Genomic DNA, 57,671 nt, shown 5'->3' on the forward strand with positions numbered 1-57,671 from the left:
TAAAGGAATAGTATTTGAAATTACCAATTCATCTAAGTCTTTTGAGTTTAAGTTTTCATAAGCTTTTCCTGATAATACACCATGAGTACAACAAGCCATTACAGAAGTTGCACCTCTTTTTTTAAGTGCTGCTGCTGCTTTTACAAGTGTTCCAGCAGTATCAACCATATCATCAACTAAAATAACGTCTTTACCTTCAACATCTCCAATAATATTCATAACTTCAGCAACATTTGCTTTTTCTCTTCTTTTATCAACAATAACCAAGTCATAACCAAGTTTTGAAGCATAAGAACGAGCTCTAGTAACCCCACCAATATCTGGACTGGCAATAATTGGGTTTTTGAAGTTTTTTGCTTTAATATAATCAACAAATAAAATCGAACCAAATAAGTTATCTGCAGGAATATTAAAAAATCCTTGAATTTGAGCGGCATGTAAATCAATAGTAATAATTCTATCAATTCCAGCTTTTTCTAATAAATCAGCAACCAGTTTTGCAGTAATTGGTACTCTTGGCGCTGCTTTTCTATCTTGTCTTGCATATCCATAGTAAGGTACAACAGCAGAAATAGATTTAGCACTTGATCGTTTAAAAGCATCAATCATGATTAATAATTCCATTAAATTATCATTAGTAGGCGCACAAGTAGGTTGTATTATAAATACATCATGACCTCTAACACTCTCAGTAATTTGTACTGAAATCTCACCATCTGAGAATTGTTTAACGCTCGCATCACCAACTTCTACATTTAAATATCTTCCTATTTCGTCTGCAAATGCTTTATTTGCAGTACCGCTAAATAGTTTAAAGCCGCTCATAAAATTCCTTTTTACTATGTTATTATCTTGCGATTATATCTAAAAAACTCTTAATTAAATTGAATGGTGTAAAAAATGCATATGAGGTAATATAGCTTTATATTTTAGGTGTATTTGTAATTATTTAGTAGTATTTATATAGAAGTTTATTCTAATTAATAATTTTTAAAAGTATAAACACTTTAAGATTGTACTTAAAGTATTTATTTTATTCCTGTAATCCATAATGAAACAATTACTTTTCAGTAATATAAAGTACAGATAATCAACCAGCAGTAACACCAAATTCAGGTTTTCCCAAATTAATACTTGCTACTGCATCTACAATTGTTACTTTACAAGATGCAGATTCTAAACGATATCTTAATTTAATACCACCGTTAAATTCAGTTTTAACAGTATGCATATTTAAATCATTTACAAGTACTTGATTTACTTGAAGAACTTCTTTTTTTCAGCAACAATAGTATTTGTTTTAGAATTAATTGGGTATTTTTAATTAAGAGTAATCACTAATAAATCCACCACCTAGACAATACTCACCATCATACAAAACAAGACTTTGTCCCGAAGTCACTGCTCTTTGAGGCTTGTCAAATTTAACTAGAACTTTGTCATTATTCGCTTGCGTTACGGTACACGCTTGCTTTTGTTGACGATAACGTACTTGTGCCATTAATTTATCGCCAACCTTAGGTGCTTCCTCTAATACCCAGTGCATATGACTGGCTTCAACATTACTGTTCATAAGTAAGGGGTGATTGGTATCTTGTACAATAGTTAATGTATTATTTGCCAAATCTTTTTTAGCTACATACCATGGATTATGCGTATTATTAGCTGTTTCAGTCTCTTTCATGCCTCCAATACCAATACCTTTTCTTTGACCTAGTGTGTAACAAATAAGACCTTTATGTCTTCCTATTACTTTGCCTTTGTCATCTATAAAATCTCCGGGAATGGCTTTTAAATGTTGGGTAATAAATTCATCAAATTTTTGTTTCCCAATAAAACATATACCAGTACTGTCTTTTTTATCACTTACAGGTAGATTATGTTCTTTGGCTATTGCTCTTACTTCTTTTTTAGTTAAATCTGCAAGAGGGAATAAAGATTGTGACAATTGCGTACTTGATAAAGCGTGTAAAAAATACGTTTGATCTTTTGTATCATCTTTAGGCGTTGCTAGTACATGATGATTGTTATATACATCTATTTTTGCATAATGCCCCATAGCTATCTTATCAACACCCATTTTTTTTGCTTCATTTAAAAATACATTGAATTTAATTTCGCGATTACACAGTATATCTGGATTAGGAGTAAGACCTTTTTTCAAACCTTCTAAAAATACATCAAATACTTTGGTTCTATATTCTTCGACAAAATCTATGCCTTTTACTTCAATTCCTAATATCTTACCTACTTTTTTAGCATCTTCAAACTCTATACGGTTAGGACATAGACTACCTTCGATTCCATGCTCCCAATTTCGCATGAATAAGCCTATTACTTCATAACCTTGCTGTTTTAATAGTAATGCAGTAACAGAAGAATCAACACCACCAGACATTCCTACAACAACTTTCTTTTTGTTCATTTTATACCTTTAAAAAGTTCCTTTTTTAAGAGAACCTACATTTAATAATTTCTTTTAGCACTTGAAATAAATTCAACTTAAAGCACCTTTTAGAAACAAATCCAAAAGAGAACAACTTCTTGTTCTACATGAGTTTTAAAGGAATAGTAACTGATTCTCTATTGTGCCAAGACTTATGGGGAATAATTAGTTTTTTAGTATTCACTTTTTTATGAGCAAAAAATATTATATCTATATCCAAGGTTCTAGGCGCATCTTTAAAGGACCGCTTTCTTCCATATCTAATTTCTAACCTCTGCATATTTTTTAAAAATTCATTAGGGGATAGATTAGTTTTAAGCGTGATTATACCATTTAAAAAGTCTTTTTGATCCAAGAATCCAAAAGCAGGATTTTGTAAAAGTGGAGAAGTTTGTAAAATATCAAATCTTGTATCTTGTATTAGACATAAAAGTAACTTATCAAAAGTTTTTTTTACATCCCCAATATTTCCCCCAATTCCTACGGTTACTTTATATTTTTTATTGCTTTTACTTTTTAGCTTTCGTGGGTAATTACTAGTATAAAAAAGGCTTAATTTTTTCGTTAGTTTTTTTTTCATATTTCTTTCTTATACAAGTCTTTAGTACTTTACTAAAGATTTGTATTTTGTATTTTTTTTAAAATCTTCTATTTTACTCTTATTTTAAAGTATATGGGCTTTTGAATTTATAATAGCAACAGTATCTTCAATTCTAACCCCAAATTCATTGGGAAGGTAAATTCCAGGTTCAATAGTAAAAACCATATTTTCTTCAATTATAATCTCTGATTTTGCATTTATAAAAGGATATTCATGAATATCTAAACCAACGCCATGTCCTGTTGAGTGAATATAATATTTGCCATAACCAGCTTTATCAATAATATCTCTTGTTAATTTATCTATATCTCTTGCTTTCATCCCAATTCTGGCTTTTGATATGGCATTTTCTTGTGCTTTTAAAACAATGTCATAAATTTTTTGATGTTTTGCTTTTGAAAACTTTTGTTCTCTTCCAAAAGAAAAATTATCAAAATCTACATAAGAAGTAGAGGTTCTATCACTGCAATAACGTTTATATTTTATACCCATATCAACCAGTAATAAATCATTTTTTCTTAAGATATTATCTGTTGGTTTGGCATGAGGATTCGCTGCATTTTCATTAATCGCCACAATAGGATCAAAACTTACTTCTAATTGTCCTTTTTGGGTCATTTTTTCATAGGCTTTAAAAGTAAGTAGTTTTTCACTTTGTTCAAAACCATTTTTCTGAAGATATTTAGCAAAACGTTCAAAACCTTTTCTTCCTAGTTTTGCAGCTTTATGCAAAATAGTAATTTCATCATCACTTTTAATCATACGTTTTAATTGAGAGAATTTTTCTTTGTTTACAAGTTCAATATCTAATGCTTGTTTTAATTTTGAAAATAAAGAGTAGGTAAAATCATTGCCATCATATACAAGACTCTTTATATTGGATTTTTTTATTATCTTAAGTGCCTCTTCTATTAAGTTAGCACTTATAATAACACTGGCTTTGTGTACTTCCTTTTGGGCTTCTTGCATATACCTAGAATCGGTTATAAAAAATGCTTCGCTTCCCAGTTTTAAATATAAAACATTGTCACAAGAATATGAACATTCGTAATAAATTGCATTTTCATTTTTTAAAATATAATTTTCCATAAAAACCTTTGGATATTGAATATAGTGTATTAACAAGCGTTATTTAACTATAAATTAAATATAATCATAGCTAAAAATTATAAAAGGAATCATAATATGAAAATAGCAGTAATACAAGGTCCAAACCTTAATATGTTAGGTGTTAGAGAGCAAAATATTTACGGACCAATGTCAATGGAACAAATTCATGAACAAATGAAAACAACAGCTTCACAAAATGGAGTTGAATTAGAGTTCTTTCAATCAAACTTAGAAGGTGAAATTGTTGATAAAGTTCAAGAATGTTTAGGAGAAATTGATGGTATTATTATTAATCCAGCAGCATACTCACATACATCAATAGCAATTGCAGATGCACTAGCAGCTGTGGCACTACCAACTGTAGAAGTACATATCTCAAATATTTATAAAAGAGAAGAATTTAGAAAAACATCAATAACAGCAGCTTCTTCAACGGGTGTTATTACTGGTTTTGGTCCTTTTGGATACCATTTAGCATTATTATCATTAACGCAAATTATTAGTGAATTTAAAGCAATGCAAGAACAACAAAATGCAGCAGTTGCACAAGAAGAAACACAAGCTAATTAATGAAGATTTTAAAAGCTTCATGGCTGATATCTTGTGATAGCAAAGTAGGCATTATTAAAAATGCTGCTTTGGTATACAATGATAAAATTATTGATGTGGGTGATGCAGATTTTATTCTTAATAAATATCCTAACTGTGAAATTAAAGATTTAGGTGAAAACTCTGTTTTAATGCCTGGACTTATTAATTCTCATATACATCTCGAATTTTCTGCCAATACTACCAGTTTAGATTATGGTAATTTTATGTCATGGTTAAATTCTGTTATTGTAAACCGAGAAACACTTATAGAAAAAGCAAATTCAGAATTTATTTCAAAAAAACTCGACACGATGTTAAAAACAGGAACAACAACAATTGGTGCAATATCTTCTTATTCTTATGATTTAGATGCTTGTGCAAAAAGTGCTATGAATACTGTATTTTTTGCAGAAGCCATTGGGTCAAAAATGGATATGGTTGATACTTTATTTAGTGATTTTAAAGCAAGATTATCTGAAATAAAAAGCCATGCTTCAGGAAACTTTTTTCCAGGTGTTGCTATTCATTCTCCTTATTCGGTTCATCCTTTTTTAGTAAGAGAAGCTTTAAATTTAGCAAGGGCTGATAACTTAGCAGTAAGTACACATTTTATGGAATCCCCAGAAGAAAAATTATGGTTAAATAAAGATGAAGGTGGTTTTTTAGAGTTTTTTAAAAACTTTTTACAGCAAGAAAAAGCAGTAACGAAACCCCTAGAGTTTTTAAATAATTTTAAAAATATCAAAAAACTTTCTTTTACGCATTGTGTTGAAGCCAATGAAGAAGAACTTCTGCTAATAAAAGAATTAGGTGGGGTGATTAATCACTGTATTACTTCAAACAGATTATTAAACAATACGAAACTAGATATTTCGGCACTTAAAACAGCTTATAGTATTGGAACAGATGGTTTAAGTTCTAATAATTCTTTATCTATGTTTGATGAATTACGAAATGTTCTTATGATGCATGAGAATAAAGAAATAAATGCTTTTGCAGCTGCTTTATTAGTAAGTGCCACTAAACATGGTTCTGATGCTTTGGGTTTAAATAAAGGTATCTTAGCTAAAAACTTTGATGCAGATATTATTTCTTTGCTTTTACCAGATAGTGTGGAAGACGAAAAGAGTTTATGTACTCACGTTATATTACATACAAAAAGAGTTAAAAACGTTATTATTGGAGGCTTAAATGTTTAAATTTATTGCTTGGTTATTTTCACCCATTGTTGCTGTATTGGATTTTATTACAAAATATTTTAAAACCATTGTTTTTTTGAGTATTGTATATTATTTTTCTTATGGTTCAAATCAAGATGTTTTGAGTGATTCAAATGCATCCTATGCAAATTTACAAAAGATAGAACTTTTTGGTCCTATTTTATCTGCAGATAAGGTATTGGAAGATATTGAAAAAGCAAAAATGAATGACAATATAAAAGGGGTTTTATTTATAGTTAATTCTCCTGGTGGTGCTGTTTCTCCTTCTGTTGAACTTATGTATGCTATTAAAGAATTAAGAGCGATTAAACCCGTCGTTGCATATGCTTCTGGAACAATGGCAAGTGGTTCTTATTATGCTTCTATTTATGCAAATAAAATTTATGCAAATCCCGGTTCTATGATTGGTTCTATTGGTGTTATTTTTCAAGGCGCTAATATGGAAGAATTAATGCAAAAAATAGGTATTAAAATGCAAACGGTAAAAGTAGGGTCATATAAAGAAGCTGGAACACCAACGCGTGAATGGAATACCTACGAAAGAGCTGAGTTAGAAAAAGTAATTAATGATACCTATGATATTTTTATTGAAGATGTATCAAAAGCACGAGGTCTTAAAAAATCAGATCATAAATTATATGCAGATGCACATATTTTTACTTCAAGACAAGCTAAAAAAGTAGGGCTTATTGATGAAGTAGGAAATATTACTGCTGCTAAAAAATACTTAATTCTTTTGTCAAAAGTAAAAGATCCTGTATGGCACAAACAAGATAAGTTTGATGCGTTTATGGAAAAAATTATAAGTGAAGTAGTAAGTAATTTTGCAATAAGCATGCAAGGTGGACTAAAAGCTTATTAGTCTTTACTCAAATAAAAAAGGGGAAAAGATATTATCTTTTTCCCTTTTTTTATGCCAAGCATAAAATAACTAGTTGTATTTAGGTTCAAGGCGGATATAACTTTTAACGATTGAGCACACAGATGTGTGTGATTGAGTTAAAAGTTATGTCCAACGAAGAAGATGAATATAAATAGTTGTTTTACTTATTTTAAAGCGGATACTATTTTGTATGTATCATTTGCTATGACATATTCTTCATTTGTAGGTATTACAAAAATTCTACCTTTTGAACCATTTGTAGAAATATCTCTTGCATGACTTGCTCTTTTATTATTTTTAGTAGGGTCAATATTTAATCCCATATAATCTAATCCTGCACACACTTTTTCTCTGATTAATGCAGCATTTTCACCAATTCCACCTGTGAAACATAAAGCATCAACACCATCTAAAGCAGCAGCATATGATCCAACATATTTTTTGATAATATAAGCAATCATATCAACAGCTAATCTACATTTATCATCCCCAGCTTCCATAGCTTCTAATACTTCTCTTAAATCAGATGATTTTTCAGAAATACCAATGATTCCAGATTTTTTGTTTAAAACATCTAACATTTCTTTAATATCTAAACCATCTTTATCCATCATATAAGATAAAGCACCCGCCCCAATATCACCAGAACGTGTTCCCATCATTAAACCTTGAACAGGAGTTAATCCCATAGAAGTATCAATACATTTACCATTGTAAACAGCAGAAACAGAAGAACCATTTCCTAAGTGACAAACAATTACTCTTGTATTGTGTTTTTTATCTAACATGTTTAACGCTTCATTGGATACAAAATAGTGACTGGTTCCGTGGAAACCGTATTTTCTTACACCATTTCTTGCATATTGATCATAAGGAAGAGGGTACATATATGCATAATCAGGCATTGTTTGATGAAATGCTGTATCAAATACTGCTACATTTGGAACACCTGGCATTAATTCCATACAAATTTCCATTCCCATAACATTTGCAGGATTATGTAAAGGTGCTAATGGAATTAAATTTTTCAATGTTTGAATGACTTTATCATCAATAATAACTGATTGTGTAAAATTCTCCCCACCATGAACAGCTCTATGTCCAATTGCTTGGATTTCATCAATTGAATTTATAACAGCACCTTCACCATCTGTTAATGTTTTTAACACAAGTTCAATTGCTTCTTTATGAGTAGGCAAAGATATATTAACTTTTAATTTTCCTTCTTCTCCAAATTCGTGTTTTAATACCCCATCAATTCCAATTCTTTCACAAAGTCCAACAGCTAAAACTTTTTTATTAATTGGGTTCATTAATTGGTACTTTAACGACGAACTTCCTGCATTTAAAATGAATACTAACATATACTTTCCTTTAATTATAAAATATGGTGTTTAATCAACAACTTGTGTTGCAGTAATTGCAACAAGGTTTGAAATGTCTTCTACTGAACATCCTCTTGATAAATCATTTACGGGTTTATTAAGACCTTGAATAATAGGTCCATGCGCTTGTGCATTAGCAAAACGTTGCACTAATTTGTATCCAATATTTCCAGACTGTAAATCAGGGAAAATTAAAACATTTGCAGATCCTGCCACTTTTGAATCAGGGGCTTTCTTTTTTCCAATAGCTTCAACAATAGCAGCATCTGCTTGCATTTCTCCACCATAAGCAAAATCGACATTTCTATTGTTTAAAATGCTAACAGCGTCTTTTACTTTGTCCACCAAAGGGTGCGACGCACTTCCCATAGTAGAAAAAGATAACATTGCAACTCTAGGTACTAAACCAACTACATTCTTAGCAGTTTCTGCTGTTGAAGCAGCAATATCAGCTAATTGCTCAGATGTTGGATTAGGTAAAACAGCACAATCTCCAAATAAGATTAACCCATTATCTCCAAATTTTCCATCAGCTGTTTCCATAACAAAAGAAGAAGAAACCGTTTTAATTCCAGGAGCTGTTTTAATTACTTGCATAGCCGCTCTTAATACATCAGAAGTAGGTGAATCAGAACCAGCAACTACACCCTGTGCATCACCAAGTCTTACCATCATACAAGCAAAAAATCGTGGCTCAGTTTTCATAATTTGCGTAGCATCTTTTTTACTTAAAGATTTTTTAGCTCTTAATTCAACCAATTCATCTATATAAGCATCAATACCATCAAACTCTAAGGGATTAATAATTGAAGCACCTTCAATATTAGCGCCAGCTTTTAAAGCATCTTCTTTTATTTTCTTTTCATCACCAATTAATATTATATTGGCAGTTTTCTCTTTTAATACGATTTGTGCCGCTAATAATACTCTTTCGTCTTGTGATTCAGGTAATACAATTGTTCGTAACTTCTTTTTAGCATTTTTTTTAATACTATCAATTAAACCCATTTTAGATTCCTTTGTTTGTTATGATATATGGATATATATCTAAGTAATATTTTAGTTAATAAAAGCAAAAAAACATAGCTATTCGCTCTATAAAATAAGAAAAAAATTAAGTGTGAAGAATAGTAATAAATTATGACTTTTATTTCAGATTTGAAACAATAAAAAAAGAAACATGTACAATACTTGTACCTATGGTACAGTATTTACACATGGCTTAAAACTAGGTTTTTTGTAAAAAAATAAAGGAAATCATTCCTGGTATTTTTGAAGTTTAAGAAAAATCATTGCAGTCATAATTGCATCATTAAGTGCATCATGTTTTCCTAGCTCTGGAATCTGAAGCTCCTTCATTATCGTATCAAACTTCAAATCTATAAAATCATAAGGGGAGGTTTTTTTTCTGCTTTTGTAATATAAAGAGGATACTTCTATGCTTTTATTTGGTAATTTCACTCCAATATATTTTTTAGTATATTTTGATATTATTGTCATATCAAATTTAATATAATAACCAATTATTGTCCTAGACCCAATGAAATCCAAAAGCTGTGTTATTGCTACTTTTGAATCCACTGCATTGACTAAATCAATAGGTCTTATTTGGTGTATTTTAATAGATTCTTCTGCAATTTTGGATGAAGGTTTTACAAAAATATTAAAGGTATCTCTCATTAAAATCTTATTGCCTTTTACAATAACTGCTCCAATAGATAGTATCTCATCTTTATTGGGATTTAAACCTGTTGTTTCACAATCTAAACTAACATATTCGTTTTCTAAACAAGGATCAAATAAATATGAATACTTTAAATTAGTAAGTTTTTTTTTATTCCAAGTATTAATTATATTTCTAAACATTAAGAAATCTTATCAATTTGAAAACTATGAGAGATGAATTTTTTAAAATCAATTACAATACTTAATGAATCTTTTAATAAATCTCTTTGTATTTTCCCCAAACTAAGGGTATCAATTTCATTATTAATATTCTTTTTACATTGATAACTTTTTAACTGGGCTTTTAAACGTAAAGTCCCTAAAACATCAAAAGCTTCTAAGAGTTCATTCCCCATATTTTCATCCAAAATATTTCTCTCAACTAAAATTTTGATTCGTTTAACTGTAGTTGTTTCTCTTATTTTTTCTCTTAAACATAACGATCTAATACCCTGAACTATAGGAAAAACACCTGCTTTTTTAATATCAATATAATTAACCTTAGTCATAAAACTATTAACCGTTCGAGGCGTTTCAAAAGTTAAGGTTGATTTTGCAAAGTAGGCCATAAAAACATCTTTATCATGTAATTTGTGAAATAAATCATCTTTTAAATCAATTAATAAGTTTTTATCTCCAGCAACTGCAAAAGAATCAAAGAAAATAGCTAAGTCCATATAATTTTGTAAATCAGGAGTTTGAATCCATCTGGCTGTTTCGTCTTTATAATCTTGAACTCTTTTACACCAAAATGGATTGGATACCATAATATTACCTTCACAAGGTGGGTATCCAAAATCAATAAGTGAAGCAGTGATTTTTTCCATATATTCTTTATATTCACTGGCATTTGAAGAATCATTAATAACCAAAGCATTGTCTTGATCGGTTTTGATTATTTGTTCGTTTCTTCCTTCACTTCCCATAACAATAAAACATGCATTTTGTCTTAATTCTTTTGGTAGGATTAATTCATAGAGTTTTTTATATACTTTGGTATTAAGCTGACCAATTAAATTTGCAATATGAACTACTTTTACACCTTTTGCTTGCATGGTTGTAATAATATTCATTAAAGATTGGCTAGCTAGTTTTAATTCTTCTAAGTTATTTGCTTTTTTAATTTTTGTATCTACTACATTGGTGTGATTTGCAAAATGTGACAAAACATCAATTTGTTCTAAAATTCCTACTAATTCTTTTTTTGAATTAAGCACTCCTACTCTTTTAATATTCTTTTTAATTAATAAAGAAAGTGCATCAAAAAGGTAGTCTTCTGCATTTACCGTTAATAAAGGGAAAATTGCAATTTCTTGTACTTCAATATTTAAATCTCTTTTTTGTAATAAAACTTTCATTTTTAGTAAAGAATCTGTAATAATTCCGTATTCTTCACCTTTTTTTACAACAATAGTAGATGTTTTATATTCTAAGGATTTTTCAATTGCATTCAATAATTTTTCATCTTGTTTAACAATGCAAGGCTCATGAACAATTGTATCTTCGACTTTATCCAAAATAAAAGTAGATAATTCAGATGAAAACTCTTTTTCTTTTAACATTTGTAATTTACTCACAAGGTTATTTAAAAAATAATTCTTAAATTGTTCATTTTTTTCAAGAAGATTTAAAAAAGTTTTTTTTTCCAGCTCATAACAAATTAAATCTTCTTCTACTTTAAAAGTACTTTTTGTTTTTGAATAAATCAAAGAATTTGAATCAAAAGAATCTTCATTAGAATAATCCATAATAAGTTCATCTTCTTTAAACTCGTGAACATTTCCTTTTATAATAATAAAAAAATGATCAGGAATTTTAAGAGGAGATATTAAAACAGTTCCTTTTGGATAATAAGCAATATCCATGTGTTTAATGCACATATGCATTTGATCTTCTTTTAAAACTTCAAAAGGGTGAATATTTGATAAGAAGGATTTTTGGTCTCTAAGGCTCATAACGATCCTTTATTATTAGTGTAAGTATAGCTAGTATTCTTTTAAACTAAATCTTTTTATATCAGTTCGGCTTTGATATAAAAAGATTAGATTACACTAAAATATTTAGCATAAAAGAATACTAAAAAGCCTAGTTAAAACTAGGCTTTAAAGATTTAAACGTAACTCTAAAAGAATTAGTTTAGGTTCTAGTGATCGTGTGCTTCACCTACACCTGAAGGAATTCTAATACTCTCAACTAAGTCTTGAATATGTTGAGGAGGAGGAGGAGTAGATCTTGAAACAACAAATGCTACAACAAGGTGTAAAATTGTTCCAATTGTTCCAATTCCTGAAGGAGCAATACCAAATAAGTAATCTGCTTTGTCTCCACCTAAGAATACGAAATAAACAATATATCCAAAAGTAAAAATTAAACCAGTTAAAATACCAGCAATCGCACCTTCTTTATTCATTCGTTTATCAAATACACCAAGGATAATTGTTGGGAAGAATGCTGCTGCTGCTAAACCAAACGCAAACGCAACAACTTGTGCAACAAAACCTGGAGGATTTATTCCTAGATAACCTGCAACACCAATAGCAGCTACTGCTGATAATCTAGCCCACATTAACTCTGATTTTTCACTCATTGTAGTTTTACCAGTTTTTTTATCTTTAAAGATAACTTGACCAAGTAAATCATGAGAGATAGCAGATGCAATAACAAGTAATAAACCTGCTGCTGTAGATAAAGCTGCTGCTAATCCACCAGCTGCAATAAACGCAATAACCCAGTTAGGTAAGTTGGCAATTTCAGGATTCGCTAATACCATGATATCTCTATCAACGTATAACTCATTTTGAATTTTTCCACTATTGTTAGCAGCTGCACCATTAGTAGTTAATCTATGCCCATCTTCAGCAACTTTTGTACCGTCGTATTGTGGTTTACCTTTAGCGCCTTCAAATGCAGCACCCTTAGAGTATTGAATTTTACCATCGCCATTAATATCAGTCCAAGCAATTAAACCAGCAGTTTCCCACGTTTTAAACCAAGCACCATTATTAGTAGTTCCATCAGTACGTTTTACTTCACCAGCAACAAAAGCTTTGTATTCAACATTTTGAACATTTTTAATTAAGTTAATTCTTGAGAATGCAGCAACTGAAGAAATAGTTGTATACATAATTGCAATAAATACTAATGCCCAACCAGCAGATATTCTAGCATCTTGAACAGTAGGTACTGTAAAGAATCTAACAATAACGTGAGGTAAACCAGCAGTTCCTAACATAAGAGCTGTAGTTAATAAGAACATATTTTTAATACTTCCTGGCTCAGTATAAGCTTGGAATCCTAAATCCGTAACAGCAGCATCAAGTGCGTGCAGTAAGAATGTACCTTCTGGAATCATTTTAACACCATCTGAGAATTCAAAAGTTGTTTGAGCAAAAAGACCCATTTGAGGAATAAATGTATCAGTAACTTGTAATGAGATGAAAATTGCAGGAATCATGTATGCAAAAATCATTACAACATATTGAGCAACTTGTGTATATGTAATACCCTTCATTCCACCTAAAACAGAATAAAAGAATACAATACCCATACCAATGAATACACCAGTATTTACATCAACTTGTAAGAATCTTGAGAAAACTATCCCAACCCCTCTCATTTGACCTGCAACATAAGTAAACGAAATAAAGATAACTGCAACAACTGCAACAGTTCTAGCAACATCTGAATAATATCTATCACCAACAAAGTCAGGAACAGTAAATTTACCAAATTTTCTTAAATAAGGAGCTAAAAGCATAGCTAGTAGAACGTATCCACCAGTCCAACCCATTAAATAAGCTCCACCAAAACTTCCTTTAAAAGAAATAATACCAGCTAATGAGATAAATGACGCAGCACTCATCCAATCCGCAGCAGTAGCCATACCATTAGCTACAGGATGAACTCCACCACCAGCTACATAAAACTCTTTAGTTGAGCCAGCTCTTGCCCATAAAGCAATTCCAATATAAATTGCAAAAGACACACCTACAAATAGGTAGATTAAAGATTGTAATTCCATTCGTTTCTCCTATTCACTAACGCCATATTTTTCATCAATTGCTTTCATTTTGCTTACATAAACAAAAATTAACACTACGAAAAAGTAAATTGCACCTTGTTGTGCAAACCAAAATCCTAACTTAACACCAGATATTTCTATCGTGTTTAGTTCATTAATAAATAAGATACCACAACCAAATGATACAATAAACCATACCACTAATAATTTTAAGATCATTGAAATGTTTTCTTTCCAATAAGCTTGAGCTTTTTCTGGACTCATAGATTCTCCTTAATGATTTTTACTTAAACTCATTCCTAAGACAGGATTTAAGTAATTAACAGTGTTAGTATAATAGGTAAAAATAGCAAAAGGATAGCAATGGTAAAACATTTGAAAAGAATTCTAAAATTTAGATTGAATTAAGATTTAATGTCGATATTATGGGATGTCATGCAGAGTAAAATCTATTTATTTTATAACCAAGTCCTCTTATATTTGTAATAAAGTCTTCTTTTAATGCTTTTTTCAAACGAGATATTTCAGCTCTAATTGTGGGATTATCTATGTCTTCTGCATTCCATACATCTAATCGAAAACGTTCAAAGTCCACAATCATATTGATATTAAGAGCTAATATATGAATAATATCCAGCTGTTTTCTCGTTAATCCTTGGGGCTCTTTGTTAAAAAATAACGTTTTTTTGTCTTTTGAATAAGAATAGTTTTCAGAAAATTTAATGTGAGTAGTAACACTTTGATCTTTTTTAAGTATTTGATTTATTTTAATTCCAAGCTCTTCTAGGTGAAAGGGTTTTTTTAAATATTCTCTGCAGCCTAAATCATAAGCACGTGTAATGTCTTCTATATCAATAAGCGCAGATATATAAATAGTAGGTATAAAAAGTTTTCTTGCATTTAATTCATTAAGAATTTCGAAACCATCTTTTTTTGGGATATTTATATCTAATATTAGTAAATCAAAAGAATTGTCAACTTCATCAAGTACACTTTGTCCATCCACGTAAGTTTCAACCAAATGTCCAATTTTTTTTAAGTATTCATTTATCGCATTATTGAGCATTAACTCATCTTCAAGTAGCAGTATTTTCATCTATTTTAAACCTATATGAGAATTTTGTTTCAGTTGTATTAGAATTTAGTTTTATAATAACATTATTTTTATCACAGATTTCTTTTACAATCTTTAATCCCAGTCCAAATCCGCCTCTATTCGAATTTTCTCTATAAAAATCATCAAATATTTTATTTTCTTCTTCGATTTTTTGTGAATTGGTAATGACTTCAAAAATAATATAGTCTTCTTGATCGTAGTGCAGATTAATTTTAATTTTAGAGTTTGCATGAGAATATTTAATAGCATTTGAAATATTATTATCTATGACTCTCTCTAAAGAGGTTTTATTAAAGCGTATATGAATATCTTCTTCTTTCTTTAAGAGATAAGATAAGGAGTTTGATTTGGCAATTTCATCAAAAAAATTAAGTCTTGCATCAAGTATCTCTGAAAAATTTAGAATACTTTTTTTGTATTCAACTCTGTCTTTTTTAATCATATAAGACAAATCATCATATATATTTTGTATTATTTTAATTCCATTTTGTATATTTGTTAAATACTTATTGTCTATTTCATGAATCTTGCACAGATCTATATTTGTTTGTATGATTGAAAGAGGGGTATTGATTTCATGAACGGAATGTTTTAAAAATTGTTTTTGTGATTCTATAAGATTGGTTAATTCATGGGTTTGTTTATCCACTTTTATTTGAAGATGTTTGTTTAAATCTTCAAGAACATGGGTTTTAACTTTGATATTATTCATTGCATTATTGGCGTAGTTTGCAATAATTTTGAATTCTCCAAGAATTAATCTGTTTTGATTTATTGGATTATCCGATTTTTCTGCTTCTTCAAAATAAACACCAATTTCTTTTACATCATTTACAATTAATAAAGTAGCATTTTTATATAAAAATATGGAATATAAAACTATCATTATGGTTAGAGATAAAATTTGAAAAATATAATTGGAAATTCTCTTATCATATTCATATTGTTTTATTTTGATTTGTTTTTTTACGTCATCCAGATATAAACCACTTCCTATAGTCCAATTCCAATCATTGTAGGCCAGCGCATAAGAAACAATAGGGGCATTTTCATTGATCTCTTTTTTGTACCAGGTATATCTTATATAACCGCCGTCTTCTTCTTGTGAAATATCAATTAAGTCTTTTACTACATTTTTACCATAAATATCAATCTGATCATAAAAATTCTTATTTTGATTCTCTTTTGAGGATGGATAATAAATAGCTTTTCCTACAAAGTTGTAAATAAATATATTGTCATTAATATCTTTGTTTTTTCTCATTTTATCAATAGCTTTTAATATATCTTCTTGAATTTCTTTTTCAGGTTTTATAATTTTAAAACGTTTATGATAATAAGAAATAAAAGAGATAATTTTATCCAGATCACTTTTGATAAGTTCTTTTTGTTTATTGGTGTAATCAACTTCTAATGTATCAATCTTGTGTTGAAATTCATCAAAGGTATTGTCAATAATAATATAAGTAAAAGAAGAGATAAGTATTATAATAAATACTATACTTGATAAAATAAGATGGTAGATGGATTTTACTTGTATCATATAAGACCTTTTTATTATGCAAAAGAATAACTGTTTTTTAGTTAAAGCAAAATTGTGAAAAGTATTAAAAAGTTTAATCTGTTATGAATGTGTAAAAATAGGAGTTCAGTAATTATAAGGAGATCAATAATAATAAAAGTGGCGCGGTTGAAGGGACTCGAACCCTCGACCTCCTGCGTGACAGGCAGGCGTTCTAACCAACTAAACTACAACCGCACTTTATAAATAATGAATCTAAGATTCATAAGTCACTGTAAACTATTTACATTTAAAACTTAATCTATGCTACTGCATAATATGATTAAATCATATAGATAATTTGAATTAAAATAGTATCTAAAAAACCTTATGAAAACATAAAATATTTATTAATACTGTGAATAATATAAAAATTAAACAAACTCTTGTTAAATTTTTAATAATGGTAGTCGATAGAAGACTCGAACTTCTGACGTCTACCTTGTAAGGGTAGCGCTCTACCAACTGAGCTAATCGACCACTGTGGATATTTTATATCATCCCTGATAATAAGTTTGTAAATGGTGATCCCTAGGAGATTCGAACTCCTATGGTTGGAATGAAAATCCAAAATCCTAACCATTAGATGAAGGGACCTAAAACTTATATTGGTGACCCGTGATGGATTCGAACCATCGGCCACTTCCTTAAAAGGGAAATGCTCTACCAGCTGAGCTAACGGGTCCTATTTAAGAAGGTGTCTTAAATTGGAGTGGAATTATATGCAAAAAATAATCATTTGTCAACGGTTTTTTGAAGAAAATTCAAAATTTCTTTTAGTGCTGTTTTTGCGGCTTGTATTTGCACCTCATTTCTTTGGCCAGAAAAGTGATATTTTTTTACATTTTTATGCTCATCAGGCCCTATGAAACCAATGATTACTGTACCTACTGGTTTGAGTTCTGAACCACCATTTGGACCTGCAATTCCTGAAGTGGCAAGTGCATAATTTGCGTCAAATTTTTCTTTAACGTTGCTTAACATCTCATTCACAACTTCAATACTAACTGCTCCATGCTTTTGAAGTGTTTTTTTTGATACATTTAATTCTTTGTGTTTAATGTCATTTGAGTAAGTTACAATGCCTCCATTGAAGATTTCTGATGAACCAGAGACTTGTGTTATTAAATAAGAAATTAGCCCTCCTGTGCATGATTCTGCACAAGTAATACTTGCTTTTTTTTTCTTGAGTAGGGTTTGAAGCTTTTTCATATCAGTGTCATTAAATATTGAATCATACATAAGGGTACCTTTATTGTTTTGTGATGTTTATACTAGAGTAAATGAACTTAAGAGTGGAATAGCTTGTTGCAGTAGAAAAAACTATAATAAGATTTTACTCTTATTATAGTGCTTATGTTTTAATCAGTTAAATCAGCTAAGAATGCATCTTCATTATAGTTGAGATTTAAATGCTCAACAATTACTTTTAAATCTCGCTCAGCATTTCCTAAACAAGATGTTGCACCAGGACTTGGCGTCATATTGAAAATTAATCCATTACCAGGGTTAATGGATGCTTCTCCTAACATAAGTTTTTGTTTTTCTTTATCAAGAACTTGTGGTCGTACGCCTCCAAAACCTTTTGCATATTCAATATCATCAGTAGTTAAAGAAGGAACAATCTTTCTTGCATCTTGTACAAATAATCTTTTATTAATAAAAGGCACTTCAAATAAGAAGTTTTTAAATACATAGTTTCTTATATCTGAGTCTTTTAATAAGTCCCAGAAAATTTTTACAATGTTTCCATCAAAATTTAACGTTTTCCAGAAATCCATATACGTACCTGGTTTAAATCGTTCTAGTTTTGGCATCATTAAAGCAGTAGGTCCAAAACGCGTTTTCCCATTAGCTAAAATATCAGGATCACCATGTAATGCAGCAAACGGCAATTTGTCATTTTGTACCATATATACTTTACCATTTAAAAACTCACCAGAAGTCATATAAAAACTTCCAGCCATAGGTAAACAACCCATATGTTTTCCATAACCCATTTTGTGAGCTATAAACAATGAGTGTGCTCCTGCATTTACAATCACAAAATTAGCAGAATATTCTTCACCATTTTCTGTTGTAACATCAAATGTTTTATCATCGTTTTCAATTATGTCTTTAATTTGTGAATTAAAATAAACATCACTAGGAATATCAGATGCTTTAGTACCTTGTTTAACCAAAGCTTTTGTCATTTCTCCAAAATCAACTGTTGTATACTGATCTTTTGCACCCATTGCAACAATATTTTCAGGTCGTTCAATTGTTTGTTCTTTATCTGCCCAAACAAGTTTTGGTTCTAATTCTTTTAGTTTCTCTTTATCCCATAGTTCTAGGTATGGAAATAATTCTTTAAATTCATGATATCTTTTTGTAATAAAAGCAACTTCTTCATCTCCAACACCTAAAGCCATTTTTTGATGAGAAAACATAATTTTATTTTCAAGTTCATATTGAAGACAAAATTTTTCAATCATTTTTGCTGATCTTTTAGTTGCATGTGCTTTATCTAGAGTATAGTTTGTTTCTATATCACCCACATGTATAGTTTGTGAATTACTAGTACCTTTTGTATTTAAAGTAGCTAAATCTTCGTATTTTTCCAGTATACATATACTTTTTACATCAGTATATTTAGCTAATTCATAAAAAATTGCAGCTCCTGAGATACCGCCTCCGACAATTATTACATCATAATGTTTTTTATTCATCTGTTCCATTCCCTATTATAAATATTAAACTTATAATATCAGAATATTTTAACTTATGAAGTAAAATAATAAAAATATATGTACATCATATGTTCCAAATGTCTCTTTTTCACACACTAATTTTACAAATAGGGCATATATGTATAGAAAAGAAACAAAAAAGTCATTTATGATTCATTGTCTTTCATAATGTACACTTCTTGTACATTATGAAAGATAATCAGAAATTAACAATAATTTAGATAAAATCACGCATTTAAACCAGATACAAGGTCTTACACATGGATTACAAAGATAGTTTATTACTTCCAAATACAAAGTTTCCAATGAGAGGAAATCTTCCGCAGAACGAGCCTATAAAATATAAGTTATGGGATGAGTCAAATGTTTATGAAAAAATGAAAAAGAACCGAGAAGGTTCACCTTCTTTCACCCTGCATGATGGTCCTCCTTATGCTAATGGACATATTCATATTGGACATGCTTTAAACAAAATATTGAAAGATATTATTAATAAATATCATTATTTTGATGGAAAATCTATTCGTTATGTTCCAGGTTGGGATTGTCATGGTTTACCAATTGAACAAAAAGTTGAAGAAAAAATTGGATCTACAAAAAAGAAAGCACTTCCTAAATCAAAACTTAGAGAATTATGCAGAATACATGCAGCGAGATTTGTTGATATCCAAAAAGAAGAATTTAAAAAACTGGGAATTATTGCGGATTGGGAAAATCCTTATTTAACTATGGATTTCAAATTTGAAGCTAATATTTTTAGAGAACTGTGTGCAATTGCAAAACAAGGTCTATTAATTCAACGTTCAAAACCTATTTATTGGTCATGGGCTGCACAAACTGCATTAGCAGAAGCTGAAATAGAATATGAAGATAAAGTATCACCATCTATATATGTAGCATTCAAACATGAAAAACTGGATGCTTCTTTAATTATTTGGACTACAACTCCTTGGACATTACCAGCTAATACAGGAATTTCTCTAAATCCTGAAGAAATTTATGTTTTAACTACTGATAAGTTTATTGTTGCTAAAAAACTGCATGCAACATTAATAGCTGATGGTATTATTAAAGGTGAAATTGTTGAAGAAATTAAAGCAAGTGCTTTAGAAAATACTTATACAATTAATCCTTTAAATGATAGAAAATCTAAAATAATTTTAGGTGAGCATGTTCTGATGGATTCTGGTTCTGGTGCAGTTCATACAGCTCCTGGCCATGGTGAAGAAGATTATAAAGTAGGTTTACTTTATGATTTAGACATTATAATGCCTGTTGATGCTTATGGTAAATATGATAATACAATTGTACGAGAAAAATTATTTAGAGACACAGAAAAGTATTTAGGTTTACATGTATTTAAAGCAAATGAATTAATTTTAGAAGAATTAGGAGATGCTTTAATACAAAGAGTAGATATTACTCACTCTTATCCTCATTGTTGGAGAACACATACCCCTGTAATTTATAGAGCTACTAAACAATGGTTTATTTCTATTGATGATGCGTATGGGAAAGAAAATAAAACCTTACGAGAAAATGCCTTAGATGTAGTAAAAGATCTAACTTTTTATCCTGAGTGGGGAAGAAACAGATTAAGATCTATGTTAGACGGACGTCCAGATTGGTGTATCTCACGTCAAAGAGACTGGGGAGTTCCCATTGCATTCTTTAGAAATAAATTAACAGATGAAATTATTTATGATGAAGAAGTACTTACTCATGTAGCTTCAATCTTTGATGAAAAAGGTTGTGATGCTTGGTATGATTTATCAATTGAAGAATTATTGCCAGCTGGATCTTCACATAATGCGGCAGATTTAGAGAAAACTCAAGATATTTTAGATGTATGGTTTGATTCTGGTTCTACTCAAAATGCAGTATTAAGAAGTGGAAATTATGATGCGGGTACTTTCCCTGCTGATTTATACTTAGAAGGAAGTGATCAACACAGAGGTTGGTTCCAATCTTCACTTTTAACTACGCTTGCATCAAGTGAAATTGCACCTTATAAAGCAATTTTAACTCATGGTTTCACAGTAGATGAAAAGGGTGAAAAAATGTCTAAATCAAAAGGAAATGTTGTTGCACCTGATAAAGTGATGAAACAATATGGTTCTGAGATTTTAAGACTATGGGTTGCTATGAGTGATTATCAAAGTGATTTAAAAATTTCTGATAATATTTTAAAACAAAATGCAGAACTTTATAGAAAGATTAGAAATACTGCGAGATTTTTACTTGCAAATGTAAGTGACTTAGAATCTTTGGTTCCTGTTGAAGAATTAGGAGCACTAGATAAATGGGTACTTTCAAGAGCTAAAGATGTTTTCACTGAAATTAACAATGCTTTTAAAGTGTATGAATTTTCAAAAGGTTTAAACAAACTGAATAATTTTCTAGTTGTTGATTTATCCGGAATTTATTTAGATGTATGTAAAGACAGATTGTATTGTGATAATAAAAATGATCTTCACAGACGTGGAGCTCAAACTGCAATGGCTATTATTGCTAAAAAACTGTTTTCTACTATTGCTTGTATTTTAACGTATACAGTAGATGAATTATTAACACATTCTCCCAAAGTAATTAAAGGAAATGCACAAGATGTATTTGATTTAAATACCTATGAGATTCCAAATGTTACAAATTCATTAAATAATGAAGTTTTAATGGGTGCTAAAGAAAAGTTTCAAGAAGCAATTGATAAACTTAAAAAAGAAAAGATTATTAAGTCTACGCTTGAATTAGATATTTATACTGATTCAAAAGATTTATTAATCTTACCGAAAACAGAAATTGCTGATTGGTTTATTGTTTCAAATTGTATTGAAAAATCGCAAAATCCGTTATTACGTTTTGAACTTGATGGAGCTGTTTTTGAAGCCTATAAATCTTCAAAACAAAAATGTCCAAGATGTTGGAAGTTTACAAGCGTAAGCAGTGAGTGTTTATGTACTAGATGTGAAGTTGCAGTAAAATAATGTTTGAAGAAGCCGTAAGTTTAAGCTTTATTTTTCAAAGCATTGCAGCTATTTTAATATGTACGGCCATTGGTATTTATTTTATAAATACCAATAAAAGAAGTAAATAAAGGCTAAAAAATGATGCCATTTTCAGATGAAGATTTAAAACCAGTAGTTGCTAATTTAATTAAACAAAAAGTAGCCCCTATGTTAGCAAGAGATGGTGGTGCAATTGAACTACTTGATATTATTGATGCAAAAATATTTATTCAATTACAAGGTGCCTGTGTTGGTTGTGGTTCAAGTGGAAGCACTTTGAAATTTGTTGTTGAAAAAGAGCTTAAAACGGCCATTCATCCAGAACTTGTTATAATAAATGTACCCCATGGAATGGAAAATAAGCTTAAGGAACTTTAATGGTAAATGAAAAACGCCTACTTAATGATGCAAACACATTATTTTTAAATAAAGAATTTAAAAAAGCTCTGTTTTTATATTCTGAATTATTATATCTTTCTCCTTTGAATGAAGAGTATAAAATATATGCAATTTTTTGTGATATTGCTATAGAAGATGTTGAAAAAGCCCTATCTTTGTATGATTATTACAGTGTATCAAAAGCAGAAGATGAAAAAGGTGCCATTCCTTATATTAAAAAAGTGATCAGCGCTTATGACGGAGATGTAGAAAGTTTAATGCTGATGTTAGATGAGTTTTCACAAAATACAGTTGAATCTTTGGATGCTATTAAATATGATGATTTTAAAGCTTTGGTTATTTCAAGAGGTTCTTTTCGTGTGGCTTTTGAAGATATTATGTTTTCAACAAAAGTTGCGATTGAATCAAAAGATGATTTTTTTGATTTTGTTTCTAAATTGATTGAAAATGATTTTAATACTACAGCATATTCCTATTTAGAAGGCTTTAATGAATATTTTTCCTACGATGATAATATTCAAAAACTATATAAATTATTAGAAGAGAAAAACATTGCACTTAATCACAAATGAATACCATTTCACAGATAATTCACAAGAAATCAACAAAGACATAATTTTTGTAAGCAATAATTACAATAAAAAATATATTGAGCAAGTAAAACAAGCAGGCTGCAAAAGAATTATAGCCTCCTCACAATTAAAAGATTTTTTTGATTTTTCGCCTATTAAAATTATTGGAATCACAGGAACTAATGGTAAAACAACAACAGCTGCTGCTATTTACTCTTTTTTACTTGATTTAGGCTACAAAGTAGCGCTTCAAGGTACACGTGGGTTTTTTATCAACGATGAACGTATAGAAGAATACTCTCTAACTACACCTATGCAAGTAACAAATTTTTCTCATATTCAAAAAGCCATTAAAAATGAATGTGATTTTTTTATTATGGAAGTTAGTTCACATGCTATTGCGCAAAACAGAATTGAGGGTCTTACTTTTGAGCTTAAAATTCATACGAATATTACACGTGACCATTTAGATTATCACAATACAATAGAAGAATATATCAATATTAAAAATTCTTTTTTTAGTGATGATGGAAAAAAACTTATTAATAAAGATGACCCCAAAGTTAATGTCAATAGAAAAAATGCTTATGCGTATTCTTTAGATAAACCTTCTACTTATAAAGTTCAAGCTTATTCTTTTAAAGAAGGAATGCAAGTTGCTATTTCACATATAGGAGAAATGGTTAATTTTTCTTCTTCAATGATGGGAATATTTAATATTTATAATCTTACAGCTGCTATAGCAGCTGTTGATATTGTTACTAATAAAAATCTTGAAGAAATTTGTCTTGTTGTAGAAAACTTTGCAGGAGTTGAAGGTAGAATGGAGATTATTTCTAAAGAACCTTTGATTATTGTTGATTTTGCCCACACTCCTGATGGAATGAAAGAAGTATTTGAAAGCTTTAATCATAAAGATATTATTGTCGTTTTTGGAGCAGGAGGAGATCGAGATCAAAGTAAAAGAGCAATAATGGGGAAAATGGCTGCTACTTATGCTAAACACATTATTATTACTTCAGATAACCCACGTTTCGAAGATCCTGATTTAATTGTTTCAGATATTTTAAGTGGTATTAAAAACAAACAAAATGTTAAAATTGATATTAATAGAAAAGCTGCTATTGCAAAAGCTATAGCATTAGCTTCTAAAGATTCTGTAGTGCTTGTACTTGGAAAAGGGGATGAAAGTACTCAAACCATTTATGATAAAAAATTTCCTTTATTGGATAAAAAAATTATTTTAGATTGTTTGGCGAATCAAAATATAAAATAAAGTCTATAAATAATCTTCTATTTATAGGCTCTAATGATAATTCCTCTTCCGTGTTTGGACTGTGCAATATAATTTACATAAGATATTAAGGTATCTTTTCCCAAATAATCTTTTACTAACCATGCTGCTTCTAATACTCTAGCTCGAGATAAACCTAAGTGTAATAGTTCTCTTCTACTTTTACTTTTGATAGACGAAAAAGCTTGTTCATCTTTTTTATCCAACAATGGGATGATTTGGTAACGAATACTTGTTTCTTTATTGTTCTTAAAAAAAACTTTTAATTTTTTCTTACATGCAGCACTTATATTCTTAGATGCCACACCTGTATCATAACAAGAAACAGAGTTGTATTTTTGTTTTTTAATTAACTGTCTGGTTTTTTCCAAATTAGCTTGAAGATAAGAAATTTTTTTATTTAAAACAATGCTATTACGAGATTCTTTTGGATTAATACTTTTTAATGCTTTTAGGCGTTTTTCTAAGCTCGTAAAGTTGCTTTTTAAAACATATGTTGCTTGTAAATCTTTATTTAAATCATCAAAAACCAAAGTGCTTTTATCAAATTCTTCTTTTACAATTTTTTCTACTAGAACTTCTTTTATTGTTACAATTTCTTGTGGAATTATATTTTGCTGTATTTGATAGGTAAGTGCAATTATTATTGCCAAAAAGATTGGAATTACAATTTTATTTAATTTAATAGATAAAAAATCTCTAAGATCTTTTCTGTAGATTTTAAATTTTTTTTTGTTGGTATATTCTTTTGAACGTTCCTCGAGGGCTTGTTTAAGTAAATCTTTGACTTCTAATTTATCTTGTTCATTCATAATGTTATTATAACTAAAAATTAATTATTTATGTTCTCTTTGTATGATTAGAAACGATTTTTGATAATAAGAAAGAAAAATAACATTAATATAGAAAAAAACAAAGGATAAAAATAATAGTATTCTTTTAAAACTATTTTGTTCTTATTTAAGGAGCTTTTTTCTAAATAATTAATGTCTTCATAAATTTTCTCTAAGATTAAAGAGTTTGTTGCTAAATAACTCTTGCCCATACTTTGTTTGGATATATGTTCTAAAGCAGGTATTTTGTAATTTGAAATTAATATTGTATAGATTTTAATCTTGTATTTTTTTGCTAATTTAATAATTATACTTATAGGAATTTTACTTGCAGTATCTTCCCCATCACTTAAAAGTACAATGATTTTACTTTTTGATTTTGAACTTTTCAAAATATTAATGGCGCTTGCTAAAGAATCAAACATAGCTGTTTTATTGCCAACAATGCCAATATCTAAATAGGATAATATATCCATTTGTGCATTTTTATCAAAAGAAAGAGGGGATGCTGTCATAACAGAAGATCCAAATACTACTAAAGCAATATTATCATTTAGTCTTTTTTGAATAAAGTCTTTTACAATGGATGATATAACATTCCATCTGTTTTCATTTGGATTGTTTAGGTTAAAGCCTCTTTGTTTCATTGAATAAGAGGTGTCCAAACTTAAAACAATGTCTATTCCATCATTTTTTATAAAAACAGTATTGAGTTTTTTTATAGGCGAAGCTAAAGCTAAAAGTGCAAGTACTAAAATCAGATATTTAAGTATTTTTAAATTAAAAAAAGATGAAGATTTTTCAAGCATATTGCTTTGTGGAAAATAAAAAGTTGCGCTTTTTTCTTTACAGTAGTATTCACAAAAAATAAAAATAAAAATAAGGGAAAAAACATAGGGGTATTCAAACTCAAACATGTACACTCTTTAGGTATTTATTATATTCACTTAAAAAATCTTTTGAAAAATCAGGAACATCTTTTTTATATTTATATTCTTCTAATAAAAATAAAATATGTTTAGATACTTGTGTATTATTTTTATGAAAACTCATTAAATGAGCGTATTTAGCAATACTATAAGAGGCTTCTTTTGTATTCTTTAAATCAACATTTTTTAGTTCCTTTAGATATTTTTTTAAAGGATTATTTTTTTTTCTCAAATAAAGTTTGTATAAAAATAAGAATACAAATACTAAAAAAACAAGAAAGAATAAAAGTAAAAAAAGAAAGAAATAAAAAGAATAGTCATTTATTTCTACAATGTTTTTAATATCATGGATTTTTATCATTTCAAAAACCCCATTAATTTTGCCAATGCATCATCGTTGGTGTATATCTTAATAATTTTAATTCCACAACTTTCTGTGTGTTCATATAAAAGTTGATCATTTTGTTTTATTTTTTCTTGGTAGTTATTTAGTGCTTTTTTAGACAAGAGTCCTGAAAAGTTTTTTCCATTACTTGGATCAATGAAATTTACATTACTTAAAGCAAAAGGTTTTTCTTCGAATTTTTCACGAATAACAATGACATATACTTCATGTTTTTTTGACAGAAGTCTTAAATCCAATGTTTCGCTTTCTAAAAAATCACTTAATAAAAAAAGCAGAGATTTTTTTCTAATATTTTTAAAAAGTATATTACCTAAATTTCTATAATCTATACTTTTATTAAGGCACTTGTATTGTGAGATTTTTTGATTCATTTCACTAACTGCAAAGATTTTTTTTGAAGCTTTCGTGAGCAATTCTAAATTTTCATTTAGAATATAAGAAGCAAAAGGATCTCCTTGTTTGATGGCTATAAATCCTAATAAACAAGCAATCTCATTACATAAGTCACTTTTTAATTTATGCAAACCAAAATGCATAGAACCGCCCATAATATTTACAATTGTTATATTAAGTTCTTTTTGTGCATGAAAAACTTTTACGTAAAGTTTTTGTAGTTTGGCTGAGATTACCCAGTCAATATTTTTTACATCATTTCCATATTCATACTCTTTTAATTCAAGGAAATCGTAACCATCCGCTTTTAACAAAGAAGAATTGTTTCCATGTATTTCTGAGAAAACACGTTTTTTACTTTTTATAAGCAGTTTTTTAGCAGCTAAATTCATAAACTAAGGAATACTTACTTTTTCTAAGATTGTTTGTAAAATATCATCAATATTAATTTCTTTTGCTTGCGCTTCATAAGATAAAATGACACGATGCCGTAATACTTCTTTAAAAATCAAAGCAATGTCTAAAGGAGAAACATAATCATTCCCTCTAATATAGGCTTTTGCTTTTACTGCTTTAAACATATCAATAGTAGCTCTAGGGCTTGCTCCAAATTGTATATAAGGGGCTATGTGTTCTAATCCATACAAAGCAGGCTCTCTACTTGCAAAAATTAGATTAACAATATATTCTTCTAGTTCTTTATCAATATGAACTTTTAGGATTTCTTTTTTTAATAAAAACAAATCTTCTTTTGTAAATACTTTATTTATAGTTTCAAAACTAGAGTTTGTTACTTTTGAAGCAATTTCATACTCTTCTTCTTTTGTATTATAATCCACAATTATTTTAAACATAAACCTGTCCAGTTGCGCTTCTGGTAATTCATAAGCACCTGCTGATTCAATTGGATTTTGAGTAGCCAAAACTAAAAATGGTTCTTCCAGCATATAGGTATCTTCTGCGATGGTTATTTGACGTTCTTGCATAACTTCAAGAAGGGCAGCTTGAACTTTAGCAGGTGCTCTGTTTATTTCATCTGCTAAAAGTAAGTTTGTAAAAATGGGACCTTTTTTAATTTTAAACTCACCTTCTTTCATATCATATATTTGAGCTCCTATAATATCACTTGGTAATAAGTCAGGTGTGAATTGCACTCTTTTAAAATCTATGTCTAAACTTTGGGCAAAGGCTTTAACCGTAGTTGTTTTAGCAAGTCCTGGAACACCTTCTAATAAAATATGGCCATTACATAAAATACCTATTAATAAAGCATCAATCATATGATCTTGTCCAATGACACCTTTTTTTATTTCTTTTTTTAATTCTTCTATTTTATGATGTAAACTCAAGTTTTGTCCTTAAATAATCAGTGCTTATTATTATTTATGCAATTTTAGCACAAGTGGAATAAAGGTTATTTGAATTGAGATATTTTGTAGTAGTATAGAAGATTAGATACTAATATAAGCACTTAAAGTAAATTTAAACTTAACTTAGATAAAATCACGGTTCTAAATTAATTTAGAAACCTCACATGTGTTAATCCTGGTATGGGTTGTGCAAAGCTTGTCTTTGTATTAAGGAACACAGAGGCTAAACCCTAAAACAAACACAAGGAAAACAACATGGTTACAATGAAAGACTTATTAGAATGTGGAGTTCACTTCGGACACCAAACAAGAAGATGGAATCCAAAAATGAAAAAATTCATTTTCGGTGTAAGAAAAAATATTTATATTATTGATTTACAAAAAACATTAAGATACTTTAGATACACATATAATGTAGTTAAAGAAGCAGCTGCTGAAGGTCAAACAATGATTTTCGTAGGTACTAAAAAACAAGCAAGAGATGCCGTTAAAAAAGCAGCAATTGATTGTGGTATGCCTTACGTTAACCATAGATGGTTAGGTGGGATGTTAACAAACTACGGAACAATTAAAAAATCAATTAGAAAATTAGAAATTATTAAAAGAATGAGAGAAGAAGGTCAATTAGATCTTTTAACTAAAAAAGAAGCATTAATGCTTTCTAGAAAAGAAGTTAAGTTAGAATTATACTTAGGTGGAATTAAAGAAATGCATAAATTACCAGACTTAATGTTTGTTGTTGATGCTGTTAAAGAAAAAATTGCAATCTTAGAAGCAAGAAGATTAGGAATCAAAGTTGTAGCTCCTTTAGATACTAACTGTGATCCTGATTTAGTTGATTTTCCAATTCCAGGAAATGATGATGCTATTAGATCAGTACAATTATTTTGTAATGAAATGGCTGCTGCAATTAATGAAGGTAAAGCTATTTTAGCTGAAGAAACTGGAACTGATGAAGAAGTTATTAGTGAAACTGAAACTGCTGAAGTAGTTGCAGAAGCAGTAGCTGAAGCTGAGAAAACTGAAACTGCAACTGAGGCTAAGTAATTATGGCTGGTTCAACTCCTAAATTAATCAAAGAATTAAGAGCTATGACAGGGGCAGGAATGCTTGATTGTCGAAATGCGCTTAATGAAACTGAAGGTGATTTAGATAAAGCTGTTCAAGCTTTAAGAGAAGCTGGACTTGGTAAAGCTGCTAAAAAAGCTGGAAACGTTGCTGCTGAAGGATTAATTTCTGTTACAGTTAACGCTTCTGGATCTAAAGCTACAATGTTAGAGCTTAATGCTCAAACTGACTTTGTTGCAAAAAATGATAACTTTATTGCTATTACTAAAGAAATCGTTGAGCATGCTGCTTCTAATGATATTACAGATGCTGCTGCTTTAGCTGCATCATCTGTAAATGGACTTATTTTTCCAGAATATTTAGCAGGTAAAATTGCTACTGTTGGTGAAAACTTAGTTGCTAGAAAAGTAGCTGCTGTTTCTTCTGACGTTGTAAATGCTTATGTACATACAAATGGTAGAGTTGGAGTTTTATTAGCTGCAACTTGTGATGATGCTGCTGTTGAAAAAACAGCTACATTATTAAAATCACTTGCTATGCATGCATCTGCTATGAAACCTACAGTAATTGCTTATACTGATTTAGATGCTTCTTTTGTTGAATCTGAAAACAGAGCAATTGTTGCAGAAATTGAAGCTGGGAATGATGAATTAAAAAGATTGAAAAAACCTTTAAAAAACATCCCTCAGTTTGTTTCTAAGTCACAATTAACAGAAACTGCAATTAATACTGCAAAAGAAGAAATGAAAGCTGAACTTTTAGCATCTGGTAAACCAGAAAACATTATTGAAAATATTGTTAAAGGTAAAATAGCACGTTGGATTGAAGATAACTGTCAATTAGATGGAAGACTTGCTTTATTATCACAAGCATACGTAATGGATGACAAAAAAACAGTTGAGCAAGCAATTGCTGCTGTTGATGCATCTATTAAAATTACTGCTTACATCCGTTTTGAACTGGGTGAAGGTATTGAGAAAAAAGAAGAAGATTTTGCTGCAGAAGTTGCTGCACAAATGGCAAAATAAGTAAATACTATACATTATAAATAAGAAAGGCTTGAATGATTAATTCTGAGACAAACAGCGAAGATTTTCATTCAAGTCCTCTTCCTTCCAAGCTCCTACTTGAAGCAAAAAACATATCACATTCTTTTGATTACCCTTTATTTAATAAAATTAATTTAAGTCTTTATGAGCAAGAAAGTATTGCTATTATTGGTGTTAGTGGAACAGGTAAATCTACTTTATTAAATATTTTAAGCTCACTTCTAAAACCAAATTTAGGTGAACTTTTTTACAATAATACAAATATTTATGAGTTAAAAGACAAAAAACTTTTAAATATAAGAAGAAAAGATTTTGGTATAATATTTCAAGCGCACTATTTATTTAGAGGTTTCAATGCGCAAGAAAATCTTGAAATAGCTTCTTTGTTAAGTGGTCACGCTTTAGATAAGAATTTATTAGAGGATTTAGATATCACGCATGTTATGAAACAAGGTGTAGGTGAGTTAAGTGGTGGGCAACAACAGCGTTTATCTATTGCACGAATTATTTCTAAAAAACCAAGTATCATTTTTGCAGATGAACCAACAGGTAATTTAGATAAAGAAACAGCAAAAGAAGTTATGAATACTGTTTTTTCTTATATAAAAAAGAATAATGCAGGTTTGATCTTAGTTACACATGAAGAAGATTTAGCGTATGAGTGTGATAAAGTATTTAAATTAATTAATAATGAACTTAAGGAGTTAAAATGAAACTTTTATTGTTAAGCAAAACTCCTATTATTATTCAAATATTTAAATTAATTTGTGTAAAACTTGAGCTTGAATACAAAAATGATATTAGTAAAAAAATCCAAGAAAAATATGATTTAATTGTTTTAGATGAAGAATATATTGTTAAAGATTTTTCACATATAAAACAATATGCCAGAAGAATAGGAATAATTTCAAAAGATAAACTTAGCACTGATACTGCCAGTGATTTTGAGATTACGCGACCTTTTTTACCCAAACAATTAAACGATATTTTAGAAGAGCAAATAGTTTTTTTAAAAAATGAAGTTCTTGAAGAGATAAAACAAGAAGAAGAAAATATGAAAGATGAGTCTTTAGTTAATATTGATGAACTAAATTCTTATGTTGATTCGATTGCTGATTATATTGTTGATGATATAGACAATGACAATGACGAAAGTATTGTGTCTTTTTCCTCTTTAAATGAGGGAGGTGTTCTTGATTCGAGTGAATTATCTAAAATCAATCAAATTCTTTTAGACTCTAGTGTAGAAGATGCTTATGAATTAGATCAACGTGAGTGGAAAGACTTATCTGATGTTATTGATGAAGCGCTTAATGAAGTAAAAGAATATGAGTTTAGTGATTCTAATAAAAGTATTGATTTAATACTTAATCAATACAATCTTGATGAATTAAGCCCCTTGTTCTCAAAAGTAGATCAAAGCATAATTGACAGACTTACACGTGGTGAATCAATTGATATTAGATTATCGTTAAAGGCATAATATGATAAATGAAAAAAAAGGCGCTATTTTAATTCTCTCAGGTCCTAGTGGTTGTGGAAAATCGACTTTATTAAAAGAAGTGTATAAAGATATAAAAGATTACTATTTCTCTATTTCAACTACCACACGAGCTCCTAGAACAGGTGAAATTGATGGAATAGATTATTCTTTTGTTTCCAAAGAAGATTTTAAAGAAGATATAAAAGAAGGACATTTTTTAGAATGGGCAGAAGTTCATGGAAATTTTTATGGTACGTCTTTAAAACCAATTAAAAGAGCTCTCAGTGCTGGTAAATTAGTTATTTTTGATATTGATGTACAAGGACATGAAATTGTACGAAAAAAGATGCCTACTAATGTTACTTCAGTTTTTATAAGTACTCCCTCTTTAGAAGTATTAGAGAAAAGATTACGTGCAAGAGGAACAGATAAAAAAGATGTCATTAATAAAAGATTAGACAATGCAAAAACGGAGATTAAGTATTTTAAAAAATATGATTATTTTATTGTAAACGATGATTTACATACAGCCTCTAAACAATTAGTTAGCATTGCTAATATTACAAGAATAAAAGCAAGCTTATTTGATGATGACAAACTGTTAAGCGCTTGGTATAAATAAAACTTTATTTATACTTCATCAAAAGCAAGGGGTTCTGAGAAATAATAGCCCTGTGAATAATCCAAATCTAGAAGTTTTACTTTTTCGTATACTGCTTCATTACAAACATATTCAGCAACCGTTTTTAAGCCCAACTTTTTAGAAAAGTTTGAAATGGTTTCTACAATTATTTCTTGATTAAGAGATTGATCTATTTCTTTGATTAAAGAACCATCAATTTTTACAAAATCAATATCCAAATGCGTTAACATATTAAAATTTGAATATCCTGCACCAAAATCATCTACTCCCACCGTACAACCATAGGTTCTCACTTGGGCGATAAAACGCTGTACGGAAGCGAAATCAGATATTTCTTCACTTTCTAAAATTTCAAACTCTAACATTGAAGTAAGATTTTTATGCTCTTCTAATTTTGTAAAAATGCATTCTTGGGTTTTAACAGAAGATATATCGGCAAATGAAATATTAATGGATACTCTTTTTTTCTTTACTTTAATAAAAATCAATGCTTTTTCTAACATTATTTCGATAATTTTGGGGTAAAGTTTTACTTTTTTTGCAATGTCCAAAAATTTATGAGGTGCAATTGCTTTTCCATCTTCTTCAATATAACGAATCAGTGCTTCATATTTATAGATTTCTTTGGTTTTTGTATCAATGATAGGCTGGTAATATGCCGTAAAAAGATTGTTTTGTATTCCATTTTTTACTTTTTTAACCCAACGCATATTTTCTTCAAAATCTTCTTGAAAGTTATATGAATCTTCATAAATTAAAATTTGTTCAAACTTTTTTCTTGCATAATTAATTACTCTTTGTGTATACCTAAAAACATCTTCTGCTTTGGCTTTTGCAATTCCTATTGTGATATGTAAATCAATAGAATGCTCACCTATTAAGATTGCACTTCGTTCTATTTTTTCTGCAAAAATGGTACAGCGTTCTTTAAATTCATTTATACTTAAGTTTGTTCCTAAGGTAACAATTGCAAATTTATCTGCTTCAATACGATAAATTGTAAATGTTTCTTCTTTGAAATCTTCTTGTATTTTTTTTGCAAATTGGCAAAGGATTTCATCCCCATTTACTTCTCCATAAAGATCATTTATGGTTGAGAACTTATCAATATTAATTAAAGCCATTAAATCTACTTCGTTTACCGATAAGTCTTTTTTGAGTTTATTTCTATTGGGAAGGTGGGTTAATTTGTCTATATATAAATCTTTTAATTCATGATAAAGTAAAGATTGACTCATTAATTGAAGGAGTTTTTTCATATCAATTGGTTTTAAAACATATTTGTCTACACCCATATCAATTGCATCAAGTAAGTATTCTGTATTTGAAAAGGCAGTTGCTACAATAATAGGAATTCTGGGATTAATAGCTTTGATTTTTTTAATCATAGTTAAACCATTCATTAATGGCATATTTATATCTGTAATAATTAAATCTATGTCTTTTTCATGCTCTTTAAATAAAGCCAAACCTTCTTTTCCATCTTTTGCTACGAATTGTTTTTTGGTAAAACCTTTTAATATATTTAGTGTGATTTCTCGTAAATTATCTTCATCTTCTGCATATAATATTGTAATATTTTTTAATATAGAAATGTTTTCAATCATAAAACTTCTTCTCCAACTTTATACGATATAATCTGATAATTTTAAAAAATATTATTATCCTTAGATAAATAATAATATCATAATATCTATATAATTTAGATTGTAAAAGTTAAAAAATAATAAAAGTTATTAAATAATAAAAATGAATGAATTTACTAGGAAAAATGCCTTGAGTGTAAAATGTAATCACTGTCAAATTGCTTTTAAAAATGAAATAATGATTGAAGAAAATAACTTATTCTTTTGCTGTAAAGGCTGTCAAAGCGTTTATTATCTCTTACAAGATGAGGATTTAGGTTCTTTTTATAATAAGCTTGGAAGTAAAACTTTAGCTTCTGTTAAAAAATACGAAAAAAATGATTTAAATAATTTTGATGAAGACAGTTTTTTTTCAAATTATGTAAAAGAAACCCAAGAAGGTTTCTCTCATATTGATTTAATCATTGAGGGAATTCATTGTGCAGCGTGTATTTGGTTAAACGAAAAAATTCTTTTTGAAACAGATGGAATCATTGAAGCTAAGATAAATTTTACGAATAATAAAGCCAGAATTATTTTTGATAAAAATGAAATTAAATTATCAAGTATTATTTCAAAAATTAGATCTATTGGTTACGATGCTTATGCTTACGAAGTTTCTTTAGCAGATGAAAATGCAAGTGAAGCAAAAAAAGATTATTTTATTAGAATGATGGTAGCGGTTTTCTCCTCTGTGAATATTATGATGTTGGGTGTGGCTAAATATACTGGCTTTTTTACAGGTATTGATGATGATATAAAACATATGATCCATATGGCTGAGTTTATACTTTGTACTCCTGTATTGTTTTATTCTGGGAGTGTTTTTTTTAAGGGTGCTTATTATGCTTTGAAAAACAAAATCATTAATATGGATTTTTTAGTTTGTTCAGGGGCTGGTTTATCTTATGTATATTCTTTATATATTCTATTAGGGGGTGCGGGGGAAAGTTATTTTGATTCTGTAAGCATGATTATTACTTTTGTTTTAGTAGGTAAATACTTAGAAGTCATTGGAAAAAAATCCGCCCTTGATACCTTGGATACTATTAAATCAAAAGTACCTTTATTTGCAACCTTAGTTAAAAAAGACGGAAAAAAGGTTGTAGCTATTGCTGAAATTAAAGTAGGCGATGTTTTGGAGCTTAAAACAGGTGAACAAGCTTGTGTTGATGGTGAATTATTGGCCTATGAAAGTTCTTTTGATGAAGCCGCTTTAAGTGGTGAATCTTTAAGTGTTGACAAAAAAGAAAAAGACCCAATTTACAGCTCTAGTATTAATTTAGGTTCTTTGATTCAATATAAAGCCTTAAAAACCTATGAAAAATCTACGTTAAATTCTATTGTTGTTTTGTTAGAAGATTCCTTAAATCATAAACCTAAAATTGAAGAAAAAGCCAATGAATTCTCAAAAGTATTTTCCCTTCTTGTTTTAGGTATATCTTTAGGAACTTTTTTCACTTGGTACTTTTTGGGTTTATCTATGGGTTTTTCTTATGGAAATATTTCTGTATTTGAGAAATCTTTTATTGTTGCTATTTCTGTAATAGTAATTGCTTGTCCTTGCGCTTTAGCGTTAGCAACACCAATGGCTTCTTTAATTGGAATATCAAGTTTGGCAAAAAAAGGTTTGTTATTTAAAGAAGCCAAATACATTGAAGAAATGGCAAAAGCAGATGTAATGGTTCTTGATAAAACGGGTACCTTAACAAATGGACTTTTGAGTGTCAAAGACTTTAAGTTAAGTAATAATAATATTTTCCATCTTAATTTAATGTATTCTTTAGTGGATTCTTCTACTCATCCTATTTCAAAAGCACTTAAAAAGTATTTAGAAGAAAAATACAGTGATCTGGAATATTTAAAGATAGATAAAATTAAAAATATTAATGGAAAGGGCTTAAGTGCTTTTTATGAAAATATCAAAAAAGAGAGTTTTGAGCTTTTAGGTGGAAGTAGCTCCTTATTAAAAGAGCATAATATATCTACTTCTTTTAAAAGTTCTTCTTCTGAGTATATATTTTGTATTAATAAAGAAGTATTTGCCTGTGTTACTTTAGAAGATGAATTAAAAGATGATGCAAAAGATTTTATTGCTTATACAAAGAAAAACAATATAAAAACAGTTATCTTGAGTGGTGATAATATTAATGTTGTAGAAAAGATTGCAAAAGAATTAGATATTAAAGAATTTTATGGAAATATAAATCCCATAGAAAAAGCAAATTATATCAAAGGTTTGAAAGAACAGAACAAAAGAGTTATTATGGTGGGAGATGGAGTAAATGATGCTTTGGCATTATCTTATGCTAATGTTTCCATTGTTATGAAAAGTGGTACAGATATTGCAATTTCAGTTTCAGATATTGTTATTTTAAATAACTCTCTTAAATCATTAAAAGATGCACTTATTTTGTCAAAAAGAACGTATTTTTTTATTAAACAAAATCTTTTAATTTCTTTAGTTTATAATATGATTACTATTCCTTTAGCTGTTTTTGGATTAGTGATTCCCTTAGTGGCAGCATTATCTATGAGTCTAAGTTCATTAATAGTAGTATTGAATTCACTTAGAATTAAAAACAAAGGTTAATTATGATTTCAGATACGCTCTTTATGATGTTATTTGTTGGTTTATTTCTTTCTTTTATTATTTTGGGATTTTTTATCTGGGGTGCAAAAACAGGGCAGTTTGATGATACTTCTAAAATGATGGATGGTTTATTATTTGACAGTGAAGATGACTTAAACGATGCGGTAAAAAAAGAAAAAAAGATTAGTGAAGCAAAAAATAAATTTAAAAACTCGAAATAAGAAGTGCCAGTTCTTTAATATCTTTTTGACTAAGTCTCATAACTTGCCCTTTCATTATACCTTTCATTTCTCCTCCATAACTGCCATTCTTATAACCTTGTAGTGCAAAAGTAATTCTTTCTTTGCTCCAACCTTTTATTATTTGGGATTTACTTAAGGCTTTTTCATTGCCATTAAAGCCATGGCAAGATGCGCATACAGAAAAAATATTAGCAAAAAGAGTAGATGTTAATAAAAAAAAGATAAAAAAAGTTTTCTTCACGCTGAGCCTTCTGTTTGGTAACAATTATTTTACCCTTTTTGTATTATTATTAACTTAGATAATTTTCTTAGTTTTTAAGTAAATTTAATTATAAAGTTATATTTATAGCTCTGCTTAATATTTTATTGGGAATATATTAATTTTTATATATAAAATATGATAAAATACAAAAAATGAATCAAGTGTTGGGTTTAAGAATAGGAAAAAAATGAAGCAAAAAAATAAAGCATTGGTTTTAATGAATATGGGTGGCGCTAGAAATAAAGATGAATTAAAACTATTTTTAAATAACATGTTTAATGATAAAAATATCATAACTTTTAAAAGTACTTTTTTACGATATTGTCTGGCAAAAATAATTGTATTATCGCGTTTAAATAAAGCCTGGGAAAACTATGTAAAAATTGGTGGTTCTTCTCCTCTTCATTCTATTACTATAAAATTAGTTAATAAATTAAACAATAAACTAGAAAACTATGAAGTAAAACAAGTTATGCGTTATACCCCTCCTTTTGCCCAAGAAGCATGCGATTCTTTGCAAGAGCTAAATATTAAAGAACTAGTATTACTGCCTTTATATCCCCAATACTCTACAACAACAACTAAATCTTCCTTAGAAGATTTCATGAATGTCAAAAACTTTAATTTTAAAACACGAATTATTGAGCCTTTTTATAAAAATGATCTTTTTAATACTATTATAATTAATGATATTAAAAAATCTGTATTAAGTACGAAAGGTTACAATTTAATTTTTTCGGCCCATGGTTTACCTCAAAAAATTGTTGATGCAGGGGATCCTTATCAAGAACAAGTAAGGGAACATGTAGCTATTTTAATTGAAAAATTAAAAAAAGAGGACCTTGAATTTACATCTGTTAATTTAGCGTATCAATCAAAAGTAGGGCCTATGAAATGGATTACACCTTCCTTGGATGATAAATTAAAAGAATTTAAAAATGAACGTGTTTTAATTTATCCTATTTCTTTTATAATTGATAACTCAGAAACTATATTTGAGTTAGATATAGAATACAGAGAAATTGCAAAATCACACGGTATTAGTGACTATAAAGTTTGTCCTTGTGTCAATGACTCAGATGCTTTTGTTTCTTTTATTGAAGAGTTAATAAAAGAATAAACATGGAAAATAATCTTTTATTAGAAATTGTATATGCGGCAATAAAAGAAGAATTTGATCCTAAGATTTATATAAAAAAAGATTTTCTATTAAAAGAACACAAGCTTTTAAATAAAGTAGAAGCTAGTTTTGTTACTTTAAAACTTAACAATCGATTAAGAGGCTGTATAGGCTCCTTACAAGCCCACAAAATACTTTTAGAAGATCTTATCCATAATGCAAAAGCGGCTGCTTTTAGAGACCCCCGGTTTGCTCCTTTAACAAAAGAAGAATTTGAAAATATTCACATAGAGATTTCTCTTTTATCCTCTTCTTTAGAAGTGAAATATTCAAATGTAGATGATTTAAAATCTAAAATCAAAATAAATACACATGGTGTAATACTAAAGCATGGAAATAATAGCGCAACCTTTTTACCTCAAGTTTGGGAACAATTAAACAGTTTTGAGCTTTTTTTTGATGCTTTATGTAAAAAAGCAGGTCTTCCTTATTCTTGTTTAGAAGAAAATCCTAGAATTTTCACCTATGAAGTAAAAAAAATACAATAATGAAATATTTTAAAAAAGACAGTAACAAAGGAAAACTAATATGTCTTTTATGCTCACACTATTGTTCTATAAAAAAAGATCAAGTGGGAATATGTGGTATTAATAAAAACACAGGTGATGAAATAGATTGTTTAGTGTACGGACATATTGCTGCTATGAATATAGATCCTATTGAGAAAAAACCCTTGTATCATTTTTATCCCCAGAGTCAATCTTTATCTTTAGGAACAGTTGGCTGTAATTTTAAATGTACTTTTTGTCAAAATTGGGGTATCTCACAAGAAAAAAAAATAAATAAAGAAAAATTCTTTGCCCCCATTGACATCGTAAACTTAGCCTTAAAACATAAGTGTAAATCTATTTCTTATACCTACAATGAACCCACTATTTTTTACCCTTATGCAAAAGATATAGCCTTAGAAGCTAAAAAATACGATATTAAATCGGTATATGTTTCTAATGGTTTTGAAAGTTCTGAAGTAGCTAGTGATATGATAGGAATTATTGATGCCATAAATGTAGATTTGAAATGTTTTACCAATGAGTATTATAAAAAACTAGGAGGTTCTTTAGATATATTATTAAAAAATCTTAAATTTTTTGCTAAAGCAGATATTCACCTAGAAATCACAACTTTATTGGTACCTAGTAAAAACGACTCGAAAGAAGAAATATACAAAATTGCTAAGTTTATAAAAGATGAATTAGGAGATGAAATTCCTTGGCACTTATCTGCTTTTCATCCTGATTATAAAGAACTCGATCTTCCTAGAACGTCAAAAGAATCTTTATTAAGTGCCAAAAAAATAGGAGAAGATTTAGGCTTAAAGCATGTGTATATTGGAAATGCAGGCTTAGATAATCATACAAGATGTACAAAGTGTAATAAGGTTTTAATCCACAGAGTATATTTTAATACTTTGGAAAATACTTTAGACAATGATAGCTGTTCTTGTTCCAAAAAACTAGAAGGAGTTTTTATGACAAAACGAAAAATGACTGTAGCTGGCACTTTTTATCCAGAAGAAAAAAGTGAAATTTTGCGATATATTGAACATTTTAATCAAGGTTTTACTTATAAAAAACTTCTAAATAATATAAAAGCTTTAATTGTTCCTCATGCAGGTTATATATATTCTGGTTTTACAGCCAATATTGCGTATTATTTAAGTTCGTATCAAAAGTATAAAACCCTAATAATTATTGGACCCAGCCACAAAATATCTTTTGAAGGTGCCAGTGTTTGTAGTTATGATACGTATGAAACACCTTTAGGAAATATTGAAATAAACAAAACATTTATAAAAGAATTGCAAAATGAATTTTCATATTTGTACTTTAACAAAAATGCACATGCAGAACATTCAACAGAAACACAAGCCCCTTTTATAAAACACTATTTTCCAAATGCATCTCTTATTGAAATTGTATATGGTAAACTAAGCGCTAAAGAATTAAGTATATTGTTTGAAAAACTTTTAAATAAAGATGATGTTCTTTTAGTTATTTCAACAGATTTAAGTCATTTTCACAGTCAAGAAGAATCAAATATTATTGATAAACACTGTGTACAAGCTCTTATTTCACAGAACTTAGAAGCATTAGAAAAAAGTGAAGCCTGTGGAATGACAGGACTAAAAGCTCTTTTATTGGCAGAAAAAAATAAAAACCTTAAAAATATAGAATTACATTCTTGTACCAGTGCAAAAGTTACTAAAGATGAAACAAGAGTAGTTGCTTATACTTCATTTATTGTAGGAGATTAAAAATGGAATACACTTTTATACTTAAAAAAATCATATCCGCTTTTTTAATGCCTTTATCTTTGGGACTTATTTTAGCTTTTATTGCTTTGATTTTTTTATATTTGAATTCCTATAAAAGGGCAAAAGTTTTTTTAAGTCTTTCTTTTTTATGGATATTTTTCATTTCTTATGGCCCTTTAGCAAATAAAGTACTTGCACCTTTAGAAAATACTTATGAAAAAGTACCTTTGAATCAAAAAGCGTCGTATATCTTGCTTTTAGGAGGCGATTATGAAAGTAGAGCTTATGAAGCTTTGCGTTTATATTATTTAAATAAAGGCTCCAAGATTATTACTTCTGGGTATAAAGGTAGGGGTGAAATTTCAGAAGCCCTTATAAATGCCAAGAAATTAATCTCCCTAGGAATTCCTCAAAGTGATATTCTAATTCAAGAATCACCTAAAGATACAAAAGAAGAAGCTCTAAGCGTGAAAGAGATTGTAAAAAACGAGAAGTTTTTTTTAGTGACTTCTGCTTACCATATGAAAAGAGCTATGAGGATTTTTGAAAAAGAAGGATTAAATGTCATAGCTGCACCGACACGTTTTTTAGTAAAAGACAATTATTACCTCTCTCTTCCTATGGCTTCTTCTTTGCAAAAAACAGAGGTCTCATTTCATGAATACTTGGGTCTTTTATGGTTAGATATAAAAGAACTGTTTAATTGACAAAATACATAGCTTTTAGTATAATTCCCAAAAAAGTTTAAAATTTGAAAACTCTAATTAAAATTAATAATTTATCTTTTGCTTATGACAAAACACCTGTATTGGAAAACATTTCTTTAGAGATAAAAGAAAATGATTTTTTAGCCATAATTGGACCCAATGGGGGTGGTAAAACTACCTTAGTAAAACTCATACTTAAAATACTTAAAAGTAAAAAGAATATGATTTCTTATCACATTGAGGATTCTGTTATTGGTTATGTGCCTCAAAATACCAACTTAAATCTAGATTTTCCTATTACTGCTTTAGAAGTGGTTTTAATGGGCCATCAAGTTAAGAAAAGAAGACTTTTTGGTTATTCAAAAGAAGATATTGAGTGTGGAATGCATTCTTTGCGTCAAGTAGAAATGGCTGATTTTAAAGATTCTAAAATAGGTTCTTTAAGTGGAGGGCAGAGACAAAGAGTATTTATAGCTCGTGCTTTATGCTCACACCCTGAAATACTCTTCTTAGATGAACCAACAGCAAGTATAGATGTAAAAGGTCAACAAGATGTTTATGACTTATTATCCGATTTAAACAAGAACATGAGTATTATTGTTATCTCTCATGATATTTCTGTTTTATTAAACTATGCAAAAAATGTGGCCCATGTTAATAAAAATTTGGTTTTTCATACTCTTGATAAAATATCAAAATCTTTAAGCAACACCTCTGGGCATTTATGTGAGGTTGAATTATTAAGCGCTTTGGGTAAAAATATAATACATGAGTGTAATCATGAACATTAATATAGTTTTTTTAAAAGGAGAGTTAAATGCTTGAAGCCTTAAGTTATGAATTTTTTCAAAATGCCTTACTTGCAGGTTTATTGCTTTCAATTATTTCTGGTGTTATTGGCTCCTTAATTGTTGTTAATCGTATTACTTTTTTAGCAGGAGGAATTGCTCATAGTTCGTATGGAGGTATTGGTATTGCCATATACTTAGGTCTTCCTGTGTTATTTGGTGCAACTGTTTTTGCGGTAATATCTGCTATTATTGTGGCTATTATTACTTTGAACAATAGAAACAAAGCAGACAGTATTATTGGAATTATGTGGGCTGCAGGAATGGCAATTGGTATTATTTTTGTTGATTTGACACCTGGTTATAACGTGGATCTTATGTCTTATTTATTTGGTTCAATTTTGGCTGTTTCTTATAATGATATTCTTTATATGTTTGTTTTGGATGTTCTTCTTATTTCTTTAGTGCTTTATTTTTACAAAGAAATTCTAGCAGTTTCATACGATGCACAGTTTTCAAGTTTAAGAGGAATTAGTGTTAAATTCTTTTATACACTCATACTTGTAATGGCAGCTTTATGTATAGTTGCAGCTATTAGAGTAGTGGGTTTGATTTTGGTAATTGCTTTATTAACCATACCTACTTATATCTCATTAATGTATGTAAATAATCTTTCAAAAATGATGTTTTTATCTTCTTTTTTTGCGGCATTATTTACAATTATTGGTTTGTTACTCTCATATTATTATGATATTAGTTCAGGTGCAAGTATTATACTTGTTTCTGTATTTTGTCTGTTTTTTGCAAAAAGTATTGAAAAAATAAAACAATAAGAAAAAAATATTAGCTATAATAAAGAAAAACAAATTTACATTTGTAAAAACGGAAAAACATGGACCAAAGAATAGAATTAGGATTAATCAATACACTTCGTATTGATAGAGTCACAGAACCAGGCTTGTATTTAATAGCAGAAGATGAAGAAGTAGTTTTACTTCCAAATGCATATATAACAAATGATATGCATGTAGGAAATGACATAAAAGTATTTATTTACACAGATTCAGAAGACAGACTTATTTCAACTACACTAACACCTAAAGGAATTTTGGGTGATATTGTTTCTGTTGAAGTAGTTGATTTACTTCCTTTTGGTGCTTTTGTTGATATTGATCTACCAAAAGATTTATTAGTACCTAAAAACAAACAAAAATCAAGTTTTAGCGTAGGACAAACAAGAGTTGTTCGTATAATAGAAGATGAACATACAGGAAGATTAATTGGAACAGAAAAGTTTTCTTTAGAAGATGCTCCCAAAACCTTCACAAAAAATGATGAAGTTGAAGTTGTTGTTTATGCAAAAAGTCCTTTAGGATATAAACTTGTTGTAAATGGAAAATACGAAGGTATGATTTTTCACAATGAGGTTTTTGAGAACATCGAAATTGGAAGCAGCAAAAGAGCCTATGTTAAGTATGTAAGAGATGATGGAAAGATGGATATTTCTTTGCAAAAAATTGGTGAAAAAAATATTAATGATCTTGAAGAAAAAGTCTTAGATATTTTAAAACAAAATGGCGGTGAGCTTGGATTTACGTATAAAAGTGATGCTGAAGATATCAAGGATGTTTTTGGAATTAGCAAAAAATCCTTTAAAGCAACACTTACAAAACTAATCGAAAATAAAAAAATTATATTAACTTCAAATACTATTAGTGTTTGTTAAACAAAAGGGAAACAATGATTACAACAAAACTTAAAGGACAACTTGTTAACATAAGTGGTAACTTATTAAATGTAGGCGATCTTGCTCCTTGTATCACCTTATGTTCACAAGATTTAAAAGATATAGACGTAGGTGGTAAAAAAGACTTTATTCAAATTATTGCAACAGTGCCTTCTTTAGATACAGATGTATGTGCAGAAGAAACACGAAAGTTTAATGAAAAAGCATCTTCTTTAAAAGGGGTAGAAATAAGTGTTGTTTCACAAGATTTGCCTTTTGCAGTGGGAAGGTTTTGTACAACAGAAGGCATTGAAAATATAAAAATTGCTTCAGATTTCAGAGACAAGTCTTTTTCAAAAGCTTATGGTGTTTTAATTGATGATTCTGTTTTAGAAGGTTTATGTGCAAGAGCTATTTTTGTTATAGATACAAAGGGTGTGATTGTATATAAAGAGCTTTGTGATGATATCACTCATGAACCCAATTACAAAAGAATATACGAAGCAGTAAAAAACGCTTAAATTTATTGTTTTTAGTCAAGGATATTAAACTAAGAGCCTGATATACTCCTTTAAATGTTTTCGAACATATTTAGGATGTTTTATGTTTTTATCTTGGTTTTCTTCTTTTTCTTCTCAAGCGCACAAAGTCTTTTTCTCAACTGCGCTTATTTTTTTATTACTTTTCCTTTTTTTGTTGCTGTTAAATTATTCTTCACTTATTTATCTTGAAGCATCTTTACATGACTATCATTCTTATGCTTTGATATTTGTAGTTTTCCCACAGTTTTTTATTGGTTTTTTATATACGGTTTTTCCTCGTTTTTTAAATACTACATCGATTACAAGAAAAATTTATATCAAACATTTTTATATTTACTTTTTTGCAACAGCTTCCTTTTTCTTAGCACTTCTTTTTTCTTTTACTTATTATATGTTTTTTGCTTTTTTTATTTTTCTAGCCCAGGTTTTTAGTTTTTCTTTATTATTTAAACTCTATAAAGAATCAAAAGTTGAAGACAAATACGATGCAAAATGGATATTAATCTCTTTTTTTACGGGACTTACAGCTCATTTTTTATACTTTCTTTCTTTTTTTGAATTTCAATATTCTTATTTGTTACATTCTCTTGCTTTAAATGCAGGTTTTTATCTTTATTTATTTTCTTTGATTTTTGCCGTATCACAGCGTATGGTGCCCTTTTTTACACGTGGAAAAACACCTGGTTATGTGATAAACAAATCAAAGTATTTAATGGAAATTATATATGTTTTATTGTTTTTAAAAGTAATAATCATGAGCTTTGATTCTTTACTTTTAAATCTTCTAGCAGATATTCCTTTATTTGTATTTTTTACAAAAGAGTTGTTACGTTGGAAACTTCCTATTAAAAACAGTGAAGCTATTTTATGGATTTTGCATCTTTCTTTATTATGGATCCCTATTGGTTTTTTTGTTTCTATTTGCGAATCTCTTTTTTATTTTTATGGAATATATTTTGAAAAAGCAGTTATTCATATTTTTGCTTTAGGGTTTTTTCTTAGTATTCTTTTGGGTTTTGCAACAAGAGTAGTTTTAGGACATTCAGGACAAACACCACATGCTAATAAAATCACTGTTTATTGTTTTATTTTTCTTCAGTTTTTAGTAATTTTAAGATTTATTTCTGCTTTATTTATTAATACAAATTTTTTATATCTTCTATTTATTAAAATAACACTTTTATTGTTATTACTAACCTTGTGTCTTTGGTCTTTTAAATATCTAAAGATTTTATTAAAATAACGCTTTTTATTTTTAATAAACAAAGGCTTTATATTCTTTGTATATACTAGGGTATATATAAAGGATTCACATGAAGAAGTTAAGCGCAAAAGATGTTACCTCAGAAGTTTTATTTAATAAAAGAAGAAATTTTTTAAAATTAGGAGCTGCTAGTATTGTTGCTTCTTCTGCTTTGGTTGACCTTATGGCAAAAGAGAATTTGCCTCTTTCTAACCTAAAATACTTAAAAGATGCAAATGCAAATGATTTAAAATTAAATACTTTTAAAGAAATCACTTCTTATAACAATTTTTATGAGTTTACTACTTCTAAAGAAAAAGTAAAAGATTTAGCAAAAGATATGGATACAAGTTCTTGGAAAATTACTATTGATGGTTTGGTTAAAAACCCTATTACCATTGATGTAAAAGATTTGATTAAAAAGTACGCGCTTGAAGAGAGAATCTATAGATTCAGATGTGTTGAGGGTTGGGCTATGGTAGTTCCTTGGATTGGTTTTGAACTAAAAAAATTAATAGAAGATGTAGAGCCTTTATCAAAAGCCAAATATGTAAAATTTACAACCAAATATGATCCTGAAATCTTTCCCGATCAAAGCAGGGGAGTATTTTCTTCTATTACGTATCCTTATGTAGAAGGTTTACGTATGGATGAAGCGATGAATCCTTTGACACTCTTGGCTGTTGGCTTGTATGGTAAAACCCTAGAAGGACAAAATGGAGCACCTATTCGTTTAGTAGTGCCTTGGAAATATGGTTTTAAATCAATTAAATCTATTGATAAAATTACCTTTTTAGACGAAGAGCCTTTAAATACTTGGCAAGCACAAAATAAAAATGAATATGGTTTTTATGCCAATGTGAATCCAAAAGTGGATCATCCAAGATGGACACAAAAAAGAGAAAGAGTTTTAGGCTCATTTTTTAAGAAAAAAACTTTACTCTTTAATGGTTATGAAAAAGAAGTAGGACATATGTACACTGATATGGATTTAAGAAAGCATTTTTAATGAAAAAGATTATCTGGATTGTGGCTTTTTTACCCTTAGTTTATATGTTGCTTGAGTTGTTTGTTTTTCAAAATGCAAGTGACCCTATTAAATATATTTACTCTATTACAGGAAGTTCTGCTATTGCGATTTTGTTTTTTACTACAACACTTTCTTTGTGGTTTAAAAAACTTGTAAAACATCGACGATTAATTGGTTTATTTGGCTTTTTTTATGCTTCTTTACATATGGCAAATTTTTTAATTTTAGATATGGAATTGGATGTATTGTTTGCACTGGAAGAAACCTTGGATAAACCTTTTATTTATTTAGGCATGATTTCATTTACTGCTTTAGTATTTATGAGTGTAACCTCTACTAAAAAACTTTTTAAAAAGTACAATAAATATCATAAAGTCTTGTATTTAGTTTTAATTCTAACAACGATTCATTTTGTAATGGCACAAAAATCTTTGTCTATTTTACAGTTTACGTATTTAGGAGTATTTGCAATCATTTTATTAGCAAAAATAAATAAAAAAACAAAATTCTTTACGTTTAAAGAAAAGATAAAAGCGTAAAGCTTTTATCTTTTTAAAGCAAATAAAGCTAAAAGTGCTGTAATACTCATCATAATAAAAATAGGAGTCAGGTTTGTTGTTTCAATCAAAGAAGCTAAAAAACCAATTAAACCTCCAATTGAAAACTCACTAATACCAATAACCGCATTTGCGACTCCTGCATCTTTTTTAAAAAAATCCAAAGCACAAGCCATTGCATTTCCAAAAATAAAACCAAGCGAACCTATGTATAACATCAAAAAAATAAGTACAGCATATAAATTGGGATTAAAAGAAATGACTATTAAAACAAGCCCTGCAAATATTTGTAAATATATTCCATATTTTAATATTTGTGCAGGGGGAATATCTTTAATAAGTTTGATATTAATACGTGTAAAAACAATCATAGTAAGTACATTTGCAGCAAAAAATAAAGGAAAAACATCTTGCGAAATAGAAAAATATTCCATATAAATAAAAGGGCTTTTTTGAATAAAAATAAACATTCCAGCAAAAGCAAAAGATACCGCCAAAATATAGGCTATTGCTTGTTTGTGTTTTAAAACATTAAGATAGGCTTGAACTATTTTAGTATTACTTCTCACGCCTGTTACGGGAAGTTTAAAATAGATTAGTATAAGAACAAAAAGAGAATAAATTCCTAAAAATAAGAAAATATAATTCCATACAAAAAATGAGATAACAAGAGAACCTAAAGTAGGTGCAATCATTGGCGCTATCATCATTATAGAAGCAATGGTTGAAAAAACTTTTGCAGCTTCTTTACCTTTAAATAAATCACGAACAATAGCCCCTGTATTTACAACCGCCATTGCTCCGAAAAAGGCTTGAATACCTCTAAAAATATAAAGCAGTTCAAGGGTATTTGCCAAAAATAAAATAAAAGAAGAAATACAAAAGCCAAAGAGCCCTAACATTGCTGTATTTTTTCTTCCCATTCTATCGGATAATATTCCTCCCACAAATTGTCCAAAAGCAAAAAAGAATAAATAAATACTAATAGTAATTTCAATATTGGAAATTGCCACGCCAAAATCGTTTGCCATAGCAGGAATGGCCGGTAAATAGGCATCAATAGCTAAAGGAGTTACCGAAGACAAAAGCGCTAATAATAAAATAAGTTGTAAGTGATTGTGTGCTGTTTTCATGAATGATATCATACAAAAAACTGACTTTGAGTTTGCATTTGTTATACTCCTTTTAATATAGAAACACAGGATAAAAAATTGAGCCAAAAATATTTGATGTATAAAATTATTGCTTTAGGAATATTTACTTTAATAATTGCCATGGGAGTAAGACAAAGTTTTGGAATGTTCTTGCCTAGTTTTGAAGAAAGCCTAGATATCTCAAGAGCCTCTTTTGGTTTAACCCTTGCAATTCAGCATCTTTTATTTGGTTTAGCCCAGCCTTTTGTGGGCTATTTAGCAGATAAATACGGCGGTTATAAACTACTAGTTGTAGGCTCTTTTTTATACACCCTTGGTTTATATGCCGTTACGCTTATAAGTGATGCTTATGGTTTATATCTCAGTTTAGGTTTTTTAATTGGGCTTGCTTTAAGTGCATCTACTTATGTAGTAGTTTTGGGAATTATTGCCAAAGTAGTGCCCTCAAATATAAGAAGTACTGTCTTTGGTTTAGCAACTGCTGCTGGTTCTTTTGGTATGTTTATTTTTATTCCTCTTACTCAAAAATTATTAGAAACTCTCCAAAGCAATCAAGTTTTTTATATCTTTTGTTGTTTTACGCTTTTAATGCTAATTGCAGGTGCTTTAATGAAAGTAGATGCAAAACATGACATAAGTACAAGTACTGAAGAAATAAGTCTAAAACATGCCTTAAAAGTCTGCCGAACACATAGTGGATATATACGTTTAAATATAGGTTTTTTTGTTTGTGGTTTTCATGTTGCTTTTGTAGCCACGCATTTTCCCACGTATTTAAGCGATGAAGGAATATCTCCTTCTATTGCTATGTTGGCTTTTTCTTTTATTGGTTTGTTTAATATTATTGGCTCATTTACTTTTGGATATTTAGGGGACAGATATTCTAAGAGAAAACTTTTAGTAATACTGTATTTTTTAAGATCTATTGTATTTGCGTTAATGTTAATATTGCCATTTAATGACAATACAGCTTTATTATTTGGTGCGTGTATTGGACTTCTTTGGTTAGCTACTGTTCCTTTAACCTCTGGTATGGTTGTTCAAATCTTTGGTATTAAAGCTTTAGGTACTTTATATGGAATCGTATTTTTATTCCACCAGTTAGGAAGTTTTACAGGAGCTTGGTTGGGTGGAATTGTTTATGATGAAACAGGGTCTTATAATAGTATTTGGTGGGCATCTGTCTTTTTAGCTATTTTAGCAGCCCTTGTACATATTAATATGGATGATAAAAAAATAAAAGCGCAAAAGTCTTAGATTTTTGTTATACTTTTTCAAAAAGGAAAAACCATGTCATATGAAAGCATGATTACATTTGCACTGGCTATATTTATTTTTGGAATTACTCCTGGACCTGGTGTTTTTGCACTTATCTCCAATTCTTTAAATAATGGCATGAGAACCTCTATTTATTTAGGTGTTGGAATGGCAGTTTCAGATGTAGTATATTTAATTCTTGCTTTTTATGGTTTGGTTTCTTTGGCTAAAAACTATGCTGGTGTTTTTGATTTTATTAGTATTGTTGGAGGTTTATATTTAATTTATTTGGGATATAAAATTTTTACAGCACCTATTGATAAAAATGTAGAAAATGTGAAAAAATCTTACCGTTCTTATTTTGGAAATTTTTCAAAAGGTTTTTTAATATCTGCTTCTAATCCCAAAGTGATTATTTTTTATATTGCATTTTTACCAACGTTTGTAGATTTAACTGCATTGAGTTCAAACGATATGATAATTATCTCCGTCATCACCTTTTGTGCATTAATGTGCGGTTTAATTCTTATTTCTTACTCAGCACACAGAGCAAGACAGTTATTAACAAAAGAGTCTTCTGTTAAAAAATTAAATGCAACAGCAGGTTCTATTATGGGATTAGCTGGGTTTTATTTATTGGCTAAATAAAGAGGTGACGATTCAACCTCTAGTGGGATAAGTTGCAAAGATTAGTAAGTATACTGTCACCGAAATTTGAAAGTGTATCTAGTGTAAATAGTATTTATAAGAGGGGGAAATAGATGGGACTGATCTTGTATATAGTATTTTCGTTATTATTTCTTATCTTAATGTATAAGCTAGCAAATAAATACAAACATATCAATATTCTAAGTACTCTATTAATGGTTTTGTGTAGTGTTTCTCTTATTTATTATAAAGAAACCTTACTTCATTCTGAACTTTATAATATATTTCAATTGTATAGATATGGATATACTATGAAAAGTGCAACAATTATTGATACTTTTACTTTTTTTACAATGTTATCAGTAATATTTATTATGGGATATAAATTAGTTTTAAAAAAATAAAAGGCAGACCTCAAATTAAAGGGGACAGTTACCACCTTAAAAAAACTTGAAATTTTAAAATTCATACTAGTCCTTTTCTTTCAATTAAGAGTAGATTTCTACTCTTGATTTCCACAAGCTTTTAAAATTAAAAATTACACCAAAATTACACCCCAGAGAAAATTACACCCCAAAATTACACCCCAGAGAATGAATCTCCATTTTTCAATTAAATCAATTTTCATTAGATAATAAAATATATTATTTAAACTTTAAACTTTAAACTTGGGAATAAAATTCTAACAAGAATAAGAATAGATTTAGCGGGATATCAACATATAATTAATAGAGGTGTAAGCCGCTGTAATGTTTTTAATAATGATAAAGATATGTTTTTTGTTATCAGTATTAGTACCACTAACTCGTAACAATAATTTAAATCTTAAATAAAGAAAATTTCTATTAAAATATAATACTAGACTTAGTTACCATTTTTATGCTATTTTGTAAATAAAATTTGACATCATATTTATCTCTTTACGTATATTTAGATGCATTAGGAAAAAATTTGAAAAACGCTTTCTCATTAATGGAATTAATTGTAGTTATCCTTATTTTGGGATTATTAGCCACTTTGGTACTGCCTAACTTAATTGGCAAAGGTGAAGAATCAAAAGCAAAAATTGTGTGTATTCAAATGAAGAGTATTTCTCAAACCTTAAAATTATACAAAATTGATTATAGTAGCTATCCAAGTACCCAAGAGGGGCTTAACATATTATCTTCAAAAAAGTATTTTGATGAAGGTAAATTACCAAAAGATCCTTGGAAAAATGAATATATTTATACCCATAACGATGAAAAATTTGATTTGATTTCTTTTGGGCCAGATAAAAAAGAAAGTGTGAGCGATGACATTTATTACAGTAAATGCAGTAAATAAAAAATCATCTTTTTCTTTAGTAGAATTAATACTTGTTATTGTTTTAATTTCACTTACTTATACTTTATTTTTACCAAAAATGACTTTGTATTCGAATAAAAAAGAAAAACCAAGCTTGGTAAATATAAAAAGTTATCTTAAAAAACATTTTAAGTTTGAGGAAAATCTTACTTTTTCTTGTACGGATACTACTTGTTATATTTTTGTAGATAATAAGCGTATAGAGAATTTTGAAGTAAAAAATCTTTTCTCTTCAACTCCTGTTGTATATCAAAACAATGAAATCCTAGAGTTTTTAGATATTACAATAGATAATATTTCCTATTCTGTTGTTTTTGAATTGGCATTTGATAAGGACTACAAAAGTAAAGACATTCTTCTTGAGGCCAATACCTTATTTTATTTTTATAATTCAATCCAAGACGAAGTACGTATATTTGAAACCTTAGGTTCATATGAAGATTATTACGAAAATTTAAAAATTGAGGTAAGTGATGCTTTTTAAATATACTGGTATTGATTATGAAGGCAATAAAGTAAAAGCCAAAATTGAAGCTATCTCCTTACATGGTGCCAAAGCTAAAATAAAAAATAAAAAGATTTTCATAAAAAGTATAGAAAAAGATGAGGCGATATTTAATACAAAACATTTTACCTTTAAAAAAAGAAAAATCAACAATACCTTACTTGCCACATTCAGTAGAGATTTAAGTATTTATTTAACAGCAGGAATTTCTTTGATAAATGCCCTTAAACTTCTTTCCCAATCTCATAAAAAAAATAAAAAACTCAATGCCTTTTTCACTTCTTTACATACATTTTTAGATGAAGGAAAAAATTTCTATACGGCATTAGAAGAACAAAATATTTTTGAAGTCCCAGAATTTTATAAACAAAGTATTAAAATCTCCGAGAATGGGGGTTTGCTTCAAAGTGTTTTACTTGAATTAGCCACATTTCTAAAAGAACAAGATAGAATCAAAAAACAAATTTCACAAGCTATGATATATCCTATGTTTATATTAGGGATTTCTTTTTTAATGGTGGGATTCATGCTCTCTTTCATTGTTCCTAAACTTACAGCAGTTTTTGATCAGCTTGATCAAGAATTACCCGCTATTACTGTTTTCGTTATTAACTTAGGTGACTTTTTTGAAAAGAATTTTTTTTACTTAAGTTTTTTTCTTCTTATTTGCATTTTTACTTTTGTTGTTTGCCTTCATAAATATGAAGCTTTTAAATATGTTATAGATAAATATCTTTTAAAAATACCTTTTTTCTCTGGTTTGTTAGAATTAGGCGAACTTAGCCGTTTTTCTTATATGAATTCTATTTTAATGCGCTCTGGTATCCCTTTTGTCCAAGCCGTACAATTAAGTTCAAATATTATAAAAAACTTACTTATTAAAAAGATATTTGAAGAAGGTGCCAGTAAAATAGTTGAGGGAGAAAAACTTTCAAAGGTTTTGGACAATAATAAACATTATAAGTTAGATGAAGCTTTTGTTCATGCTATTGCTATAGGAGAGGAAACAAGCACTTTAAGTGAAATACTAAACAACCTAGCAACACTCTACAATGAATCCAATAAAGATAAAATCAATATCTTTTTATCTTTATTAGAGCCTATCTTCATGCTTCTTGTTGGTCTTATCATTGGTTTTATTGTAATTGCTATGCTTTTACCTATTTTTTCTATGAATATATCTTAAGATGAAAAAATCTATCGTTTTACTGATTACTCTTCTTTTTATCTCTGCTATTTCACTTTTGGTTTTTAAGAACTTATCTTCAGGTGAAATATATTTAAGCAGTGTAAATAAAGAACATAACAATACACAAGTCATACTATTAATCAAAAATGCGCAAGAAGAATTGCTGTCTTATTTCTCAAAAGATGAGAGATATGATAGCTTTATATCAAAAAAAGAAGAACTAAGCCTTCCTTTTCATATTAAAGGCATTGATTTTAGTCTTACACTTTCAAAATATAATAAAGAGATTAATATTAATGACTTTAGTCTGAGTGACAAAAAAAAGAAAAAACTTTTTTTACAAAAAATAGAAATAATATTTAATGAAAATAATGGGGAGATAAATATTTTTAAAGACGTGGTAAATAGTTACTTCCTTCGCTATAAAATTACAAAAGAAAATCCAATTATTAACTCTAAGCAAGTTAATAATATAATGAGTGATTATCTTCAAAAAACTTATCGTAAAGAAGCAAATGAACTTATAGAGAAAATTGGATTTTTACCCATCACTTTTAGAGAAAGTGAAAAGAAACAAAACAATAATATTCAATATATATTATGTACTTTAGACTTTAAAATAAATAAACAAGAATATCGTTCTCATTTTATTTTGGATATTGAGAAAAAGACAAATAACACAGGAGTAATTGATTTTGCATTTACTTTCAAATAAACCAGTAAAGATATTTTTCTTAGAAAAAAATACTACAAAAATTATTCCAAATGAAAAAATGTCTTTGATTTTATCTCCTGAGTTTTATTGGACCAGATTTTTTGAACTTCCTGTTAAATCAGTAGCTGCTGCTATAGAAATACTTCCTGATTTATTTGAAGAGTTTCTTCCCTTCAATAATTATTCTTATCAAGCTATAAAATTAGCAGATAGAAAATTTTTATGTTTTGCATATAATAATGATGAAATTTACAATATGATTAAAAAGTTAAAGTTTCCTATTTCACTGATAAAAAATATTTATTTTGCCCAGAATGAGTTTAAAGATTATGAATCTTTTTCTTTAAATGAGACTAGTTATATGTACATAAATACGATTCTAGTAAAAGTACCTAAAAATGTAAACGTAAAAGAAATACCAGTACTAGATAATAACTTACAAGGGTTAAAGCTATCAAAAACAAAAGTAGCATTAAAACTTTATAAAAGCCTTATAGATAAAAAATATCTTTATTTACTACTTACTTTTTTATTCTTCCTTTCCTCCCTTAATGTTTTAAAAATACTGATATATAAAACAGAAATTAACAAAAATAAAAATGAAATGCAAAATATAAAAAAACGTTATCATTTACCTTCTACCATGCTTCAAACTAAGTCCATTATCAAGAATTATGATAAAAAGATAGAAGAAAATATCAAAATTCGGGCACAAATCAAGCATCTTGTTTTTTATAAAAAGATAGAAAAAAATATTATTTTCAAAAAAATAAAAATAGAAGACGATTCCCTAATTGTGTATGTTAATACTACAAATTCAAATAAATTTAAAAAATATATTGAAAAAAAATACTCTATTAAAAAAGCCTATTTTTTTAAAAATACCTTAAGAATTGAGTTGTTTATATGAATAAGATAAATCCTTTGTATATTTTACTTTTATTTGTTCTTCTTGCTTTTGTGAGTTTTTTCATTCTCGATCTTAAAAAAGAAGAAAATAAAAAATCGTTTGAATCTTTAAATATTTTTTTAAATACAGCTACACAATATGCCCATATTAAAAAGGATTGGTTAAACAAAAATAAAATAAAAAGAGATATTAATATAATACTTCGAAATTTTAGATCAGAACAGCTTGTAAAAGTAGAGTTACCAGCTTCCATTAAAATAAAAATGGAAACTAAGAATGAGAAAAAACTTGCTGCTTTTTTAAATAAACTACTTAATTCAAACTTTATATTTATAAAGCTTGAAATCACACAAAATTTAGTCTTAGCAGAGATAAGGTTGAAATAATGAAAAAACTTTTTAAACTCTTTTCTTATATCTTCTTTTTTCTTTTAATAATTCTTCTTACTTTACCTAAAGAAAACGTATATTATTTTTTTGAAAAAGAGTTAAAAAAATACAATATTGTATTCTCCAATGAAAAAATAAAAGAATCCTTTTTCAGCTTGGAACTCTCTTCTATAGATATAAATTTTAATAAATCATCTTTTTCATCTGTAGATGAAATTGATTTTACTTTTTATGTTTTCTATAATACACTTGAAATTAATACTATTAATATAAAGAAAGGTTTTATTGATTCCTATCCTTCTAAAATTGAGAAAGTGTATCTTTCTTATTCTATTTTTTCGCCTTCTTTCCTCAGCTTAAAAGCCCATGGGAACTTTGGTAAAGTAGAAGGCACTTTTTCTTTTCTTTCTAAGCGTTTGAAATTAAAACTTGATCAAAGCACTTTGATGGATATAAAATATAAGAATATTTTACAAGAAATGAAAAAAGAAAAAAAAGGTTATTCGTATGAATATCAATTATAAACTTAAACTTCTTTTGCCTTATTTATATATTTTTTTATTCGCTTATGGAGTTAATGCTGTTTTGTTTGTGTATCTTCCTAAAAATCCAATACAAAATAAAATAGAATCAAAGAATCGAATAAACTACAGCACATATAATACTTTTTTTAATAAAGCCCCTCTGCTAAAAGAAGAAGAGAGTATAAAAAAAGAGTATTTTACAGTGGATAAAATACGTGTAAAAGCAATTTATGCTCAAAAAAATAATGAAGGGTTAGCAATCCTTGAAGATAAGAATACAAAGAAGTCCTCTATAATAACTGTAGGACAGGATTTTAAGACCTATACTCTAAAAAAACTCTTTAATACATATATTGTTCTAGAAAAAGATGAAAAAGAATATAAAGTTGTTTTGATAAAGTTATCTTCTAATGTAGAATATTCAATTAACAAAGAAAAAAAAGAAGAACTTAAAGTAAGTCAAACAGGGATTACCATATCACGGGTATATTTAAATACGTATATGAATAATCTTTCAAAAATATGGAACAATATAAGCCTTAAAGAAATAAAAATAAAAAACAAAACAAAAGGTTTCCAAATTATAAATATCACACAAAACTCTGTGTTTGATAAATTGGGTTTAAAAAAAGGGGACGTGATTAAAAGAGTTAATAAAAAAAATATAGACTCTTCTGCATATGCGTTCGAATTGTATAAAAATATCAATGAAATGGAACATTTTTCAGTAGAAGTATTACGAAACAATAAAATGGTGGAGTTAAATTATGAAATTAATTAAAGTTTTTATAGCAATAGTATTATTGAACATATGTGTTTTAGCTAAAGGTGATAACATTAATGTTAATTTTAAAGATTTAGAGATAAAAGACCTAATTAAAATCACCTCTAAAATAATAAACAAGAACATTCTTCTTACCTCCCCAATAAAAGGAAAAGTAGACTTTATTTCTAATACTTCGGTGAAAAAAGATGAAATTATTAATATATTGATTTATGTTTTGCAAGCAAAAGGTTTTACTATTGTAGAAAATGGTGATATTTTAAGAATTGTTAGAATTAATGATACGGCTAAATACAACACTCCTATTATTAATTCAACATCTAAAGAGTATTTTCAAATGGTAACTAAGGTTTTTAGGGTTTCATATTCTAATGTTGATTATGTGGCTTCAAAAGTACGCCATCTTATTTCAAAATCTGCAAAATTAGTAACAGATAAAGAATCTAATTCTATTGTAATCACTGATTTTTCTTCTAATATTAAAACCATACAAAAGGTAGTTAATTTAATAACCTTGGGAAATGCAAAAGTTATTGAAATAGTGAAGCTTAAAAACATAGATGCAAAACTTGCCTCAACTAATTTAAAGCATGTAGCCAAATCAATATATAATGAAAAAATACTTAAAGAGAAAGTATCCATTATTGTGAATAAAAACAATAAT

59 protein-coding genes and 4 tRNA genes (2 of these 63 cut by a window edge) are annotated in these 57,671 nt (G+C 28.5%); 36 read left to right on the plus strand and 27 right to left on the minus strand.

Annotated elements, in window-relative coordinates; genetic code table 11:
- From HRT41_08640 to HRT41_08660, 5 genes are all read right to left on the minus strand, one after another.
- Positions 1–825, minus strand: partial view of a ribose-phosphate pyrophosphokinase gene (locus HRT41_08640; GenBank protein NQY24092.1) — the 5' portion only. 105 nt of this gene lie to the left of the window's left edge; only the first 825 of its 930 coding nucleotides appear in the window; it begins with the start codon at positions 823–825; its stop codon lies off the left edge, out of view.
- 265 nt (positions 826–1,090) lie between these two features.
- On the minus strand, positions 1,091–1,231 hold the full coding sequence (locus HRT41_08645; protein NQY24093.1) for a hypothetical protein: 141 nt from the start codon (positions 1,229–1,231) through the stop codon (positions 1,091–1,093).
- Positions 1,232–1,324: 93 nt separating this feature from the next.
- Positions 1,325–2,425 (minus strand): tRNA 2-thiouridine(34) synthase MnmA, encoded by a 1,101-nt coding sequence (gene mnmA / locus HRT41_08650; GenBank protein ID NQY24094.1) that lies wholly within the window; start codon positions 2,423–2,425, stop codon positions 1,325–1,327.
- A gap of 124 nt (positions 2,426–2,549) precedes the next feature.
- Positions 2,550–3,026 carry a 2-amino-4-hydroxy-6-hydroxymethyldihydropteridine diphosphokinase gene (gene folK, locus HRT41_08655; GenBank protein ID NQY24095.1) on the minus strand — a complete coding sequence of 159 codons (477 nt, stop codon included), beginning with the start codon at positions 3,024–3,026 and terminating at the stop codon, positions 2,550–2,552.
- Between the two features lie 84 nt (positions 3,027–3,110).
- On the minus strand, positions 3,111–4,136 hold the full coding sequence (locus HRT41_08660) for a M24 family metallopeptidase (GenBank protein NQY24096.1): 1,026 nt from the start codon (positions 4,134–4,136) through the stop codon (positions 3,111–3,113).
- 96 nt (positions 4,137–4,232) lie between these two features.
- On the opposite strand from HRT41_08660, the gene aroQ reads away from it, so the two are divergent.
- From aroQ to sppA, 3 genes are read left to right on the plus strand one after another with little or no spacing between them, the layout of a single operon-like run.
- Positions 4,233–4,727, plus strand: a complete 495-nt coding sequence (gene aroQ / locus HRT41_08665; GenBank protein ID NQY24097.1) for a type II 3-dehydroquinate dehydratase — start codon at positions 4,233–4,235, stop codon at positions 4,725–4,727.
- A complete protein-coding gene (locus tag HRT41_08670) occupies positions 4,727–5,947 on the plus strand; it encodes a metal-dependent hydrolase (GenBank protein ID NQY24098.1) in 1,221 nt (406 codons plus the stop codon). Before aroQ ends, HRT41_08670 begins: the two co-directional genes overlap by 1 nt.
- On the plus strand, positions 5,940–6,830 hold the full coding sequence (gene sppA / locus HRT41_08675) for a signal peptide peptidase SppA (GenBank protein ID NQY24099.1): 891 nt from the start codon (positions 5,940–5,942) through the stop codon (positions 6,828–6,830). Before HRT41_08670 ends, sppA begins: the two co-directional genes overlap by 8 nt.
- Positions 6,831–7,015: 185 nt before the next feature.
- Here sppA and HRT41_08680 read toward each other — a convergent pair whose 3' ends face one another.
- From HRT41_08680 to HRT41_08745, 14 genes are all read right to left on the minus strand, one after another.
- Entirely contained in the window at positions 7,016–8,215 is a 1,200-nt protein-coding gene (locus HRT41_08680; GenBank protein ID NQY24100.1) for an acetate kinase, read from the minus strand.
- 30 nt (positions 8,216–8,245) lie between these two features.
- Entirely contained in the window at positions 8,246–9,244 is a 999-nt protein-coding gene (gene pta / locus HRT41_08685) for a phosphate acetyltransferase (protein NQY24101.1), read from the minus strand.
- Positions 9,245–9,493: 249 nt separating this feature from the next.
- Positions 9,494–10,102: a 3'-5' exonuclease gene (locus HRT41_08690; protein NQY24102.1), complete on the minus strand. Its 609-nt coding sequence runs from the start codon at positions 10,100–10,102 to the stop codon at positions 9,494–9,496.
- Entirely contained in the window at positions 10,102–11,916 is a 1,815-nt protein-coding gene (locus tag HRT41_08695) for a CBS domain-containing protein (protein ID NQY24103.1), read from the minus strand. Before HRT41_08695 ends, HRT41_08690 begins: the two co-directional genes overlap by 1 nt.
- Before the next feature lie 188 nt (positions 11,917–12,104).
- Positions 12,105–13,982, minus strand: coding sequence for a cation acetate symporter (locus HRT41_08700; protein NQY24104.1), 1,878 nt, complete (start codon positions 13,980–13,982; stop codon positions 12,105–12,107).
- A gap of 9 nt (positions 13,983–13,991) precedes the next feature.
- Positions 13,992–14,246 carry a DUF4212 domain-containing protein gene (locus HRT41_08705; GenBank protein ID NQY24105.1) on the minus strand — a complete coding sequence of 85 codons (255 nt, stop codon included), beginning with the start codon at positions 14,244–14,246 and terminating at the stop codon, positions 13,992–13,994.
- Positions 14,247–14,415: 169 nt separating this feature from the next.
- The gene (locus HRT41_08710) at positions 14,416–15,078 is read right to left on the minus strand and encodes a response regulator transcription factor (GenBank protein NQY24106.1); all 663 of its coding nucleotides are present in this window, start codon (positions 15,076–15,078) and stop codon (positions 14,416–14,418) included.
- Positions 15,059–16,642 carry a cache domain-containing protein gene (locus tag HRT41_08715; protein NQY24107.1) on the minus strand — a complete coding sequence of 528 codons (1,584 nt, stop codon included), beginning with the start codon at positions 16,640–16,642 and terminating at the stop codon, positions 15,059–15,061. The genes HRT41_08710 and HRT41_08715 overlap by 20 nt, the downstream gene beginning before the upstream one ends.
- Positions 16,643–16,781: 139 nt before the next feature.
- A tRNA-Asp gene (locus HRT41_08720) sits at positions 16,782–16,858 on the minus strand.
- A gap of 206 nt (positions 16,859–17,064) precedes the next feature.
- Positions 17,065–17,140 (minus strand) — tRNA-Val (locus tag HRT41_08725).
- Positions 17,141–17,182: 42 nt separating this feature from the next.
- Positions 17,183–17,257 (minus strand) — tRNA-Glu (locus tag HRT41_08730).
- Positions 17,258–17,269: 12 nt separating this feature from the next.
- Positions 17,270–17,345 (minus strand) — tRNA-Lys (locus HRT41_08735).
- Positions 17,346–17,395: 50 nt separating this feature from the next.
- On the minus strand, positions 17,396–17,902 hold the full coding sequence (locus tag HRT41_08740; GenBank protein NQY24108.1) for a CinA family protein: 507 nt from the start codon (positions 17,900–17,902) through the stop codon (positions 17,396–17,398).
- 119 nt (positions 17,903–18,021) lie between these two features.
- On the minus strand, positions 18,022–19,371 hold the full coding sequence (locus HRT41_08745) for an FAD-dependent oxidoreductase (protein NQY24109.1): 1,350 nt from the start codon (positions 19,369–19,371) through the stop codon (positions 18,022–18,024).
- A gap of 281 nt (positions 19,372–19,652) precedes the next feature.
- Here HRT41_08745 and ileS point away from each other — a divergent pair, with 281 nt between their 5' ends.
- From ileS to HRT41_08765, 4 genes are all read left to right on the plus strand, one after another.
- The gene (ileS, locus tag HRT41_08750; protein ID NQY24110.1) at positions 19,653–22,376 is read left to right on the plus strand and encodes an isoleucine--tRNA ligase; all 2,724 of its coding nucleotides are present in this window, start codon (positions 19,653–19,655) and stop codon (positions 22,374–22,376) included.
- Between the two features lie 120 nt (positions 22,377–22,496).
- Positions 22,497–22,775: a NifU family protein gene (locus tag HRT41_08755; GenBank protein NQY24111.1), complete on the plus strand. Its 279-nt coding sequence runs from the start codon at positions 22,497–22,499 to the stop codon at positions 22,773–22,775.
- Positions 22,775–23,368 carry a hypothetical protein gene (locus HRT41_08760; GenBank protein ID NQY24112.1) on the plus strand — a complete coding sequence of 198 codons (594 nt, stop codon included), beginning with the start codon at positions 22,775–22,777 and terminating at the stop codon, positions 23,366–23,368. The genes HRT41_08755 and HRT41_08760 overlap by 1 nt, the downstream gene beginning before the upstream one ends.
- Positions 23,349–24,644, plus strand: a complete 1,296-nt coding sequence (locus tag HRT41_08765) for a UDP-N-acetylmuramoyl-L-alanyl-D-glutamate--2,6-diaminopimelate ligase (GenBank protein ID NQY24113.1) — start codon at positions 23,349–23,351, stop codon at positions 24,642–24,644. Before HRT41_08760 ends, HRT41_08765 begins: the two co-directional genes overlap by 20 nt.
- 17 nt (positions 24,645–24,661) lie before the next feature.
- On the opposite strand, the gene HRT41_08770 is transcribed toward HRT41_08765, so the two are convergent.
- From HRT41_08770 to HRT41_08790, 5 genes are read right to left on the minus strand one after another with little or no spacing between them, the layout of a single operon-like run.
- Complete coding sequence (locus HRT41_08770; protein NQY24114.1) at positions 24,662–25,474, minus strand: hypothetical protein; 813 nt, start codon at positions 25,472–25,474, stop codon at positions 24,662–24,664.
- Positions 25,475–25,521: 47 nt separating this feature from the next.
- Positions 25,522–26,412 carry a VWA domain-containing protein gene (locus HRT41_08775; GenBank protein NQY24115.1) on the minus strand — a complete coding sequence of 297 codons (891 nt, stop codon included), beginning with the start codon at positions 26,410–26,412 and terminating at the stop codon, positions 25,522–25,524.
- Complete coding sequence (locus HRT41_08780) at positions 26,405–26,785, minus strand: hypothetical protein (protein ID NQY24116.1); 381 nt, start codon at positions 26,783–26,785, stop codon at positions 26,405–26,407. Before HRT41_08780 ends, HRT41_08775 begins: the two co-directional genes overlap by 8 nt.
- The gene (locus HRT41_08785) at positions 26,782–27,615 is read right to left on the minus strand and encodes a DUF58 domain-containing protein (GenBank protein ID NQY24117.1); all 834 of its coding nucleotides are present in this window, start codon (positions 27,613–27,615) and stop codon (positions 26,782–26,784) included. The genes HRT41_08780 and HRT41_08785 overlap by 4 nt, the downstream gene beginning before the upstream one ends.
- A gap of 3 nt (positions 27,616–27,618) precedes the next feature.
- Entirely contained in the window at positions 27,619–28,503 is an 885-nt protein-coding gene (locus tag HRT41_08790) for an AAA family ATPase (protein ID NQY24118.1), read from the minus strand.
- Positions 28,504–28,848: 345 nt separating this feature from the next.
- Between HRT41_08790 and rpsB the strand changes: the two genes are divergently transcribed.
- From rpsB to gmk, 5 genes are read left to right on the plus strand one after another with little or no spacing between them, the layout of a single operon-like run.
- Positions 28,849–29,640 (plus strand): 30S ribosomal protein S2, encoded by a 792-nt coding sequence (gene rpsB, locus HRT41_08795; protein ID NQY24119.1) that lies wholly within the window; start codon positions 28,849–28,851, stop codon positions 29,638–29,640.
- A 2-nt stretch (positions 29,641–29,642) separates the two neighbouring features.
- Positions 29,643–30,689, plus strand: coding sequence for an elongation factor Ts (locus HRT41_08800; protein ID NQY24120.1), 1,047 nt, complete (start codon positions 29,643–29,645; stop codon positions 30,687–30,689).
- 35 nt (positions 30,690–30,724) lie between these two features.
- Positions 30,725–31,423, plus strand: a complete 699-nt coding sequence (locus HRT41_08805) for an ATP-binding cassette domain-containing protein (GenBank protein ID NQY24121.1) — start codon at positions 30,725–30,727, stop codon at positions 31,421–31,423.
- On the plus strand, positions 31,420–32,193 hold the full coding sequence (locus HRT41_08810) for a hypothetical protein (GenBank protein ID NQY24122.1): 774 nt from the start codon (positions 31,420–31,422) through the stop codon (positions 32,191–32,193). The genes HRT41_08805 and HRT41_08810 overlap by 4 nt, the downstream gene beginning before the upstream one ends.
- 1 nt (position 32,194) lies before the next feature.
- A complete protein-coding gene (gene gmk / locus HRT41_08815; GenBank protein ID NQY24123.1) occupies positions 32,195–32,815 on the plus strand; it encodes a guanylate kinase in 621 nt (206 codons plus the stop codon).
- An 8-nt stretch (positions 32,816–32,823) separates the two neighbouring features.
- Here the strand turns inward: gmk and HRT41_08820 are convergent, their stop codons facing one another.
- Complete coding sequence (locus HRT41_08820) at positions 32,824–34,443, minus strand: EAL domain-containing protein (GenBank protein NQY24124.1); 1,620 nt, start codon at positions 34,441–34,443, stop codon at positions 32,824–32,826.
- Positions 34,444–34,585: 142 nt separating this feature from the next.
- Between HRT41_08820 and HRT41_08825 the strand changes: the two genes are divergently transcribed.
- On the plus strand, positions 34,586–37,054 hold the full coding sequence (locus HRT41_08825; GenBank protein NQY24125.1) for a heavy metal translocating P-type ATPase metal-binding domain-containing protein: 2,469 nt from the start codon (positions 34,586–34,588) through the stop codon (positions 37,052–37,054).
- Positions 37,055–37,056: 2 nt separating this feature from the next.
- Complete coding sequence (gene ccoS / locus HRT41_08830; protein NQY24126.1) at positions 37,057–37,275, plus strand: cbb3-type cytochrome oxidase assembly protein CcoS; 219 nt, start codon at positions 37,057–37,059, stop codon at positions 37,273–37,275.
- Here ccoS and HRT41_08835 read toward each other — a convergent pair.
- On the minus strand, positions 37,259–37,537 hold the full coding sequence (locus HRT41_08835; GenBank protein ID NQY24127.1) for a cytochrome C: 279 nt from the start codon (positions 37,535–37,537) through the stop codon (positions 37,259–37,261). The genes ccoS and HRT41_08835 overlap by 17 nt on opposite strands.
- A gap of 208 nt (positions 37,538–37,745) precedes the next feature.
- Between HRT41_08835 and HRT41_08840 the strand changes: the two genes are divergently transcribed.
- The 11 genes from HRT41_08840 to HRT41_08890 all read left to right on the plus strand — a co-directional run bounded on the left by HRT41_08840 (position 37,746) and on the right by HRT41_08890 (position 47,567).
- A complete protein-coding gene (locus tag HRT41_08840) occupies positions 37,746–38,678 on the plus strand; it encodes a ferrochelatase (protein ID NQY24128.1) in 933 nt (310 codons plus the stop codon).
- Between the two features lie 2 nt (positions 38,679–38,680).
- Positions 38,681–39,226, plus strand: coding sequence for an AmmeMemoRadiSam system protein A (amrA, locus tag HRT41_08845; protein ID NQY24129.1), 546 nt, complete (start codon positions 38,681–38,683; stop codon positions 39,224–39,226).
- Positions 39,226–40,992, plus strand: coding sequence for an AmmeMemoRadiSam system radical SAM enzyme (amrS, locus tag HRT41_08850; protein NQY24130.1), 1,767 nt, complete (start codon positions 39,226–39,228; stop codon positions 40,990–40,992). Before amrA ends, amrS begins: the two co-directional genes overlap by 1 nt.
- A 2-nt stretch (positions 40,993–40,994) precedes the next feature.
- Positions 40,995–41,699 (plus strand): YdcF family protein, encoded by a 705-nt coding sequence (locus tag HRT41_08855; protein NQY24131.1) that lies wholly within the window; start codon positions 40,995–40,997, stop codon positions 41,697–41,699.
- A 44-nt stretch (positions 41,700–41,743) separates the two neighbouring features.
- Positions 41,744–42,490 carry a metal ABC transporter ATP-binding protein gene (locus tag HRT41_08860; protein NQY24132.1) on the plus strand — a complete coding sequence of 249 codons (747 nt, stop codon included), beginning with the start codon at positions 41,744–41,746 and terminating at the stop codon, positions 42,488–42,490.
- A 26-nt stretch (positions 42,491–42,516) separates the two neighbouring features.
- Positions 42,517–43,320, plus strand: coding sequence for a metal ABC transporter permease (locus tag HRT41_08865; protein ID NQY24133.1), 804 nt, complete (start codon positions 42,517–42,519; stop codon positions 43,318–43,320).
- A gap of 59 nt (positions 43,321–43,379) precedes the next feature.
- Positions 43,380–44,213, plus strand: a complete 834-nt coding sequence (locus HRT41_08870; protein NQY24134.1) for a S1 RNA-binding domain-containing protein — start codon at positions 43,380–43,382, stop codon at positions 44,211–44,213.
- A gap of 14 nt (positions 44,214–44,227) precedes the next feature.
- Positions 44,228–44,734, plus strand: coding sequence for a thiol peroxidase (gene tpx, locus HRT41_08875; GenBank protein NQY24135.1), 507 nt, complete (start codon positions 44,228–44,230; stop codon positions 44,732–44,734).
- 82 nt (positions 44,735–44,816) lie between these two features.
- Positions 44,817–45,998 (plus strand): NnrS family protein, encoded by a 1,182-nt coding sequence (locus HRT41_08880; protein ID NQY24136.1) that lies wholly within the window; start codon positions 44,817–44,819, stop codon positions 45,996–45,998.
- 70 nt (positions 45,999–46,068) lie between these two features.
- On the plus strand, positions 46,069–47,007 hold the full coding sequence (gene msrP / locus HRT41_08885; protein ID NQY24137.1) for a protein-methionine-sulfoxide reductase catalytic subunit MsrP: 939 nt from the start codon (positions 46,069–46,071) through the stop codon (positions 47,005–47,007).
- The gene (locus HRT41_08890) at positions 47,007–47,567 is read left to right on the plus strand and encodes a ferric reductase-like transmembrane domain-containing protein (GenBank protein NQY24138.1); all 561 of its coding nucleotides are present in this window, start codon (positions 47,007–47,009) and stop codon (positions 47,565–47,567) included. The genes msrP and HRT41_08890 overlap by 1 nt, the downstream gene beginning before the upstream one ends.
- A 5-nt stretch (positions 47,568–47,572) precedes the next feature.
- On the opposite strand, the gene HRT41_08895 is transcribed toward HRT41_08890, so the two are convergent.
- Positions 47,573–48,718 (minus strand): multidrug effflux MFS transporter, encoded by a 1,146-nt coding sequence (locus HRT41_08895; protein ID NQY24139.1) that lies wholly within the window; start codon positions 48,716–48,718, stop codon positions 47,573–47,575.
- Between the two features lie 78 nt (positions 48,719–48,796).
- Between HRT41_08895 and HRT41_08900 the strand changes: the two genes are divergently transcribed.
- The 11 genes from HRT41_08900 to HRT41_08950 form a co-directional block, all read left to right on the plus strand.
- Complete coding sequence (locus HRT41_08900; protein NQY24140.1) at positions 48,797–49,996, plus strand: MFS transporter; 1,200 nt, start codon at positions 48,797–48,799, stop codon at positions 49,994–49,996.
- Between the two features lie 33 nt (positions 49,997–50,029).
- Entirely contained in the window at positions 50,030–50,644 is a 615-nt protein-coding gene (locus tag HRT41_08905; protein ID NQY24141.1) for a LysE family translocator, read from the plus strand.
- Positions 50,645–51,595: 951 nt separating this feature from the next.
- Positions 51,596–51,970: a type II secretion system major pseudopilin GspG gene (gspG, locus tag HRT41_08910; protein ID NQY24142.1), complete on the plus strand. Its 375-nt coding sequence runs from the start codon at positions 51,596–51,598 to the stop codon at positions 51,968–51,970.
- A complete protein-coding gene (locus HRT41_08915; protein NQY24143.1) occupies positions 51,939–52,475 on the plus strand; it encodes a type II secretion system protein in 537 nt (178 codons plus the stop codon). The genes gspG and HRT41_08915 overlap by 32 nt, the downstream gene beginning before the upstream one ends.
- Positions 52,465–53,682, plus strand: coding sequence for a type II secretion system F family protein (locus HRT41_08920; GenBank protein NQY24144.1), 1,218 nt, complete (start codon positions 52,465–52,467; stop codon positions 53,680–53,682). Before HRT41_08915 ends, HRT41_08920 begins: the two co-directional genes overlap by 11 nt.
- A gap of 1 nt (position 53,683) precedes the next feature.
- Positions 53,684–54,400 (plus strand): hypothetical protein, encoded by a 717-nt coding sequence (locus HRT41_08925; protein ID NQY24145.1) that lies wholly within the window; start codon positions 53,684–53,686, stop codon positions 54,398–54,400.
- Positions 54,381–55,310, plus strand: coding sequence for a hypothetical protein (locus tag HRT41_08930; GenBank protein ID NQY24146.1), 930 nt, complete (start codon positions 54,381–54,383; stop codon positions 55,308–55,310). The genes HRT41_08925 and HRT41_08930 overlap by 20 nt, the downstream gene beginning before the upstream one ends.
- Positions 55,307–55,696: a hypothetical protein gene (locus HRT41_08935; GenBank protein NQY24147.1), complete on the plus strand. Its 390-nt coding sequence runs from the start codon at positions 55,307–55,309 to the stop codon at positions 55,694–55,696. The genes HRT41_08930 and HRT41_08935 overlap by 4 nt, the downstream gene beginning before the upstream one ends.
- Positions 55,696–56,223 (plus strand): hypothetical protein, encoded by a 528-nt coding sequence (locus HRT41_08940; GenBank protein NQY24148.1) that lies wholly within the window; start codon positions 55,696–55,698, stop codon positions 56,221–56,223. The genes HRT41_08935 and HRT41_08940 overlap by 1 nt, the downstream gene beginning before the upstream one ends.
- On the plus strand, positions 56,207–57,004 hold the full coding sequence (locus HRT41_08945; GenBank protein ID NQY24149.1) for a PDZ domain-containing protein: 798 nt from the start codon (positions 56,207–56,209) through the stop codon (positions 57,002–57,004). Before HRT41_08940 ends, HRT41_08945 begins: the two co-directional genes overlap by 17 nt.
- On the plus strand, positions 56,991–57,671 hold the 5' portion of the coding sequence (locus HRT41_08950; protein NQY24150.1) for a type II and III secretion system protein:NolW. It continues 1,272 nt past the right edge of the window; the window shows 681 of its 1,953 coding nt (coding positions 1–681); the start codon lies at positions 56,991–56,993; its stop codon lies off the right edge, out of view. Before HRT41_08945 ends, HRT41_08950 begins: the two co-directional genes overlap by 14 nt.

It is taken from the genome of Campylobacteraceae bacterium (assembly GCA_013215945.1).
Classification (GTDB): Bacteria; Campylobacterota; Campylobacteria; order Campylobacterales; family Arcobacteraceae; genus NORP36.

What these genes read in the sequence shown, in the direction of transcription:
- HRT41_08645 (NQY24093.1), bottom strand. Translation starts at nt 1,231, where the DNA reads ATGCATACTGTTAAAACTGAATTTAACGGTGGTATTAAATTAAGATAT.
- mnmA (NQY24094.1), bottom strand. Translation starts at nt 2,425, where the DNA reads ATGAACAAAAAGAAAGTTGTTGTAGGAATGTCTGGTGGTGTTGATTCT.
- folK (NQY24095.1), bottom strand. Translation starts at nt 3,026, where the DNA reads ATGAAAAAAAAACTAACGAAAAAATTAAGCCTTTTTTATACTAGTAAT.
- HRT41_08660 (NQY24096.1), bottom strand. Translation starts at nt 4,136, where the DNA reads ATGGAAAATTATATTTTAAAAAATGAAAATGCAATTTATTACGAATGT.
- aroQ (NQY24097.1), top strand. Translation starts at nt 4,233, where the DNA reads ATGAAAATAGCAGTAATACAAGGTCCAAACCTTAATATGTTAGGTGTT.
- HRT41_08670 (NQY24098.1), top strand. Translation starts at nt 4,727, where the DNA reads ATGAAGATTTTAAAAGCTTCATGGCTGATATCTTGTGATAGCAAAGTA.
- sppA (NQY24099.1), top strand. Translation starts at nt 5,940, where the DNA reads ATGTTTAAATTTATTGCTTGGTTATTTTCACCCATTGTTGCTGTATTG.
- HRT41_08680 (NQY24100.1), bottom strand. Translation starts at nt 8,215, where the DNA reads ATGTTAGTATTCATTTTAAATGCAGGAAGTTCGTCGTTAAAGTACCAA.
- pta (NQY24101.1), bottom strand. Translation starts at nt 9,244, where the DNA reads ATGGGTTTAATTGATAGTATTAAAAAAAATGCTAAAAAGAAGTTACGA.
- HRT41_08690 (NQY24102.1), bottom strand. Translation starts at nt 10,102, where the DNA reads ATGTTTAGAAATATAATTAATACTTGGAATAAAAAAAAACTTACTAAT.
- HRT41_08695 (NQY24103.1), bottom strand. Translation starts at nt 11,916, where the DNA reads ATGAGCCTTAGAGACCAAAAATCCTTCTTATCAAATATTCACCCTTTT.
- HRT41_08700 (NQY24104.1), bottom strand. Translation starts at nt 13,982, where the DNA reads ATGGAATTACAATCTTTAATCTACCTATTTGTAGGTGTGTCTTTTGCA.
- HRT41_08705 (NQY24105.1), bottom strand. Translation starts at nt 14,246, where the DNA reads ATGAGTCCAGAAAAAGCTCAAGCTTATTGGAAAGAAAACATTTCAATG.
- HRT41_08710 (NQY24106.1), bottom strand. Translation starts at nt 15,078, where the DNA reads ATGAAAATACTGCTACTTGAAGATGAGTTAATGCTCAATAATGCGATA.
- HRT41_08715 (NQY24107.1), bottom strand. Translation starts at nt 16,642, where the DNA reads ATGATACAAGTAAAATCCATCTACCATCTTATTTTATCAAGTATAGTA.
- HRT41_08740 (NQY24108.1), bottom strand. Translation starts at nt 17,902, where the DNA reads ATGTATGATTCAATATTTAATGACACTGATATGAAAAAGCTTCAAACC.
- HRT41_08745 (NQY24109.1), bottom strand. Translation starts at nt 19,371, where the DNA reads ATGAATAAAAAACATTATGATGTAATAATTGTCGGAGGCGGTATCTCA.
- ileS (NQY24110.1), top strand. Translation starts at nt 19,653, where the DNA reads ATGGATTACAAAGATAGTTTATTACTTCCAAATACAAAGTTTCCAATG.
- HRT41_08755 (NQY24111.1), top strand. Translation starts at nt 22,497, where the DNA reads ATGATGCCATTTTCAGATGAAGATTTAAAACCAGTAGTTGCTAATTTA.
- HRT41_08760 (NQY24112.1), top strand. Translation starts at nt 22,775, where the DNA reads ATGGTAAATGAAAAACGCCTACTTAATGATGCAAACACATTATTTTTA.
- HRT41_08770 (NQY24114.1), bottom strand. Translation starts at nt 25,474, where the DNA reads ATGAATGAACAAGATAAATTAGAAGTCAAAGATTTACTTAAACAAGCC.
- HRT41_08775 (NQY24115.1), bottom strand. Translation starts at nt 26,412, where the DNA reads ATGTTTGAGTTTGAATACCCCTATGTTTTTTCCCTTATTTTTATTTTT.
- HRT41_08780 (NQY24116.1), bottom strand. Translation starts at nt 26,785, where the DNA reads ATGATAAAAATCCATGATATTAAAAACATTGTAGAAATAAATGACTAT.
- HRT41_08785 (NQY24117.1), bottom strand. Translation starts at nt 27,615, where the DNA reads ATGAATTTAGCTGCTAAAAAACTGCTTATAAAAAGTAAAAAACGTGTT.
- HRT41_08790 (NQY24118.1), bottom strand. Translation starts at nt 28,503, where the DNA reads ATGATTGATGCTTTATTAATAGGTATTTTATGTAATGGCCATATTTTA.
- rpsB (NQY24119.1), top strand. Translation starts at nt 28,849, where the DNA reads ATGGTTACAATGAAAGACTTATTAGAATGTGGAGTTCACTTCGGACAC.
- HRT41_08800 (NQY24120.1), top strand. Translation starts at nt 29,643, where the DNA reads ATGGCTGGTTCAACTCCTAAATTAATCAAAGAATTAAGAGCTATGACA.
- HRT41_08805 (NQY24121.1), top strand. Translation starts at nt 30,725, where the DNA reads ATGATTAATTCTGAGACAAACAGCGAAGATTTTCATTCAAGTCCTCTT.
- HRT41_08810 (NQY24122.1), top strand. Translation starts at nt 31,420, where the DNA reads ATGAAACTTTTATTGTTAAGCAAAACTCCTATTATTATTCAAATATTT.
- gmk (NQY24123.1), top strand. Translation starts at nt 32,195, where the DNA reads ATGATAAATGAAAAAAAAGGCGCTATTTTAATTCTCTCAGGTCCTAGT.
- HRT41_08820 (NQY24124.1), bottom strand. Translation starts at nt 34,443, where the DNA reads ATGATTGAAAACATTTCTATATTAAAAAATATTACAATATTATATGCA.
- HRT41_08825 (NQY24125.1), top strand. Translation starts at nt 34,586, where the DNA reads ATGAATGAATTTACTAGGAAAAATGCCTTGAGTGTAAAATGTAATCAC.
- ccoS (NQY24126.1), top strand. Translation starts at nt 37,057, where the DNA reads ATGATTTCAGATACGCTCTTTATGATGTTATTTGTTGGTTTATTTCTT.
- HRT41_08840 (NQY24128.1), top strand. Translation starts at nt 37,746, where the DNA reads ATGAAGCAAAAAAATAAAGCATTGGTTTTAATGAATATGGGTGGCGCT.
- amrA (NQY24129.1), top strand. Translation starts at nt 38,681, where the DNA reads ATGGAAAATAATCTTTTATTAGAAATTGTATATGCGGCAATAAAAGAA.
- amrS (NQY24130.1), top strand. Translation starts at nt 39,226, where the DNA reads ATGAAATATTTTAAAAAAGACAGTAACAAAGGAAAACTAATATGTCTT.
- HRT41_08855 (NQY24131.1), top strand. Translation starts at nt 40,995, where the DNA reads ATGGAATACACTTTTATACTTAAAAAAATCATATCCGCTTTTTTAATG.
- HRT41_08865 (NQY24133.1), top strand. Translation starts at nt 42,517, where the DNA reads ATGCTTGAAGCCTTAAGTTATGAATTTTTTCAAAATGCCTTACTTGCA.
- HRT41_08870 (NQY24134.1), top strand. Translation starts at nt 43,380, where the DNA reads ATGGACCAAAGAATAGAATTAGGATTAATCAATACACTTCGTATTGAT.
- tpx (NQY24135.1), top strand. Translation starts at nt 44,228, where the DNA reads ATGATTACAACAAAACTTAAAGGACAACTTGTTAACATAAGTGGTAAC.
- HRT41_08880 (NQY24136.1), top strand. Translation starts at nt 44,817, where the DNA reads ATGTTTTTATCTTGGTTTTCTTCTTTTTCTTCTCAAGCGCACAAAGTC.
- msrP (NQY24137.1), top strand. Translation starts at nt 46,069, where the DNA reads ATGAAGAAGTTAAGCGCAAAAGATGTTACCTCAGAAGTTTTATTTAAT.
- HRT41_08890 (NQY24138.1), top strand. Translation starts at nt 47,007, where the DNA reads ATGAAAAAGATTATCTGGATTGTGGCTTTTTTACCCTTAGTTTATATG.
- HRT41_08895 (NQY24139.1), bottom strand. Translation starts at nt 48,718, where the DNA reads ATGAAAACAGCACACAATCACTTACAACTTATTTTATTATTAGCGCTT.
- HRT41_08905 (NQY24141.1), top strand. Translation starts at nt 50,030, where the DNA reads ATGTCATATGAAAGCATGATTACATTTGCACTGGCTATATTTATTTTT.
- HRT41_08915 (NQY24143.1), top strand. Translation starts at nt 51,939, where the DNA reads ATGACATTTATTACAGTAAATGCAGTAAATAAAAAATCATCTTTTTCT.
- HRT41_08920 (NQY24144.1), top strand. Translation starts at nt 52,465, where the DNA reads ATGCTTTTTAAATATACTGGTATTGATTATGAAGGCAATAAAGTAAAA.
- HRT41_08925 (NQY24145.1), top strand. Translation starts at nt 53,684, where the DNA reads ATGAAAAAATCTATCGTTTTACTGATTACTCTTCTTTTTATCTCTGCT.
- HRT41_08935 (NQY24147.1), top strand. Translation starts at nt 55,307, where the DNA reads ATGAATAAGATAAATCCTTTGTATATTTTACTTTTATTTGTTCTTCTT.
- HRT41_08940 (NQY24148.1), top strand. Translation starts at nt 55,696, where the DNA reads ATGAAAAAACTTTTTAAACTCTTTTCTTATATCTTCTTTTTTCTTTTA.
- HRT41_08945 (NQY24149.1), top strand. Translation starts at nt 56,207, where the DNA reads ATGAATATCAATTATAAACTTAAACTTCTTTTGCCTTATTTATATATT.